Origin of the sequence: Desulfosediminicola ganghwensis (assembly GCF_005116675.2) — a bacterium.
Taxonomy (GTDB): domain Bacteria; phylum Desulfobacterota; class Desulfobulbia; order Desulfobulbales; family Desulfocapsaceae; genus Desulfopila; species Desulfopila ganghwensis.
The window spans coordinates 2,283,775-2,341,189 of the sequence record NZ_CP050699.1; the positions used below are offsets into that span (position 1 = coordinate 2,283,775).

Consider the following 57,415-nt stretch of genomic DNA (forward strand, 5'->3'; position numbering starts at 1 on the left):
TCATAATGCCCGTGGCAATCCCAACCACCCCCGTTCAGGAGATACTTGGATTGCCATGAACATTATCATTTGCTTGCCATCTAATTGGTTTCCTGTATCATTTTGTTTTCAAAATACTCAATGATCGCCATTTCAAGATTAATTTTATCTTACCGGAATAGATGGAACTTCCAATAGTTCACTGGAGTATTGCGTGAAAAGCTTTTGTGGTGGAAACGGTGAGGGGAAAGGACCACTCTTGCTATTCTGAAGTGCTTTTAATAAGGCATTCTGACTATTGTGGCATATGTTTCTTTGATGATCTCCAGCCCACTTTCAATATTGATTGCAATAGACTTTTTAAGTCCCTCGCGGTCCTGGTTTTTTAGGGCTTCGATAATTAAATCATGCTCTTTATTGAATTTCACGGAGTGCTCTTTATCTCGTCGATAAATATTGAGTACACTCTCCACTGCCCCTCTTAATGTCCTGGCAATATTGCATAAGTGAGGGAGGTTTGAAGCATCATAAATGAGAAAATGAAAATTGCTATCCAGGTGGTGATGATTCTTGGGGGTCTGCTGCATGGCAACATGGAGTTCCTCAAGTTTAAGGATATCCGCATCGGTTATGTTTTCCATTGCTTCAGCAGCAAGTTTAGCCTCTAAATCTATTCGCAGATCAAAAATGTGAAATATTTCCTTCTCGGTGGGAGGTGTCCCGACAATAGCGCCTTTATACGGAATATTTTTTATCAGTCCGGTTCGATCGAGCCTCATTAAAGCTTCCCTGATTGGACCACGCCCTATGTTCAGTTCCTCTTCAAGATCGTACAAGATAAGACGGGAACCTGGCAGTTTTTCGCCCCTCAGGATCATGTCCCGTATAATCTCATACGCTTTCAGTGATTTCATGGAAGACTTAGTGCTTTCCATTACAATACCTTTTTTAAATTTTAGAATGGTGTTTATTGCATTTTTTCAATATTCGGTTAATGCCACCGCTTTTCTTGTCACTGCAGTCGATTGATCTTATTGAGAAATCAGAGTGATTTCAGCAGCAAATGTCCTGGGCTATTGGCTCACAGCGGCACAGTATGAGCGACACTTTTTATAATGTCGAGAATTATTTTACAATCCTCTTCACTAAATGTAAGCGGAACACGCATATCACACATAGTACTGAGAATACGATCTGTACGGGGAAGAGAAGGGATTTCGCTAAAATACTCCCAGCTTGAATAGACACTAGTAAACCCAACAGGCTCTTTGTTGCCGAACCATTTGAGCTCAACACCCCGGTCTAAACAGGCCTGGAGAAACGTTTTTATGGTCTCTTTATCTTCGACATCCAAAGAAAACTGGATGGAGCTTCCCACATACGATTCCCTGGGGTCTCTTCTCGGGCAGCTTATTCCATTAATATCATTCAGCCCTTTCTCCAGAATCCGGTAGCGCCTGTTCCAACGTGCACATTGCCCATCCAGCTTCCGCAATTGAGGCCGCAGTATGGCCGCCCGAAGGTTATCCATACGGCATGAATAGTTAGGAACTATACTTTTTATGCATTCAAACACATCCCTGTCCGGTCGTGCAGTGTGACGTTCATATAACATATATGACCCTGAATGGAAGATAGCCCGGGCAATAACCTCGGGATCATCGGTCACAAGCAGTCCGCCTTCTCCGGAATTGATATGTTTATAAGTCTGGGTGGAAAAGCAGCCTACCTTGCCAAACGATCCAGATTTCTTGCCGTTCCATGATGCCCCGAGGGTATGGGCACAATCCTCGATGAGGGTCAGGTCATAGGTCTTGCAGATCTCCATAACCCGGTCCATATTTGTAATGTGCCCCCTCATGTGAGAGAGCATAAACCATTTCGCTTCCCCGGCCTTGCTTTCCAAGTCATCAAGGTCAATGGTGTAGTCTTCTGTTATCTCGACAAGTTCTATGTCTGCACCTGCGTTTTCTATTGCTCCCGGAACGGGGGCTAAGGTATAGGCATTGCACAAAACTTTATCCCCGGGGCGTACACCCAGAGATTTCAGAGCCAGATACATGGCGCTCCCGCAGGATGCGCAGGCAAGACAGTATTTCTTACCCAGATATGCTGCAAATTCTTCTTCCAGGAGAGCAACATCACCTTTTTCTTCGCTATTGACATTATACCTGTGGAGTCTGCCGGTCCTGAGAATGTCGAGAGCTTTTCCCATCCCTTCCTCACAAATGGGCTCCTGTTTGGTGAAATCCTTTGTAAATACGTGTTCCGACATCTTCGCTTGTCCCTCCCGGAAGGTTAAGAGGCAGAATGTTAGCAGACTGTAAAATCCCAATTAATTTCAATGGAATGTATGGGCTGGAAATCCAGGGCCCCTGCTCTTTTTATGCGTGCCATGCCAGTGACAGGACCTGTGAACAGGTCCTGTCACCAGGAAACAGTCTTGTGTCTCCGGAAAGCCGCGACCCAAAAAAAATCTGGTAAGCACCTTGAATGGTATAATATATTTCTCAAAGGAAATTATACTTTTACCACCATGATGCACGATCGGCTACGCCGAATATTTGCTCGCGAACTGTTGCATGAAATCAGCGAGGGCGGCGGCGTCCTCTTCAGTGATTGCATTATACAAGCTCGCTCTGAGATAATCTCCCACCCCAAAGGGTGTGAGGGTGCGCAGCCCAACTATACCCTCGTTCCAGCTCTGAATGAGAAATTCTTCGGTTAATTTTTCGTCCCCCCCTTTGATATTGAAGGGGATATTCATACGGCTTCTCAACTTTTTATCTTGCACAGGTGTGCTATAGAAGCCGTCAGAGTTATCGATGACATCGTAAAGGATACGGCTTTTGGCGATGGAACGGCGCTCGTTCTCCGCTACGCCGCCTTCGCGCTCAAGCCAATCCATGAGGAAACTCACGACTTCGATGTTGAAGGTCGCGGCGGTATTCCAGAGGTTGTCTGCCTCCACATTGGTTGTGTAATTAAAAACCCCGGGGCAGAAGGGGGATGCCTTGTCTTTTCCAAGAAGATCCTTGCGCACGATGGTCAGGGTGACACCCGGGTGACCAATATTTTTCGACGCACAGGCAAAGAGTACTCCAACACCGTCGGCGTGCCAATCGATCGGCTTCGTTGTGAAGTCCGAACTTGCATCGATGACCAGGGGGATCTCCCGGCGCGACTCTGGAAGTCTGGGAAGCCTGTGCAGCTCAACGCCATTTACGGTCTCATTGGAGCAAAGAAAGACGTATTTACTCTTGGGATCAATATCCTCTTCTTTCAGCTCGGGGAAGGTCGTATACCCCCCCGTTTGAGGGTCCCTTCCATCAATGGCTTGAACGGTACAGTACCTCTGAGCTTCTTCGCTGGCCCTCTCTGTCCACGTGCCGTTAACGATGTATGTCGCAACGTCCGAGGTGTTATGGCAGAGGTTCAACGGTACGGCGGCAAACTGCCCGTGGCCGCCGCCATGTGTAAACAGCACCTCGTAGTCATCCGGTATCTCCATGATTCGTCTGACAGACGATGTTACGTGGTTGAGTATATCCAGGAACTCCGGTGAACGGTGCGATAATGCGAGAGAAGTGAGCCCGGGTTTTTGGAAGCTGGCAGCAATCTCGTCCTCGACCGCTTTGGGTAAGGATGTAGGTCCAGGACTGAAGTTGATGAGCTTTACCGAAGGGGAGGCTGGCCTGAGTGACCCAACAAGGGCAGGGTGAGAATTCTCATTTATTGTGGTTGTCATTTTCTTATTCCGAATTGTCATTATGGGTAAAAGGGACCAATATTCAGTCCGGTTAAATACGGGCTACAAGTGGTCTATCCCGACACCGATGACCAGAAGAGCCTTTTAGACATTGGACATCATACGCGCTGGCAAGGGCCGACAAGATACGCTGGGAGAGACAGGGCAGGTTTGAATGGTTCTGTAACAAGCTTGTAGGAAAAGGTGCTGATATTCAGGCTTTCGCTTGTACCGATTGTCGTATGATCTCCCAAAATGTACCAATTATGTACCTCGATGCTGCAAATCTTATCGCCAAAGAATTGGTACCACATCATTCTCTCTAAATTCGAGGGTGTTCAGGTACCACAAGTTATATACAAAGCCGAGCAAGCCCCTGGTCATAATTACATTGATGTTCCGGTAACTTCGTACAAACGTTTCGGGCGTATCTGTGTATGGTTGACTGCGGAGTTGCAATAAACTGGGTGTCACACCTGTATGAGTGAGGATACCCGGCTATAATTCACTGAAAAACAGTATTAAGAACATTGGGCAGCCATAAGGTCAGCCCTGGCAAATATGCTATGAGAAAGACAACAAAGACACTGACAAAGACAAACGGCAGGGCATTGACGGAGATCTCTTCCAGGGTAGCTCGTGCGACTCCGGAGGCGATAAACATATTTTCGCCAAGCGGTGGGGTGGCAAATCCAATTTCACAGCAACATACCAACACAACACCAAAATGGATGGGGTCTACCCCTAAGGAGACCATCACGGGCAAGAGCACAGGAGTGACCAGCATTATGGTGGCCAGAGTTTCCATAAACATCCCCATGAACAGGAGGAAAAAGATTATCAATGCCCAGATCACGTAGAGGTTGTCGGTGAGATTCAGCAGTCCCTTGGCGATGAGATCAGGAATGTTATTGAGGGTGAGAAGATGGCCAAAGGCAAGGGCTGTGAACATGATGATCAGCACTCGGCCAGTAATCCATGTGGTGCTCTCCAGGGCCTTCATGACCCCGCCGAGTTCTATTTCTTTATAGATGAAAATACCGACAAAGAGAGTATAGAAAATCGAGACGATAGCAGCCTCGGTCGGTGTAAAAAAACCGGTGTAGATCCCGCCCAGGATAATGACCGGAGTAAGGAGCGCCCAGAACCCGTCTCTCATTGTCTTGAGAATTCCCTGGGCGGAAATCTCTTTGCCGTCTCCCTCATACTGTCTGCGCCTGGATATGAAATAGTTCATGCCCATGAGGCCAACAGCCAGCATCACACCGGGGATAAACCCTGCAATGAAAAGGTCTGCAATCGACTCCGATGCGGTAACACCATAGATAACCATGGGGATGCTCGGGGGAATGACTACACCCAGACCTCCGGACGATGAGGTAATAGCTCCGGAATAGCCTCTGTCATAACCGTGCCTGACCATTGCCGGAATCATCAACATACCTACTGCGGCAGTGGTAGCAGGACCTGAGCCAGAGATTGCGCCAAAGAACAGACAGGACAAAACCGTGGAAGCAGCCATACCACCAGTGAAAGGCCCCGCTAAGGCTTCGGCGACTGCAACCAGTCGTTTTGATATCCCGGCTGATTCCATCAACGCCCCGGAAAGGATAAATGCGGGAAGGGCCATGATAGGGAAAGAATTGACGGAGGTATAGGCAATCTCAACAAGGCCTTCAAGAGGCTTGCCGCTGACAAGCATACCGCCCATTGCCGCAGCGCCGAGGGATAAGGTAATGGGAGCACCGAGGAGCAGTAACCCAATAAATGAGACGAAAAGAACCGCTGTAACACTCATTGCATCACCTTATCCTTTGAACTCATGCTTTCATATGCTTCAGTTTCGATTCTATCCACGTCAGCAATTTCAATTTTCAGGACATATTTCATTATATTTACCTGAATAATCCGCATGGTCATCAGAGTGAAGGCGATAGGAAAAATCAGGAATACATAGGCCATAATCCAGTCGAGAGTCGGAGAATATTCCGGATACTGAAACCCTTCTTTGATTACGTTGATACTGAAGAAAATCATGGTGGCGTTAAAAGCAATCCAGACAAGATCCGACAGCAGCATCGAAATATTTCCGACGAATTCGGGAAACAGCTTGAACTGGAAAGTGACCCTGTTATGGGCAGCGAGTCGTGCCGCATACGTTGCACCAAAATAGACAAACCAGACAAAAGCGAATCGTGATAGCTCTTCACCCCAGGGCAGAGATGCAGGCAGGTCATATTTGTCAAAAAAAACGATATAATGGGACAGAGTATCCATTAAGCCAAACACCAGCCTGAGAACAATCTGCAAAAAGAGCAGACACACAAAAAAAACCAGCAGGATCTGACAGAGATAGCTCTCTAAATTGTCCAATACTTTCAAAACTGTTTTGGCTCGCATAAATGACTCCGATCTTTCGTAATAACCTGCCCGCAAGTAACGGGCAGGTTATTAAAATCTAACGTCCAAGTGCTGTTACAACCTCATCCACGGCAGCTTTTCCGCCTACACTGTCATAAAATTTCGGCCAGACCTTCTCCATTGCAATCTTTGCCCACTGATCTTCATCTTCGATGTCGTTATATGCGACACCTTCTTTGATCATGTTTTGTTTTGCTGTTTCAGCTCCGGTAAGGCTGAACATGAGATTATACTGCTGCGCCTCTATACCAGCCCGGGTGAACATTGCCTGATCTTCCGGGGAGAGGGATTGAAAAAATTTCTCTCCGAAAACAAGGGGCTGCAGGGAAAAAAGATAATGGCATTCAGAGGTGTAATTCTGCACTTCATAAAACTTCATGGTGTAGTTGACCATATGGGGATTGTCCTGCCCGTCAACAACCTTTTGCTGCATGGCGGTAAAGGTCTCCGGCCATGCCATGGGCACTGGTTCCGCATCAAGTGCTTTCCAGGTTTCAATCATGATTGCATTCTTCGGAACCCTGATTTTAAGCCCTTTGAGATCTGCAAGTGTATTGACAGGTCTTTTGGAGTTGGTCAGGACGCGGAAGTTAGAATACCCCCATCCCAAGGGACGGATACCTGCTTCCTTAACAAGAATTTCTCTCCACTTATTGCCAAGATCACCAGTCGTTGCTTTTACCGCATCATCGAAGCTCTGTAAGAGATATGGCAAGGTCAGAACGCCTAATTTCTTAGCAAAGGGAGTGACGTTATTAATGGCCACAACCGCTCCATCAATGGAACCCCTTCTGGCATCCTTGACCATTTTTTGTTCGTCACCGAGTTGCCCGCCTGGGAAAATATCGACTTTGTATCTTCCACCACTGGCTTTTTCCACGATATCTTTAAAACGTAAGGCCAGAACGCCCTGATCGGAGTCAATGGGGTCTCCCAGGCCTATTTTCAAAGTCTTTTCTGCAAATGCAGATAGCGGCACTGTGAACGTCACAACCAACAGAGCCATCAAACACAACATCGTTAACCGTTTCATACATCCTCCAATTTTTTTCAGTTTTTACATCTGATTGTCTGCAAGCAGCAGGCAACCTCAGAAAGCCCAGTTATATAAAACGGGCACGAACTTATCGCCCAGGTACTGGTGATTCGATGTATGCCAATCAGTTGTCAGCAGGTAGAAAAATAACAAAAATGTTAAAGTTATGTAAAATTTTATAAAATGTTTTTTTTGTGTTGTCAACATTTTATAAAATATATTATAAAATGTTACTGGGTGTAGAACTGCGACCGGCGACTACCCAAACTTAACGGGAAGTCGGAGGGGATACGCGGCCTGCAGATTTGTGTTAATGAAGGAAATGCGCCGATAAACCTATGGAATTGTTTGGAGATACAGGCAGTGTGGTCGTGACAGAAACAAAAGAATTATTTCTTAAAGGGATGACCGAATTGCCCGCCTTTAGGTTATGGCGAAGGCAGGAAAATCAAGCCGACACAGCGGCTGAAGATATTTTTCACTGTGATGTACCGTACCACAAATGGCTGTTTGATCGCAGTTGAGGCATCTGGTCTTCGTCAGTGCATCATGACAAGAATTTATGGGAGCGCGTAACAACATTGTGGCCACATTTGCCTGTCTGAAATCAGTGTCGTGGCCATATAAAGATATTGTCTGGAGTTTAACGGAATGAAAATTATTGATAAGTTATTTGACCTTAACGGTCGTGTTGCACTTGTTACCGGCGGCAACTCAGGAATTGGCAGAGCTATTGCGTTCTGTCTTGCCGAAGCAGGCGCTGCCGTTATCCATGTGGCAAGAAAAGAAGAACCATTAAAGGATGCTGTCAATGATGTGTTAAATATAAACGGGAAGGCAGCGTATTTAACCTGTGATGTGGCTGATATGGATGCTCTGGCTGAAACAGCAGAAAAATCGGCGTCATTTTTCGGAGCACCTGATATTCTGGTGAATGCTGCTGGTATTAACATGCGGCAGTCCTGGGAAAACATCAGCACCGATAGTTGGGACAAGCAGATTGATATTAATTTGAAGGCACCTTTCTTTCTGGCGCGACACCTTATTCCAGGCATGAAAGAAAAAGGGTGGGGAAGAATCATCAATATTGCCTCACTTCAATCAGAACGTGCGTTTCCAAACAGTGTGCCCTACGGTGCCTCCAAAGGCGGAGTAGTGCAGTTAACCAGGGCTATGGCTGAGGCATGGTCCGCTGATGAAAGTGGTATCACATGTAATGCTATTGGACCTGGCTTTTTCAAAACAGGTTTGACTTCAGGCCTCTATGGTCAGGAGCAGGTGATTGACGCCCTTGCCCGTCAAACCATTATTGGCCGAAATGGAGAGCTTGATGACCTGAAAGGCGTTGCAATATTTCTTGCTTCACCTGCGTCTGGTTATATTACTGGCCAGACGGTTTATGTCGATGGTGGCTGGACTGCAAAATAAATAGCCACGCCAGTGTTTCAGGATCGGTTCTTGACTTTTGCGAAGACCTCTTTCTAGGAGTCTGTCGGACTGACCACTTTAAGGCTCTGAGAATCGCATAATTTGATATCAGAGTCCAATAGGAGTCCACGGATTAAAGTAGAAAAAGGCTAAAGTCCGACAGCCTCCTAGTCAGAACTATCGGCATATCTGGTTCTAATACATTGAGTACCAGGGTCGTGACCCACAACGAACTTCTCTTCTAGTTTTGGGTCACGATTCTACCAGTACTATTATTTCAAGTTCCCCAAGGCCTCCTTTTGCTTTTAGGCAATACTCATTGGTCTCCTGTCAGAATAATCCAGGGCATATTCAGGAAAAGCCTTAACTGAGTATGTGCCTACTGTTGATTACCCTCACCTCGTGACCCTGACTATTTCGTACAGGAGGCTGGTCTGCCACTGAACGGCAGTTTGCTGATCAAGACCTTGGTTCACAGATACAGGAAGAATCTTCAGTAGCCCTTTTCTGCAATCCCATTAGATTGGCAATTGAAATCCTTAATCCTGCATCGAATGATTCTGTCGTGTAATCTTACATTCTGCCTAACACCGTAGAAACCCCAACCTCTGAGGTCCGTAGATGACGATAAACAGAAAGCACCTTTCGTTGGAGTAAGTGACAAGAATGACAAGCTTCGTCCTGGCAACGTTAAGGCTTATAATAAGTCGCAGACATTATGTGATCAGGATGGACATCTTCTTAACCCTGAGAGCTATAATCAAAGCTGCGGTTGCCAATATCAACTCCTCATAATCTTAAAAAGTGGAAACTCAAACTTCCCTTACAAAGATAACATATCAAAGGGTTCACATCAGCGGCATATGGTTAAGAGGCATGCGTAGGTGATTCAATGTGTTCCTGAATCTGCGAATCAAAGATATTAATTGCGACAAATTTGCCTGTTTGGATATGTCTTTTGCAATTAAACTCTGCTGACAATATCTTTCATATTTTGACGAATCTGCTGGTAGTCTTCCTTGCTGATGCCGGCACCGAGACCGACCTTTTCTGCCATCTCAGCAGAAAGGAAGTCGCTTGAATCGTGGGCATCGGCGTTAATGACCAGAGGTGCCCCGGTCTTTGCAGCCATCCTGGCGACATGACCATTGGTCAGGCTGTGGCCTTTGCGGCCTGAGAGCTCAAGGTAGGTGTTGTTTTCAGCTGCAAGAACTGAATCCTCCTCACTGAGAAAACCGGGGTGAGCCAAGATGTCAACTCCAGCCTCGAGCGCTGCCCTGTTTGTACCGGCAAGGACCGGCTCCACAGGTGTTTCCCCATGCACAACAACCAGTTGAGCTCCGAGTTCACGGGCTTTTATTGTTAATGGCTTGATTAACGATGGTGGAACATGGGTTAATTCAACACCGACGATGAGCCTGGTTTTCGTGACGGGATTGAGATCAGCAGCAACTCGGGCAAGATTTGGGATCAAGATATGCAGATTTGAGGAGTCTGCATGGTCGGTAATGGCGATAGCCTCGTAGCCGAGTGTTTCCACTCTCCGTAGGTGCTCTGAAGGAACAAAGGCGCCATCACTGAACAAGGTGTGGGTGTGAAGATCTATCATGTTGTTATCCTTTCAGGACGCTTGTCGTGTAAATTGAAGTGCTATAAATCAGTCTTGAAACTGAGTAACGGTGTATATTCATCATCCATTTTGTCCTTAAGTCTGACACCTGTCTCGCCAATTCTGAACCCCTCCTCAACAAGATACGCTATTTTTCTGACTGCTTTGGAAACGGACATTCCGCCATGTCTGATGTTTGAGATGCAGTTTCGAGCCTCATCGGTTGTACCAGGCTTCGGATCACAGGTTATATATGCCCCAAGTGAATTAGGCGAACTCAACCCCGGTCTTTCCCCTATGAGTATCACGACCATTTTTGCTTTTAAGAGAAGGCCGATCTCATCTCCGACAGCAACACGCCCGTTGGTAACCATACAGACAGGTGAAGCGCTCAGGGTTGTCTGGTCAACGAGTTCCAGCAATCCGTTCGTTACCGCTGCTGCTGTTTCATTTACAGCAGGGGCAGACAGGCCGTCGCAGATAACAATACAAATATCAAAACCGCTTTTCCCGCTACGCAATAACTCTTTGGAGGTGTGGTTGAGCGCCCTCCCTATATCAGGCCTAGTGAGGTACTCCATCCTGTCAGAGGCCATGGAGTGAAGCAGCAGTGCTTTTCTTTTATCGGTCTCCAGGGACGAAAGGATGTCATCGGTTCGGACAGGCTGATACACGGCATCCCTTGCTCTGGCGTGGGCAAGCTTGAACCTCAGGTGCTCATTGAGAGGGAGGCTGACCCCAGCCCTTCCAAGGGCAATTCGGGCATCGGTGTGCCGCCGCAACTTTTTCCAGGGATCCTGGGTGATTATTGGGTTGTGTATACTCATGAACAGGCCTCCGATGTTAACCGCAGCAGCGTATTACCATTTTGAATGGGTTGTAGTTTTCCTTGGTGGTTTATGATAGACATGCTCTCCACCCATGCGGTGAATTCCGGAGCCGGGGTCAGGTTGAGCAGTTTGCGTATATATGTTGCATCATGAAATGATGTTGATTGATAATTCAACATGATGTCGTCAGCGCCAGGGACGCCCATGATGAAATTGCACCCCGCATTACCAAGTAAAGTAAGAAGTACATCCATGTCGTCCTGGTCGGCTTTGGCATGGTTGGTGTAGCAAATATCAACGCCCATAGGCAGGCCCAGTAATTTTCCGCAAAAATGATCTTCCAGGCCTGCTCTTTGGATTTGTTTGCCGTTATAGAGATATTCGGGTCCGATGAAACCGACAACGGTGTTGACGAGTAACGGTTTGTATTTCCTGGCAACTCCATAGGCTCTTGCTTCCAGGGTCTGCTGGTCGACCCCGTGATGCGCATCTGCAGAAAGGGCGCTCCCCTGTCCTGTTTCGAAATACATGACATTCGTGCCTGCTGTGCCGCGATTCTGGCTCAGGGTTGCGTCCATACCCTGTTTGAGTAAATCAAGGGTTATGCCGAAACTGTTGTTGGCTTTTTCTGTTCCTGCAATCGACTGAAAGCAGAGGTCTACAGGTGCGCCTGCTTCAATCGCTTCGATGGTGGTGGTAACGTGGGTTAGAATGCAGCTCTGGGTAGGGATTTTGTATTGGGTTATCAGGTCGTCAAGCATAAAAAGCAACTGCTTGATATTGGCAACGCTGTCTGTGGCAGGGTTGATGCCTATCACGGCATCGCCACATTCGTAGCAAAGCCCGTCCAGAATAGATGCAGCGATGCCGTTCAAATCATCTGTTGGGTGGTTTGGCTGTAACCTGACCGAAAAAGTACCAGGAAGGCCGATGGTGTTCCTGAAAGCTGTTATGACGTACATTTTGCGGCCACCTGAATAAGATCCTGCATGCGCATGAGTTTTGAGACCGCTGCCACCATTTCAGGAGTGAGCCCCGGAGACAACCTCGCAAGTGCCTGGCTGTCTGCCTGATCAGTCAGAAGCCAGTCTCGAAATTCTCCGACGGTAAATGAACTGACCGCTTGAAATGCCTCATTGTCATGTTCGTCAAATATTAAACGGGTGACCTCATCTTCTTCATAGGGGATAACAGGCTCGTGTAAAAACCGCTGTAATAGTGTGTCGGCCAGGGCCATTTGGGCGGTTACCCGATCCTCTTCAGTTTCTGCAGCTATACTGGCAAGAACATCACCGGAACGAAGAGGCGAGGCTTTTGCCAGCAGCTTTTTCAAGGACATTTTTTTGCATGGGATACTCTTAATAAGTCATACCTGGGGTTCTGGTGTGCAGGTTCTTTTTGTCATGAGGATTGTCTGGGCAATTCGGACAGAGCGACCATATTTGCAATATTTGCGATATGGTTGATATCGTTTGTTCAAACAATGTCATTTTCCTCTGTCCGGCAGCGCATTTAGGCAAAAACTATATCCTCGATTTTGTCCTTAATCTCCTGAAGTTCCTTTTTTTTCAGAGCCTTTTTGTCGGTGAAGAAGACATCAATATCCTCAGTCGGGCAAAATCCAACCCGACTGATTCGACCAATTTTTGTCGAGTCAGCCAGCAGGTAGGATGCCTTGCTGTTGCCGATCATCGCTCTGGCAATTTCCGCCTCAGCGGGGTCAAAACTTGTTGCGCCGTATTGTGCATCAAGGCCGACCGGTGAGACGAGTGTGATGTCGGCATGATGACGATAAATTTCAGCGATTGTCTTTTCGCCAAAGGTTGCCGGGAGAGAGTCATGCAGCATTCCGCCGAGGAGAATAGTCATAATAGAATTTGTAAGCCGGCACTTTTCACATGAAAGTCTTTGGGCGATGTAAAGCGAGTTTGTGATTACGGTAATCCCAGTTATTTTTGCCAACTCTTCCGCCAGTATCGAGGTGGTGCTGCCGGCATCAATAAACAAAGTCTGGCCGCTTTTAATTCGCGAAACGACTGCTTTTGCAATGGCTCTTTTTTCTTTCCTCTGTTCGTAATTTCGTAATGTTATCGGTGGCTCGTGCTCTGGGTCCAGAGCGATTGCACCGCCTCTTATTTTTTTTAATTCGCCAAGTTGTTCCATTTCAGAAAAATCTCTTCTGATGGTTTCTCTTGATGCATCCAAATCTTCAGCAGCTCTTTTTATGGTGACTCTGCCATAGGTTTGCAAAAGGGTTCGTATTTTCTGGAATCGCTCTTCTTTCCACATATATCCTGTACCGTTAATTCCTTTGTGAGAAGTATCGGATGTTATTAGCCGACACTTGTGTTACAAATATGTAACAAATTAGTTAACGAGTTTCCTGTGTTTGCTTTAATAAAATAATTACACAATTATGAAAAAAAAGATAGACAAAAAACCACAAAAGTGCAAATGTGGTCAAAACGCCACATGCGAAGTGAACCAAAATCCAATGAAAAGTAAACACGAATGGAGGGTTAGATGAAGAGTTTCAGTATCAAGAGTGTGAGAAGGTTGACCACAGGTGCGCTTGTGGGCCTGGCATTTTGCACTCAGGTTCAGGCCGGAGAAATTACAGTCTACAGCGCCTTGGAAGAAGACGAGATCGCTGATTATCTGGCAGTTGCAAAGAAGTCACTTCCGGACATCGAGATAAATGTCATGCGTCTTTCAACAGGTGATCTCGGGGCGAGGATAATTGCCGAGTCTGAAAATCCACAAGCGGATGTGATCTGGGGTTTTGCAGTCACAAACATGGCGGATAAACAAATAGTATCGCAGCTCGAACCCTATAAGGCTGCAAATTCAGAATCTCTGCCGGCCCAATATCGGGCTGAAGACGATTCCTGGTTCGCAGCCACTGGATACATGGGGGCTCTCTGCGTTAATACTGCTGTTTTGGAGTCTAAAAATCTTCCAATGCCCAAGTCGTGGTCTGATTTGACCAACCCGGTTTACAAGGGTGAGGTTGTCATGCCAAACCCTGCATCATCGGGTACCGGCTATCTTCAAGTAGCGGCAATCATCCAGGGGGCAGGCCAGGAGGACGGCTGGAAACTCATTGATGATATGGATGAGAATATGGCCCAGTACACATCATCCGGCTCCAAACCATGCAAGATGGCACGAGCCGGCGAGTATGCAATCGGTGCTTCCCTTTCATTTGTGGCAATGAAATCGGTGGAAATGGGGTACCCCGTTTTGATGGTGCTCCCTTCCGACTGGGCCGGTTACGAACTCGAGGCTTCAGGTCTTTTGGCCGGGTCGAAGAACAAGGAAGACGCTAAAAAGTTCCTCGACTGGACCCTTTCACAAGAAGCTGCCGAGGTATACGCCAAGTACAAGGCAATCATAACCATTCCTGGGACAAAACCTTCAGCAATGGCTGCTGCGGCAGGTCTCCCTGAAAACCTCTCAGAAGTTCTCTATCCTGTAGATTTTGCCAAGTCTGCTGTGGAAAGGCCTGAAATATTGAAAAAGTGGAACGCAACCGTAGCGAAGTGATTCCTTGCAGGAAGTAATCAATATCTAAAACAATGCACCTTGAGTCCGGTAAAATTTAAGTAATGAAACTGTCAATTAAAAATCTGTATAAAACGTTCAACGGCTTTGTCGCGTTAGATCGTATTAACATGGAAGTTGGTGAGAATGAGTTCGTCTGCCTTTTAGGGCCGAGCGGTTGCGGTAAAACCACGCTGCTGAGAATCATTGCCGGACTGCTTGATTTTGACGGCGGAAGCATGAATCTTGGCGATAAGGATCTTGTTGAAATTGCAGCCCGTGATAGAGGTTTCGGTCTTGTCTTTCAATCATACTCACTTTTTCCAAACATGACGGTGAAAGAAAATGTGGGATATGGGCTTAAGGTGCAAAAAATTGATAAGAAAGAAATTGATGAGAGGGTAGAAACGCTCCTTGAACTCATTAAATTACCGGATCTTGCCGGTCGATACCCGCATCAGCTATCCGGCGGTCAGCAACAGCGTGTGGCCATTGCACGCGCTCTGGCTGTAGAACCTTCTTTGCTGCTTCTTGATGAACCTCTTTCAGCTCTTGACGCCAGGGTGCGTGCAGAGATGCGTTTTGAGATTCGTGAAATGCAGCAGCGTCTCGGGATACCGACAATCATGGTTACCCATGACCAGGAAGAGGCGTTGACCATGGCAGATAAAATTATCTGCATGAAGGACGGCCGCATTGAGCAGATTGGTACTCCCCGGGAGTTATATGCTGAGCCGGCAACTCGATTTGTCGCAGATTTTGTCGGGGTAAGCAATATTTTTCCGGCCTCCTGGATTCGTAAAAACATACCTCAAATGGAGGAGACGAGACCTGAGGGAAGAGACGATGCCTTTGAATTTTCTGTTCGCCCGGAGCAGTTGATTATAGACGCCAAGGAGGGTGGGGCTGAGGTGAAGGATTTGCAGTTCCTCGGCAATTTGAGCAGGGTCACCCTGGACTGGCATGGCGAAGATGTGGTTGTCGAGATGCAGGGTTACCCGGACTTTACTGAGGGAGCTTCAGTTGAGGTTTCGGTAGCCGATGGCTGCGGCAGGTGGGTGAAGGTATGAGCAGTGTAACGGCAAAACCATGGTTAAAAAGAAGTCAGGTGGTTGGAGACAGGTTGCTGGTGACTTCAGCGGTCGCCTTTCCCCTGATCGGCTTGTGTATTTTCTTCTGCTACCCCATGTTGCTGGTGGCTGGGAAAAGTTTTCAACTTGCCGACGGAACCTATGGCATAGCAAACTATATCAACGTTCTCAAGTCGCCAGGTGTTGTAAAAGCCGCCTTCAATAGTCTGGTTCTCAGTACCTGCACCACTGCATTTTGCCTGGTTTTGGGTTTTTCCGTCGCTTTTGCCCTGCAGCGGTCAGGTATTGGAGGGAAACGGTATTTGAAAGGAGCCTTATCACTGCCATTGCTTGCCCCGTCACTTGTTCAGGCCTTAGGCCTTCTGTTTCTACTTGGACGAAATGGTTTGGTACACAAGTGGACAGGGTGGGACATTGAAATATATGGTTTCTGGGGGCTGCTCATCGCAAACATTTTATACGGCTTACCCCAGGCGATACTGATAATCGAGGCTGCCCTGCGTCAATCTGACGCAAGGTATTATGAAGCTGCCGAGATTCTAGGAGCTTCCAAGTGGAAACAGTTTTTCGATATCACCCTTCCAAATGCAAAATTCGGCCTACTCAGCGCCGGCTTTGTGGTCTTTACCGTCACCATAACGGATTTTGGTAACGCAGCTGTGATCGGCGGCAACTACAAAGTGCTGGCTACAGAGATTTACAGCCAGGTGGTGGGGCAGATGAATTTTGGAATGGGTGCCGTGATTGGTATTATCCTTCTTTTGCCTACCTTGGTTGCTGTCTATATAGAGAGGGTTGCCTCTCAAAAACAATTTGGCGGCTCCTCTGAAAGTGCCATACCTGTATCGGCAGAATTTTACCCAAAACGAGATTTACCCCTTGGAGTGTTTGTGCACACCATCGGATCGATAGCTGTGCTTGTTGTGATTACGGTGATCATAGCCAGCTTTATAAAGCTGTGGCCTTACCGTATGGACTTTACCCTTGCTAACTATAACATAACACTTAGCGGCGGTTATGCACCGCTTTGGACATCTTTGCTGGTTTCCGTTGAGGCGGCAGTTCTTGGAGTTGTTTTCCTGTTTGCTCTGGCCTTCAGCATGAAAAGAATACCGCCAAAACTTGCCAAGCTCGTCTATCTGCTGGCTGTTCTGCCAGTTGGCGTTCCGGGTCTGGTATTTGGTATCTCATATGTACTTGCCTTTAATGTGAGCGATAATATGCTGGGGATGCTGTATGGCAGCAGTTTCCTTATCGCTCTCTGTAATTTTTATCACTACCATTCACAGGGTTTTCTCACCATGGTAACAGGAGTGCGTGCGGTGCCTCCTTCTTTAGAGGAGACGGTCTCTTGTTTTGGAGGTGGAAATTTACGAATTCTTCGAGATGCTGTTTTGCCATTTATGGGGCCAACCATAATATCCGTGTTCTTTTTTATCTTCATGCGATCCATGGTAACTCTTTCAGCTGTTATCTTTCTTATCTCATCAAAAGTAAGTGTAGCCTCAGTCTCTGTGATGAGGCTCGACGAGGCTGGGTTTACATCCCAGGCGGCAGCCTTTTCAACCTGCATCATGCTTACGGTGATCTTGGCGATGGGCCTGATGAACACTCTTATTCACCTCTATTCAAAAAATGGATCCAGGCAAGAGCAAAACAGCAATCAGCAGGAGGAACAGAAGAGTGGTTTTGCAAGGATGTACGATCGAACATACTGCTGGACAAATGCGTAACCTTTGGATTCGAAGTCTTGCTACGTGCCAGGAATGCAGTCACTGAATAACTCGATATCGCATGCAGGGTCCGTTTCTGAAGATCAATGGAGAAAAAAATCTTATCGTTTATTTCCAACTTGTTAGTATTGCGTAAACTCGATTTTCTTTTCATTATAGTTACTACTGCGAGCCTGCAAAGGCACAGGTTATAGCAACTGTAGAGGCTATTATTGGCAATGTTAACCATTTAAGAAATTCTGAAAGTTTACACTATTCTTGTGCAGGTAGGATTTTGCCTAGTTGATAGATGGCGGCACGCCGAGATAGAGATGCCTCAGAAGAGAAACAGGAAACATCTCTACCGTTTACTGAACGAAATTGACTATGATTGCCAATTATAACCTTTGACTACTATACGGCTTTTACCAAGTAAGAAATCAGTGGTACCGTCAGGAAGGCTCGTACCTCCCCGACGATCCTAATCCAGCCGTTGCCTCAACCGTTACTGGATATGCTATTTTCGTTCAGCAAGCTTCTGTTTGATTTTCTTTCTCATTTCCTCTTGAGCGTTTTTATAATCATTGAATTGATCCTGGCTCAAAACCTGCTCAATTTTCTTATATTTTTCAGCGAGAAGCGATTTGATAGCACGAAATTTTTTACGCCTCGATTTACCGCTGTTTTGTAGAGTTTGTATTTCTTCGGCATAGTAGAGATTGATCATTCCAACCTCTGCGGTTTTCTGATCACTGAGTTGCAAAAACTCACTCATCATTTCCGTTTGCATCTGTGCTCGCTCAGTTGGAGAGGAATCGGCAAACGTCCCTCCCGCACCAGATTGAGCCAAACAGGGAGTGGTGACCAGCAATGAAAAAAATATCAACATCATCACTATTGGATTTAAGAACGAGTGTGTGGTTTTGTAATTGTTCATTGTAATTCTCTTTATTCTGAAAGTGGGGTATCCACTTCACTGGCCTAATTGTTTTAGCATGAATAGAAAGTCCAATGTTAGCAACAGGTTGCTGAAACAATAAGTATTGCAGTAATTGATAAAGTAGTTGCCTTGTAAAGATTCAGAGAATCACAACTGCTTGAAAAAAAGGCATTTTCGGCTGTGAAACTTATGGTAAGAAATCAAGGCCAGTGAAATGGATACCCCCTTTCTGAAATATTGAAAGTATCGTTTTCTATTCTACTGCGTAGTTTTTTCCCACCCAGAATCTGGCGAATAAACAACTTCGTGTTGCTGAATAGTGCCGTCGGCTGAAGTAGTAGTAATCGTTTTGTTTCCTGAGAGATTTCCACCCTCATCACGTATAAACGATCCTTCTCCCTCAACTGTCGTTCCATTCTTCCCAGTGTAGGACGATTGAGAATCACGGACTATACTTCCATCCGCATTGACTGTTGTCTGCTTGTTCTTGCCGCCACTACTTCCGCCCGCTCCATGGAAAGCCTTTGTTTTCTCATAGGTGGCATTTCCATACTGATCCGTTGTGGCTGTTTTTCTTTTCATCCGTCCATTACCTGACCCATCTGAAATTCTTCTACTTTTAACAGCGGTAGCTGATCCGTCATCATCATAGAAAGAACGCCCTCGCGATACCGCTCGTTGACCGGTATCACTGACAATGGCTGATCGTTTTCCTGCATAGACATCAGAACCATTACCGGCAACGGTACGCCGTTTTCTTAAAGAACCCGCTTCCGCATCCATGTGATATAATTCAAAAACACTTGTTGCCAGAATGGAAAGAGCTATACAGATAATAGTGGTAAACTTCATTCTTCTCATAATGGTGAACTCCTCTTAGTTATAGAGTGATAACCGTCACACCTGATCTTGCTGTAGACCAGGAAAATGCTGCATAACCCTTGATTCAATGATCGATCGCACTACAGTGCGCAATGCAGTTGCTTTTACCCGCTGCTCCGGTGTCAATACCGAGCCGATTTTTGCTTTCAACTCTTGCCTGATCACAATCAGATCATTAATAAGTTCCGATTGCTGTTGGGCCGAGTCCAAAACAAATTCTGGGTTATAATCTCCAGCCTCATGCATAACTCGTAATTCCTGGCGGAATGCACGAACTTGTTGTACCAACTCCTGAATCGTTTCTTTTTCTGATGAAACAATTCCACGAATCTCTGCAATCTGCTCTTCGGTGAGATTAAGATACTCTTCAAGCCTCTCAAAAGATCGGTAAGTACCAGATGCATGAGTTGTATTGGTAGGTACCGATGATTCGATTACCTCGGGTAGTACATTTTCATTTGCCTGGCAGCAGATGGGAAAAATGAGTGTCGCAGAGAGCAGAACGGTACATATACGTTTTTTCGTTATCATGTTTTACTCCTTAAATTGTTGTGTATACTTCTTGTTAATGTGGAAAATATCAGCTGATGTATGTGACAAGCATAGAGGTTTTTTCCAACAAACCCCAGTTAAGTAAAATTAAGAAATTGGTGTACTCCGGTGCCTGAAATTTACATTTCTTAACATTCAAAAAATGAAATGGTGTGGTACTTAATGTTTTTACAGCTGTGTGCCTGTTTCCTGCGCTCTCAACATGCTGTGATACGATAGAAAAAGTCTTTAAGGCAAGATGATGGATACTACAAAAATTCTAATTATCGATGATGATACTGAGCTCTGTGAACTATTGGATGAATACCTCAGTGATGATGGATTTGAGATCGAGATGGTGCATAACGGAGAGGATGGCTGTCGGAAAGTGACAGAAGAATCCTTTTCTTTAATAATCCTCGACGTCATGTTGCCGGATATCAATGGGCTTGAAGTTCTGAAGATAATCAGAAGAAATTCTGAAATTCCAATCATCATGCTCACTGCACGAGGGGAAGAGGTGGACCGAATCATCGGCCTGGAAGTTGGGGCGGATGATTACCTTCCAAAGCCGTTTAACCCGAGAGAACTTCTGGCTAGAACTCGATCGATTTTGCGCAGATCGGCTACTGAAAATGTTGAAAAAGCTGATACGAAACGAGTGGTCTTGTCTCTGGCTGATTCAATAACAATGGATTTAACACGAAGAACCGTACATGCATTCGAACAGGAGATTAACCTTACTTCCTTAGAGTTCAAACTGTTGGAACGGCTGGTTTCAGCAGAAGGCGATATTGTTGATAGAGATGAGCTTTACCGGTCCGTTCTGGATCGCGAGCAGTCCCCGCTAGATCGAAGTCTTGATGTACATTTAAGTAATCTTCGCAGAAAGCTGAAACAGGCAGTCGGAAAATCAAAGCTAATTGTGTCTGTACGAGGTGAAGGGTATCTCTTTGCGGAAACAATACGGCCAATTTAGTTCTATGAAATCAATTTATTGGAAAATATTTTTATGGTTCTGGCTTTCGATGATGGGAGTCGGAATACTCTTTGTCTCTTCTTCATTTTTTCTTGAATCAGATTCTCTTTTATCGAAAGGAAGAGAGAATGCTTTGCGTTCCCTGGATCGAGTTGGAAATTTGAGTGTCACCCTGTTTGAACAGAACAAAATTAGAGCGCTCGACAGACTGGCAAGCAGAGTTGAAGAGACTAACGGTTTTGTCCTGTATCTGTTTTCAGGAGACGGTCAACATCTCTATGGCGACCGTCTCCCCCAAAATGCAAACAGGATCATTAACCGGGTTCTGGATAAGGAAGGACCAGCATTTTTAGTTTTTGGCAGTAGGCCGCTAGTGGCAAAACCGATTACTTCGAACAATGACAAACAGTTTATAATTGCTGCTGCATTACCCAAACGGTGGATAAATGAACCTCTCAATCCTTCGTACTACAGTAGTGTAAGGTTATGGATAACCATCGTGACATCAGCCGTTGTTTGTCTGATCCTTGCCAAACATATTTCCAAGCCTATTACGATCCTGACCAAATCAACCCGGAAGTTTGCAGGTGGTAAATTTGACGAACGGGTTCTTCCCTTAATCGGAAGAAGGCGGGATGAGTTCTATGACCTGGCCGCAGGATTCGACGAAATGGCAGGGAGAACTGAAAAGCTTATATCATCAAGAGAAGAGCTGTTGAGAAATATATCCCATGAACTGCGATCTCCTTTAAGCCGCATGACCCTTGCTCTGGATCTGGCGAGGAAAAAGGGTACTCCTGAGGTTGAAACAGCTCTGCAGCGAGTAGATAAAGAAATTGTAAAGATGAATTATCTGATAGGCCAGGTAATTACCCTCTCACAGATCGAAGCTATTCATTCCCCTGTTAAGCAAGACCCTATAGATCTTGAAGAACTCATTCAAAAAATACAAAAAGATGCTGAATTGGAAGCGTCCAGTCGTAACTGTTTCGTAGAAGTTACTAAAACAGAAAAAATTAGTATAGCGGGAGATTATGACCTCATCTACAGCGCAGTGGAAAATCTTGTCAGGAATGCGATACGGTTTACAAATGAAAGCACAGCTGTTGAAATAAGCCTCAAAACGGAACCGCTTCTTGCTGAGAAAAAAGCTGTAATCGCAATAAGGGATCATGGCCCTGGTGTTAATGATAACGATCTGGATAAGTTGTTTTTACCATTTTTCCAGGCAGGAACAGAGCTGCGGACGACGAAGCGGAACAGCGGACTTGGGCTGGCTATAACCTTAGGGGCTGTCGAGCAGCATGGTGGTAAAGTTACGGCCAGAAATAAGGATGATGGCGGGCTTGAGGTGTCAATCACTCTTCCTTATATAGGTGAGCATAAAGATTGACAGAATAGGTTTATCAATAGTTGCGCTCTGGCAGTCCTTGAATTCACAACAAAACATGCTGCAATTATTGATAAACCTTGAGAACTGAACTGCGGGGGAGTTGTGGCCGGAAACGTTATGCTATGGGGATTAATTGCGGTTCCTGATTACTGTTTATCGGTCGTGGTGCAAGATTGAGAAGCGGGTCTTTCGAGCATAGCCGGCGAAACTGGTCTTTGATGACGCTGGTTTTGCGACAAAATGTATATTTTTTCATGGCACCCACGTATTTGCTCGCAATTTTCACCTGTGCAAGATGCAGCTATCCTGTTGAATCCAACATCGGTATATCTGGAAATTAGATAAATCCTGATACAGAAACCTGATCAGGAGCTATCATCATAAGCCAGGTCGGTAATCGGCCTGAGATAGACCAGCTTTCCCTTGCCGCACTGCGGGCAGCAGCAGATGTCGATGCCGGTCAAGCGCAGCATCATCTCCTGAACGGTCTCCACTGTTTTCTGTGTATATTTGACGTCTGAACCGATCAGGGTGCGGATTAAAGCGATGCAGGTTTTCTTGTTAGCATGAGCCAGGAAGCCGTAATAGCGGATTTTGGTAAAGCCGCTCGGCAGCACGTGCAGGAGAAATCGCCTGATAAATTCTTCAGCACTGAGGGTAAGTTCTTTTTCCTTATTGTCGTCGCTGCGGTCCCGATACCTGAAGCTAACCTTGCCATCATCGATAGCAATGATCCGGTTGTTGGTTATTGCCACCCGGTGGGTATAGCGACCGAGATATTCGAGTACCTGTTCCGGTCCACCAAAGGGCTGTTTGGCATAAGTGATCCACTGCTTGCCACGCAACGTTTCTATGAACGTCAGGAACTGTTTTTTCTCTTGCAGCCCTGCAACCTTGCCAGGGAAAGAAAGGAGGTTTTTCTTATGTGCCCTTTCTAGCTTGTCCAGATAGCGTTTTTTGAGCTCCTTCGCCAATGACTGAACCCGGAATAAATATTTTCTTCTGGTGCCGGTCCAGCTTGTACGATCAAATGAAAGAACTCCTGCCGGGATGATGCAGTGCAGGTGGTAGTGGTCCATGAGTTTCTGATTCCATGTGTGAAGCACGGAAATGAAGCCGAGTTGGCCCCCAAGGCGCCACTGCGGATCACGGGCGAAGACCTGCAATGTTTCTTTGACTGCGGTAAACAGCAGAGTCAGCATAATGTGTTTATTGCCCATAACCAGGGGGTTGAGCTCATGCGGCAAAGTGAAAACGTTGTGAAAATAGGGGCAAGGCAGCAGTTCTGTCCTTCTGTCACTGAGCCATTTCTCCTTGACCATGGTCTGGCATTTCGGACAGTGTCTGTCCCGGCAGGAGTTATATGCGTTGCGGCTATAACCGCAATGATTACAGGCTTCGACATGGCCTCCAAGGGCAGCGGTCCGACATCTTTCGATGCGTCTCATGACCTTATATTGCTGCGATCCCACCACATGCATATCCCGGTATTTCTTACCATATCTGCGAAAGATATCGGCAATCTCCGGTGTGTTGCCATTATCTTTCATCTGCTCCCTCCTTCGTCTCGTCCAGCAGATCAAGCGGACTCTTGAGTTGGACATACCTGGCTGGAACCAGATGCAGATAGATCGTCGTTGTTTCTATGTTGCTGTGGCCGAGCAGTTGGCTGATGGTATAAAGGTCGTAGCCTTTATAGAGGAGGTGGGTGGCAAAGCTGTGTCTGAGAGTATGGAGACTGCATTCCCTGGTTAAGCCGATTTTTTTTTAGCTGCGTAGAGCATCATCGAGACGGAAGCACTTCTGATATGGGTTCCGGGCTTCTGGCCGGGAAACAACCACAGCTTGGGCTTGTACTCCTGCCAATAGGCCCGCAGTTCAGGGAGCAACTGTCTGGACAGAACCGTATAGCGATCCTTGCGTCCCTTGCCCTGTTGGACCCTGATTACCATCCTGGACGGATCGCTTTCAATATGCTCCGGCTTGAGGCGAATAGCTTCCCCGACTCTAAGCCCTGCGCTGTAGATGGTCTTGAGCAGAACCCGGTGTTTAAGGTTATCAATGCAGCCCAGAAGACGGCCTACTTCTTCCATTGACAGTACGGCCGGTAGTTTCTTGCTCCGTGGTTTCGGCGGCAGGCCAAAGCGGTCATCAACCTCCCGGTCGCAAATATGACGGTAGAAATAGGTGATGCCTGAGAGATAGGTCTTGCATGAACTCCATGCCAGTTTTTTCTCCAGCAGCAGATGGCGGAAATAGCCCCGCACCTGGTCATTGCTCAGCTTCTCCGGGGACTGATTGTAGTACTTTGCCAGGCATCTGACCCCACTGATGTACCCACGCTGGGTCTCATGGGTGAGACCGTGAAAATTCATGTGTTCGACGAACTCGTCTCGGATCGGACTACTCATGACGCACCTCCTTGGTTGAGTTGATAAGGACGCTACTACAGTATCTTATCAATCAAGGAAGTAATGGTAGAAATGAATTTCATGCTGGAAGAGGTGGGACAAAAGGGAGGCTGGTTGGTCGGTTTTTCCGCGTAGCGGTTCAGTTCTCCTTGATAAGCTCAAAGGCTATGTCATTTGGCTCTGCTTGACCTTCTTCCTGTTAAGGCAAAGCTCAGATCAACATTTACACCAAGCTCCATGCGCCAAAGCCGTTGGTCAAATTTTGCCAACAAACATAACCCCCAATTTCAAGGCCTGGCCCCAATCTTTCCTTGAAGGGAGGATGCTAATGACTTCTCAGGTTGACAATATTTTTACAAAGCAGTTATATTTTGTTCATGTCTGAATATATCGTAAAAACTTGCCCTAAATGTGACCAGCAGCTGCGCTTCCCCAAACGCATAGGAGGAGTGCTTATGGCATGTCCATCGTGCAAAACAAAATTCGCTTCTGACTTCAAGATTGGAAGTACGAATAAGATCGAGTCTCGCGGGACTTTGACTGCAATATTTGAAATACCCTCAACACTCCTCGAGCGGATTCTTCGATTTTTCGTTTCCCGATAGCCCATGCGGGGCAGGTCTGCCCTTTCTTCTAATGTTGAATCATGAACGGGGGAGGTTCTGTATGACCTCTTCTGTGATGCTGAGGATGCGAACCCGAAAATTCAGATGAATTGGCGAGATATTACATCAATCGTGGTCCGTCTCCGATTGATTCTTGTTCGGATGCTGTTTCAAGCTCAGGGGTGTAACGTCCACAACTCTCAGAGTAAAAAATATGAACTCCTGCTTCTTATGACGACCCCGACGAAAAAGAGTAACAGACAGGCAAGCAGAATAAGATAGTCGAACATGACAAGTTTCGCTTTCTTCATTACAGTCCAGTTGTTTCGGCAGCCGAAGCCTCTATTAAGCAAGGCAATTGACAGGTGCTCAGCAAGGGATATCCCCTGAATTATGAGAGGGATCATAATAGCGATCCTGGCCTTTAAGCCTCTCAACCACTGCCCCGTTTCCATATCGACACCGCGCGCCCGTTGAGCATTAATTATCTGCTCTTTCTTGCGGTTGAGTTCAGGGATAAACCTGATCGCGGTGGTTATCACAAAACTGACAGAGGGTGGTAATCCGGTGGTATTGAAAAAATCTATAAAATCATCAAGCGAGGTGGTCTGTAAAAGGATTGAAGTCGAGAGGATCATGAGAGTAAGCCGACATAAAAAGCTCACCCCCAGCAGAAATCCTCCCCTGGTGGCGCAGACACTGTCACCAATACAGAACAGCACGCCATTATTTGCAGGATCAGTGAACCTGACCACAGAAAAAAATCCGCTACAAATTCCAAGCAGTATAAAAATCGGCAGTAAGGGAAGAAGTATTGCTGCCACTTTTTTCATATCCACAGAACAGACCATACCGATCAGTAGGGTACAAAGTAGCAGGGCGGACAAAAAGAAGGGCGAATTGAAAATCATCGAGAACACGATAACAAGAAAGAAAAGAGCCAGTTTTGAACGAACATCCACAGATAAATTTTTCATCGTCCAATAAAATCCTTAAATTCTATACTCTGCAGTGCACTGGCAGTTGACATGTTCACCTTGATCTCGCCCTGTTCAAGTAAAAGGAGCCGGGAGCAATGCTCTCTTACCAGTTCCATATCGTGCGTGATCATTACAATTGCGGTTCCTCTGTCGTTGAGCTCCCTTAATCTGGATAGTATGATCTCTTTTCCTTTTGTGTCTAAACCTGTGGTCGGTTCATCAACCACCAGAATTTCAGGCGAAAGGGCCACTATTGAGGCCACACTGATAAACTGACGAATCCCCTTTGGCAGGGTGGCGGGATGATGGTCCCGGTAATCCTCCAGAGCCATAAAGCCCAGAACTTCTTCGACCTTCTTCTTAATCTCTTTAGTATTTATGCCCTGCTGAACAAGGCCGAAAGCGATCTCTTTTTCCACGCTTGTTTCAAATATTTGATGATCAGGGTTTTGAAAAACAAAGCCGATCGAACGTGCTATCTCAGCGCGACTAAACTTCTCGAGGGATTTCTTCTGATAGCTGACGGTACCTTTTTGTGGTTTCAGCAACCGGTTGAGATGCATCGCAAGGGTTGTTTTACCGCTGCCGTTGTGTCCGACCAGTGCAAGAAAGTCCTGTTGCCGGATCTCCATGCTGATGTTTTTCAGTACCGGTGTTTCGGGGCGATATGCAAAGGAGAGGTTTTCAACAGTCAGGACGGTCGGAGCTTCGTTGCTCGAAAGAACTGGTGGCAGCGTACAAGGTACGGAACACTCTCCTATGCTATCGGCTTCTTTCAGCTCACCATCCTTTAGGAAGAGCACCTCATCTACCAGGGGATGACTTGTGGGAAGCTGCTGGTCCACAATAACGAGACTAAGACCCTCTTCACGTTTAAGCTTGAGCAGCAAATCATAGAGATTTCTGCGGCCTGCAGGATCTAATTCTGAAGATGGTTCGTCGAGAATCAGCACCTGAGGCTTCATCAGCAGTACACCGGCGATAGCCAAACGCTGCTTTTCTCCTCCTGACAGCTGGTATGTTTCTCTGCCCTCATAACCTTCGAGCCCAACTGCCTGAAGAACAGAGGGGAAATCTGAAACGATTGTCTCTTTGGCGATCAGGAGATTGCGAGGACCAAAGATCAGATCTTCATAAACATTACGGCCAACAATCTGGACCTCCGGATCCTGAAGAACAAAGCCAATGTGCCTGGAGAGAGTTTGGATTCTGTATTTGGTTACATCCATCCCGGCTATTTCAAGCTGACCGCTAAAATCCCCTTCAACAGCCTGCGGAATCAGACCTTTGAGACAATAGCAGAGAGTTGTCTTGCCAGAACCTGATTCACCTCTTACAAGGGTGCATGTGGCGGGTGAAAGCTGAAAGCTTACATCGTTTAAAGCCGGGACGTCCCCTGTCCTGTATTGAAAAGACACCTTGGAAACAGATATAGCCGGGCCAATATCTGTTGTAATTGCGTGTTGTTGTTCAGTCATGGCAAATGTTGGGAATACATCAAATCAGTTTGCCCTTTTTCAAGCTTTTATACGCAATTGCGGCGACTAATATATTGAACAGAGATCCTGCAATGAGAAATGGCATAATTCCAAGAGCAGCACCCACACCACCTATAAAGACCATGGTGAAAGCGGAAACCACCCCGTTGAAGACCACACCGGTTAAAACTGCTGGCCAAAGCCCAAGTTTTTGTTTGATAAAGCGAACCAGTATCGCCCAAAGTGCCATCTGTAATCCGATGAAAAGGTGGAGAGGTAACCCTAAGGGAAACCCGACAACTCCAGCTGTGAGCAGATGTCCGATAAAAATGACAGCAGCACCTTCAACATACCCGAAAGCCAATGCACAGAAATAGCCGGGGGCTGAATCAAGGCCGATCGTGCCCACCGGGCTGGGAATTTTAATCATCGCTCCAACTGCACTGAGAGCAACAAATATCGCAATGTATGCAGCACGTTTTACCAGGCGCACATCATTCTTAAGGTCTGGGGCGGTAATATCTTGCATAGCAAACTCCTTAATCAGATTTCATGATGAGTTGACCAACGGGATAAATTTCGAAATGATTCAAATCTTCTATAGATTCAGGGCTAGAAAAAAGAACGCAGGTTGAAGGACCTGCTGATTTTGCAAGGTCCAGTTTGCAACCTTGGGCGGCATCGAAAATGGTTCCAGACTGTCTTGCCAGTAATTCAGCTTCTGCCCTGATGCCCCTTGAGCCAACGGGAAGGATATCATGAATCAGTGGATGTGGTCTCAATTGTGTCACGGTGCCGCTGTGTATGATATCCATGCAGCCTGAATCAATGACTTCTCCTCCTAGTCTGGGTACTCCCAGGCAGAAAATTTTGTCTGCCGCTTCTGATTGGGCAATCTTGAGGTCACGTGTCCTGCAGGTCCCTGTGGCACCAATTCCAAGACCCGTCTGCCGCGTCTCAAAGTTTTTCTCGGTGCTCACGGCAAGCTTTACATCAGGATGACCACTCAATTGCAGTTCCTTTTTGATACCCCGCAATATTTCGTCTCCAGTTGGGCTGGGTTCCGCACAGATAGAGACTGTCATAGCAACAGGTGAGGCCCCCACGGCTACAAGCTCCATGAGGACTGTTCGAGCGGTCAGGCGGCCAACAATTTCCGGCGGAGCGTTAACGAGATCCAGCTCCTTGCTGCCAACCGATCCACAGGAGTCGCAGGCAATGACCAGGGAAATACCCGATCCTATATCGATAACTTCTACATCTCGTCCTCTGTATCCCATTAACAACCACCATATTGTAAAAACAAAAAAAGCTCATAGCTGTTACCCCATGAAGGGTATAACAACCATGAGCTTTACCATTGATCATGATGCATGCGTGAATCTGACAGGCAGGCTTCCTGACTCGGTTTCATCGAACAATTGCGCCTTCCCGTAAAATACAGTGGCTTAATGCAGTGTTCTCAACCTTACAGTGGCGGGACCGTTCAGGTTTTTCACCTGATTTCCTTTTATCCGTCTTCGTTTGTCATTGCAAAGACAGCACCTGTAGCATGTATATTAAAGAAATATCAAATATTTTTGTGATGAAAAGTCAACCGTTTTTCCGGTTTCCCTTGCCCACCAAGTCGATTCTGCAGGTCAGTGAAAAGCCCGAACAGTGGAGTTGATATCATAGAAAAGCCAAAACCTATACTGCCGTGAACTGATGCTGCAAAGAAGAATATCGCTGCTGCCGGCAGCAACAACTCCCAATTTACCTTCCATTGGCTATCGCCTCGCGTACACAATCTTTTCACAATTGGTTACAGCCACCTGAATGCCCAGGCAGCGTTGACCTGGAAATGATGATGTAACTATTCGATTTTATAAAGGTTGATGTAGGGTTTTGTTATTGCTGGCAGGTGTCTGGGAAAAGATGTCCGGGGGAGCGAAAGCGGCGCTATTGCAGATGGTCCTCCCGATTGCGGTGGATAAAAAATGCTCTATCTTTTGGATTGGTTTGACCTCAGGTAACATTTGATTTTGGAGTTTGCATTATGAAAAAGATAGCGAGCAGTATTGTGATTATTCTAACGATGGTTGTTTTTATATGGCCATCATCAGTTTTCGCAAATGGGAGAGGTCCTCACCATAAACCGCAGAAGGTATACAAAAAGCATAAGCCGGTTCAGTTGCTCAACTATAACGAGAAAAGGCATTACAAACATAATCCCGCTCACCTGCCCAGCTATCAGGCGAGAAACTACCCCAAGGCACCGTTTCGGTACTATCATCATCCTCGATCCTACCAAAGGAATCATCTACCTTCGGTAGCAGCATTTGCAATGACTGCAGCTGTATCCTATGCGATCATCGACAATAGGTATTATCGCCAGCAGGGAGATACGTATATCTACTTGGAACAGCCGCCGGCCTATCGCTAGCGGTTAGGGATGTGTAGCTTGTGTAGAGAGCCGCAAAGTGAAGAATTCATCCACTTTGCGGCTTTTTTATGCGTTTTCCTTTTTCTTTAGCAGCAGATTGATGACTGCAAAGGTCGAGGTGGTGATAATCAGCAGAAAGGACACTGCATTGATGATTGGGGTGGAGCCGTCCCGTACCTGCAGGTAGAGATTGATCGGCAAAGTTGTCTCTGAACCGACCAGAAACAGGGTAGTATTAAAATTCTCAAAGCTCATCAGAAAGGCCACCGCGCCGCTGCCGATGAGGGCCGGGCGAAGATAGGGCAGGGTGATATAGCGGATCACCTCCAGCCGGGTTGCTCCCAGGTTGAGGGCCGCTTCTTCCAGGCTTCTATCAAACTTTCTCAGTCGGGCAGAAACAACTAGCAGCACAAAGGTGGTAATGAAGGAAAATTGCCCAAGCACCACCAACCAGAAGCCGGGACGAAAGAGGGGGATATCTATGCCAAAGGTGTCTTCGAAATAGATGCCAAGGCTGTTGGCGGTCAGCAGTATTGAGATACCCAGAATAACCCCGGGAATGACCAGCGGGGTTAATGCCAGAAACCATAGTCCACGTTTCCCAGGGAATTCTTCATGTTCAAAGAGAAATGAACCTGCCGTTCCTACGATAACTGAGAAAAGAGATACCCAGAAAGCGGTTTGGCTGGAGACCCAGAGCGACTGCATATTTGAGCGGTCATGGAACAGGCCTATTCGTTCCGGACCATCGCTAAAAAACCAGTCGAGAGAGAACCCATGCCAGGGCAGTGCCGGAAAGTTCGAGTCATTGAATGCCAGAACGCAGGTGACCACCAGCGGGGCGAAGAGAAAAACATAAAAGAGTGCTATGTACAGCTTGAAAAGGGTCGCGTAGCCACGCTGCTGTGGCAGAGTACGAATCATGATAAGGCCCTCCCCAATTCCTGCCTGCTGATTTTAAGGCCGGTCCAGATGATTATTGAGCTGAGCAGCAAGAGCAGGAAGCCGAAGGCGGCGCCCTGGTTCCAGTTGAAGCTGGCAATGAACTGATTGTAGATCTGCTCGGTGAACCAGAGTGAGTTTTTGCCTCCCATCAGGTTCGGAGTGAGATAGTTGCCGAGAGTCAGCATAAACACCACAATGGAGCCGGAAGTGATACCTGGTGCAGCATAGGGGATTATGATCTTGAAAAAGATGGTCAGAGGCGAAGCACCGAGATCGTGAGCGGCCTCGATCATTGAATCGTCCATACCTTCCAGGGAAGAGATGAGTGGAACCACCATAAAGAGCATCGAGGTGTATACCAGGCCCATCACCATGGTTATGTCGTTGTAGAGCATTTCTATGGGGGTATTGATAATACCGATGGAGAGCAGCAGGTGGTTGAGCACTCCACTCTCGCGCAGCAGGATCATCCAGCCATACACCCGGACCAGTTCACTGACCCAGAAGGGCATCAGCAACAGGATAGTGAGAAAGCCGGTAAATCTGGGGGAGACAATCTTGGTGATGTAAAAGGCTACCGGAAAAGTCACCAGAAAGGTGAGGATGGTGACAGTGATCGCGTATGTTGCGGTGCGGGCAAAGGTGTACCAGTAGATCTCTTCGCTGAAGAAGGAACGGTAGTTATACAAGGTCCAGCTTGGTTCCCCATAATCATTGGTGCCGCGTAGCGACATAAGCAGCAGCTCGATATGGGGGATGAGAATCAGCAATACCAGCCAGAGCAGTACCGGGGTCAGAAAAATCAATAATCCGAGGCGAAGATGTTGCTTCATGCCTGTTCCCTCCGCCTGTAGCATCGACAACTGTCACGATGTACACCGGCACTGAGAATATCGCCTCGTTTTATGTGGGCGAACTGTTCATTCTGGGGCAGTGCCACGGTGAGTTCAACCTCTGTATCGGCATTTTCGACAGTGGCGAGAAATTTGGTGTTGGAGCCATCGAAGAGGATGTTTCTTACTTTGAGCAGGAACCTGTGGATGCCTTCCAGCTCTTCGGCCGGGTTCAAGATGATAGCTTCGGGGCGGATGAAGAGGTCCAGTTCGTCTGTGAGTTGGCCATCTGCCACGGCCTGCATTTCAAGGCCGAAGGCGGTACGTACCGTAAGAGGATTATTCTGCAGCTTTTGAACCGGGAGCGTATTGGTCTCACCGACAAAGCTCGCGACAAAACGGCTCTCCGGGTGGCGATAGAGGTTGGTCGGGCTGTCGATCTGTTCGAAGCGACCGTTATTCATAACAGCTACCTTATCCGACATCACCAGGGCTTCAGACTGGTCGTGGGTAATGTACATGAAGGTGGTGCCGAAATCATCCTGCAGTTTTTTCAGCTCAATCTTCATTTGTTCACGAAGTTTGAGATCAAGCGCTCCCAGGGGTTCATCCAGAAGCAGCAGCGAGGGTTCTAAAACCAGGGAACGGGCGATGGCAACCCTCTGCTTCTGACCACCGGAGAGCTGCGTAATATCCTTGTCTCCATAGCCTGTAAGGTGAACGCGTTCCAACATCGTCTCCACCTTTTTAACAATCTCCGATGAAGGAAGTCCCTGCCGTTTAAGGCCGAAGGCGATATTGTCGCGAACATTCATCATCGGGAAAAGCGCCAGATTCTGAAAGACCAGATTGACCGGTCGCTTGTTGGGCGGCACCCCGACCATATTACGGCCACGAATGGCAATTTTTCCGGAAGAAGGTGAGAGAAAACCCGCAATCATTCGAAGCAGGGTGGTTTTTCCGCAGCCGGAGGGACCGAGAATTGAGAAAAAACTGCCTTCTTCAACCTGAAAGTTGATGTTATCTACGGCTGTGAAGGTGTCGAATTGTTTAATAAGATTCTGGATATCGAGAACTGGAGGCATAATCTGGTATTGAATGAATAACGAAAAAAACGATGCCGCCTCCAGCTTGGAAGCGGCATCGTTAGTGGAGGTTAACGAACTCTTTTTCGAGATGGGGCTATTTTGCAGCTTTCACCTTGTCAAGAATCTTACCTTCAATCTGCTCGATGTTTGCACTGACCGGCGGATACCAATTGATGTTGTCAATATCCGCAGGGCTAAATGAACGTTCGAGGTTCTCACGTACTTCGGCTATGAGGTACTGGCCTGCATCCTTAGAGGCGGTCGGGTATCTCTCAGCATTGGTGAAAATAGCAGCATTTTCAGGGCGCAGCATAAAGTTGATCCACTTGTAGGCGCCTTCTACGTTATCGGCCTTGGCCGGAATGGTGAAGGTATCGATCCAACCCAGGGCACCGCTTTTCGGGGCGATGAAATCGATATCAGGGTTCTCGGCGTGCAGCTTCCAGCCACCATTCTCCCAACCCATGGCCACGGTTACCTCACCGCTACGTACCATCTCCAGCAGGGCGTCACCGTTTGACCAGTAGTTCTTTACGTATGGCTTGGACTGGATCATTTTTTGCGAAACTTCATCCATCAATGCCTTGTATGCTTTAGGATCATCATACTTGGCAAACGGATCTGCACCCCCGGCGAAAGCGAGTCCGATCAGGGTCGGGCGCTTGAGACGGTAACTGATGCGACCATCATATGCCTGGTCAAGCAGCGCATCGTAATCTTTGGCTTCAGGAGCAAGCTTGGTATTGACGATAAGGCCGGAGGTTCCGTAGCAAAATGGTACACCGAAAGAGTCATCACCGACCTTGGTGTTTTTCTTAACCGCGTCGAGCATTGAGGGGATGAACTGAGCGCTTTCCACCTTGCTGTAATCAAGTGGCTGATAGAGCTTGAACTCTGCCTGTACGGAAGAAATACGATCCTGGCTTGGCTGGGCAAGGTCAAAGCCTGCACCGCGGGTGGCGCGGAGTTTGGCAATCATCTCCTCGTTGTTGCTGAAGGTCAGCTCAACTTTCATACCGGTCTCTTTTTCAAATTTTTCAACCAGCTCCTGGGGGGCGTATCCTTTCCAGGTAAGAATCTTCAGGGTGTCCTGGGCCTGGGCAGTGGTGGCAAGGCCAATGAGCGCAACAGAGGCGAAAGTCAGAAGTCTCTTCATGGTATTCTCCTTGTTTCAATGATAGGGTGATATTTCGAATGCAGGTTTATGAGAGCGTCATGTTCTATATAGCTATGGGTGGTCTCAGGTCGTCTACCCCTTGGAACGATAGGATATAGTGACAGAACAGGGACAACCCTAAACCTTGAGACAGCGGGACGCAACGACTAATAGCATCTATAAAATGGCTTAACTGACATTTAATGAAAGATCAATGAAATTATAGAGTTTTGCTAAACAGATCTTAATGGAGATGTCGCTTTGCAATATTCGGGGGAGCGGACGACAACATTGGGCAACACTCAAATATTGTTTTGTTCGTCTTAACCTGTACAATGGGCCGCTGATGTTGAAAAACTGGCAAGGGCATTGCTGATCGGATGCTTTTTGCCAAAGTAATAATCCATAGAGAACGTAAAGAAATTATGACAGAGCAGAAAACAGCACTTATAACTGGCGGGAATAAAGGTATTGGTCTGGTACTTACAGAAAAATTCATCGAGGCGGGATATACCGTTATCGTTGTCGCCAGAAATTTCGAAGACTTCGAATTCGCCGACCATCCCCAGGTGACAGTTGTACCTTTCGATTTAAGTAACATAGCCGGTATTCCGGAGTTGATCGCCGGTCTCCCAGCGGTGGATATTCTGATCAACAATGCCGGAGTACTCTTTTCCCTGCCGTATGATAACTATCCGCAGGAGAAGATGGAGCAGATGATTAAAATTAACCTCGAGGCTCCAGTGGCTCTGATCCGTGAAGTTTCAAAATCCATGGTAGAGAAAGGATACGGGAGAATTGTCAATAACTCCTCCATCGCCGGCCACATCGGTCACCCGGATCTCTGGTATGGTATCACTAAATCTGGCGTAATCAATATGACCAAATCATATGCCAAGATTCTTGGTGGCTATGGCATCGTAGTCAATGCTGTTGCTTCGGGTCCGGTAGAGACTGATATGCTGTATACCATTCCTGAAGATCGAAGAAACGCCATAAAAGCGAGCGTTTATACAGGTAGATTTGCAAAACCTGAGGAAGTGGCAGCAGCTATGTTCTGGCTGGCAACCGATTGTCCGGAATATATCAGCGGCACCTGTATCGATATAAATAACGGTGCATTTCCAAGATAACAAGGTATGGTATCTCCCCGGAAAAGTAGCTTTCGCTACGACGGGTGAGCTTTGAGACGTTTTTGTGATAAATCGATGGGGATTGCAACAAGAATGTAATCCCCTGTTCCCAAATCTTTCCGGTTCTGATAAACTCCTCCCCCAATTATCAGGGTTCATGTCTTTATTTAGTTGTTAAATCAGATGGATAGGGAAATGTTTCTGATTTGCTTCATGCTGGCATCGTTCTTGATGAACGGCATCTATGCAAAATGCTGATTCGGGACGATTTGCACCATTTACAAAGCCTGACAGCGCGATGTGTTTATATTTTGTTTTAGCTCGCAGTAGCCGTGTAAAAGATAAAATACAATAACGCCCCACTATCAATGGAGATGAATCATGAAAAAGACACCGTTTTTCTTATGCAGCGTTCTGTTCGTTGCGCTGTTCTGCCTGCCAATCGGCTCATTTGCTGAAAAGATTAAGGTCGCCGGCATTTATACCCAGCCAATTCAGCAGAAATGGGATGCCACTCTGCACAGGGCGCTCGTTGCCCTCGCCGATGAGGGAGAGGTTGAATATGTTTTTTCCGAAAAGGTCTCTAACACAGACTATATTCGGGTGTTGCGCGAGTATGCAGAATCCGGGGTGGCCCTGATTGTCGGTGAAGCATTTGGTATTTCCCGCGATGTTCGCAAGGTGGCGGCCGATTATCCCGAGGTAGCTTTTCTGATGGGTGATACCTTTGGCCCTTCTGGAAATAATCTGTCGGTTTTTGATAATTACATCCATGAGCCATGCTACCTGATGGGCATGATCGCGGCTACCATGACCAAGAGCAACAAGATTGGCATGGTCGGCGGATATCCAATCGGGGAGGTTAACCGCCTGTTCAACGCTTTTATGGCCGGAGCACGTTCTGTAAATCCCGATGTGGAGTTCAAGGTTTCGTTTATCGGCTCCTGGTATGATCCGCCCAAGGCCAAGGAGTTTGCCTACGCGCAGGTTGAAGCCGGTGTTGATGTCATGTACGCCGAGCGTGCCGGTGTTGTTGATGCGGCAAGGGAAAAGGGCATTGTGGCATTTGGAAATGTGAATGACATGAACAAGGAAGAAAACGGCGAAAACGTTGTGGTTGCCTCCGCCCTGTGGCATATGGAGCCGGCAATCGGGCACGCTGTCAAACTGGTGAAAGCCGGTGAGTTCAAGGCTGAGGATTACAGGGAGTGGACCATGATGGCCAAAGGTGGTGCGTCCCTTACTCCATACTATGAATTTGAGGACAAACTGCCTGCAGAGATCAAGGAGAAGGTTGCTGAAACCGCTGCTGCGATCAAGGCTGGTTCTTTTGTTGTTGAAATTGACGATGATGAGCCGAAATCGACCTTCTAAGTTAACGAGCTGTCGGCGGTATTAGGCCGCTGACAGCGACGAGTTTTATCCATGGACGGGAATAAACCGCTTCTCAGGCTTCAAGGTATTACCAAAACCTTCGGTCCGCTGGTCGCTAATGACTCCATAGACCTGAAACTGGACAGAGGAGAGATTCTGGCCCTGCTCGGTGAGAACGGGGCCGGCAAGACCACACTTATGAATATCCTTTTCGGCCATTATGTTGCCGATCAGGGGAACATTGAAATCGACGGCTTGCCCTTGCCGCCGGGTTCACCGAAAGAGTCGCTGGAAGCAAAACTGGGCATGGTTCATCAGCATTTTACCCTCGCGGACAATATGACTGTCCTCGACAATATTATGCTGGGGACCGAGCCGCTTTTTTCGTTTCGTCGTAAAGACAGTGAAGCGAAGGCGAAAATAAAAAAATTGTCAGATCAGTATGAGATCGATGTCAATCCGAACACATTGGTCAACAGGCTCTCTGTTGGCCAAAGACAAAGGGTTGAGATACTCAAGGCACTGTATCGGGATACCAGAATTCTCATCCTGGATGAGCCAACGGCAGTTCTGACTCCCCAGGAGAGCGCTCATCTCTTTGCCACCCTTAAACTTCTGGTTGCAGAAGGATTGTCTATCATTTTCATCACCCATAAGCTGCGTGAGGTAATGGCTGTCAGTGATCGTTGTCTGGTGCTCAGGCACGGCAAGGTTATTCACCAGTGCAAAACCGCCGAAACTTCTGCCGATAAGCTGGCAAGAGAAATGGTTGGCGGTGAATTGCCGACGGTTGAGCGCAAGATAGCGTCACCGGGAGAACCACGTCTTGAACTGGCGAATATCAATATCAACAGTAACGACGGACATCAGCTGCTCAGAGAGCTGTCTCTGACTGTTTATAGCGGTGAGATCGTCGGTATTGCCGGAGTTTCCGGTAACGGTCAGGGGCATCTGGCCGATCTTGTCTCCGGTTTGCTTATCCCTTCTTCAGGCAAAATGCTTCTCGATGGCGAGGTAGTACGTTCGCCTTCTCCGCTCACTATGTTGCGGCAGGGGGTGGGAAGAATACCTGAGGACAGAACTTCGACAGGAGTGATAGGTGATATGACGGTGGTGGAAAATGTTGCCCTGGAAAAGTATTGGAAGTCGGAGTTCAGTAGCTTCGGGATACTCAACGGGGCAGCTCTCGCCAATCACACCGATGAACTGATTTCGACCTACGACGTACGCTGTGGCGGGCAGGATGCCAATGCCCGCACCATGTCTGGCGGAAATATGCAAAAACTCATACTCGCGAGGGCATTGTCTGAAAAGCCCAAAGTCATCATCGCCAACCAGCCGACCTGGGGCCTTGATGTCGGGGCTACGGCCTTTGTTCATCGTCAGCTGATCGAGGCGAGCAGGGATGGTGCCGGAGTAATTATCATCTCAGAAGATCTCGATGAACTTTTCACAGTGGCCGATGTCATTCAGGTAATGTATCAGGGTAGCCTGTCGCCACCTATAGATCCGGGCCAGACTTCTGCTGCAGAGCTGGGGCTTGCCATGAGCGGCCATCGGGATGTGCTTCATTCGAAGCAACTGAGGGAGGAGCAGTCATGAGACTCGAACCTCGAGAAAACTCAACCCTGTTGCTCAAAGCCCTGGTACCGGTCAGCGCCGCCTGTATCGCCCTGTTTTGCTGCTCACTGCTCATTCTCTGGGCCGGAGCATCACCTGTTGATGCAACCATTTTGCTGGTAAAAGGCGCGGTTGGCTCACGGTTTGCCATCTCAGAGACACTGACCAGGGCTATTCCACTGATTTTTACCGGCCTTGCCGCCTCGGTGGCTTTCAGGGCCAAACTGTGGAATATCGGCGCCGAAGGCCAACTCTACGCTGGTGCCTGCGTTGCCACCTGGCTCGGTACCGGCATGATTGATCTCCCTGCCGGGTTGATGATTCCCTTTCTTTTTCTGGCCGGGGCGTTAGCTGGTGGTCTGCTTCTGCTTGGGCCAACGATTCTGAAAACGAAATTTGGCGTTGATGAGGTTGTGACTACGTTGCTGCTCAACTTTATCGCGCTGCTCTTTGTCAACTGGCTGGTGTTCGGCCCCTGGAAAGATCCGATGGCCATGGGCTGGCCCCAGGCTGCACCAGTGGTCGATTCAGCGATACTTGGCCATATGATTCCCAAGACCAGACTCCACTGGGGGCTGGCTATTGCCGTGGCCACTGCCGTATTTGTCTGGCTGCTGATGCGCTTCACCACCTGGGGCTATGAAATCAGGGCGGTGGGGTATAACCCGAAGGCGAGCAATTTTGTGGGTATCCCGGTAAACAGCACAATTATACGTACCGCTCTCATCTCCGGAGGCATCGCCGGTTTTGCCGGTGTTTCAGAGCTTTGCGGGCTCAGGGGCTACCTTACCCTGGATCTCTCTCCGGGATTCGGCTATTCGGGTATCGTGGTTGCCATGCTTGCAGCCCTGCATCCCCTTGGCGTTCTACTCTCCTCGCTCTTTATTGCCGTGCTCTCCATCGGTGCCGACTCCATGAGCAGGTCGTTGAATATTTCTAATTACATTGCTGATGTGGCTACTGCAGTCTCATTGCTCGCGGTACTCTTCAGCATGATGCTCACCAGATATCGTATCAGGTGGAGGTAGCCAATGGAGATCCTACAATTCCTCTTTGAAGTCGGTTTTTGGGCTGCGACTGTGCGTATGGCAACTCCGTTGATATTCGGTACTATCGGTGAGCTTATCTGTGAACGTGCCGGTGTTCTCAATCTCGGGATTGAAGGCATTATGGCTGCAGGCTGTATGACCGGCTGGACCTGGGTGTATTTCGGTGGAGACTTATGGACCGGGGTGCTGGTGGCAGCTGCGGTAGGAGCTTTGTTTGGGCTTTTGCATGCACTGTTTACCGTGTATCTGGGGCTGTCACAGCACGTGACCGGGCTGGGGATAACCATGCTTGCCACGGCCCTCTCATCGTTCGTGTTCAGGATGCTGCTGCCCGATGTCACGACGCCCCCGAAGATTATCCCGTTTCAGCCTCTGCAGATACCTGTACTGAGCGATATTCCATTTCTGGGGGAGGTACTGTTTACTCAATCACCGATGACCTTGCTGGCCCTGCTATCAGTTGTGGCAGTGGCCTATTTTTTGAAGAAGACACCGGCGGGGCTTGCTCTATGCATGACCGGCGAGAACCCGATGGCAGTAGAATCCCAGGGGCTTTCAGTATTCGCCATCCGTACCGCAGCGGTGATGGTTGGCAGCGCCTTCATGGCCATTGGCGGCGCGTTTCTCACCATGTCCGCCTTTGATGCCTTCTATATTGGCATGGTCAACGGCAGGGGCTGGATCTGTATCGCTCTGGTTGTTTTCGCTTCATGGAATCCGGGTAAAGCGCTGGTGGGCACAATAATATTTGCAGCCTTTGACGCATTGCAGATGAGGGTCCAGCAGCAATCCGGCATGGTTATTCCCTATCAGTTCTACCTGATGATGCCCTATGTGGTGTCCATTATAGCTCTTATTATTATGTCCAGAAGATCTGCGTATCCCAAAGCACTGTTGGTACCTTTCAGAAAAGGCGAACGTTAAGGAGAAACAATGTTTGACTATCTCGTAAGAAATGCAATGTTACCGGGCAGCACAAGTCCTGTGGATATCGCGATTGATGAAGGTCGATTTGTGGCCATAGAGAGTGTTATTACCGGTGATGCGCATAATGAACTGGACGTGCAGGGATGTTTGGTAACCCCGCCATTTGTTGATTGTCATTTTCATCTGGATGCTGCTCTCTCACTTGGCGTACCGCGATATAACCAGAGTGGCACCTTACTGGAGGGTATTCAGATCTGGAGTGAGCTGAAGCCTGACCTTACTGCCGAGGCGGTTAAGGAGCGGGCACTGAAGTTGCTTCAGTGGTCAATCGCCAAAGGGACACTGGCTATCCGAACCCATGTGGACGTAACCGATCCATCTCTGCTGGCAGTTGATGTGTTGCTTGAAGTTCGGGAAGAGATGAAAGAGTGGGTCGATATCCAGCTTGTTGCCTTTCCCCAGGATGGGGTACTCCGTACCGAAGGTGGTAAGGATTTGTTGCTGAGAGCGCTGGATAAAGGGGTGGATGTCGTTGGTGGTATACCCCATTTTGAGCGGACCATGTCCAAGGGCAGTGAGTCGATCAGCTGGCTTCTTTCCATTGCCGAGTCCCGTGGCCTGCTAGTGGACATGCACTGTGACGAAACCGATGATCCCATGTCGAGACATATCGAGCATCTCACTTTTGAAACGGAGCGCCTTGGGCTTGGTGGGCGGGTTGCCGCTTCCCATCTGACCAGCATGCATTCCATGGATAATTATTATGTCTCCAAGCTGTTGCCGCTTATGGCAGAAGCTGGTATCCAGGCGATCTGCAACCCGTTGATCAACATCCATCTGCAGGGTCGACATGATAATTATCCGAAGCGGCGAGGTTTAACCAGGGTTCCCGAACTGCTTGAAGCAGGGGTTAATGTTGCCTTTGGGCATGATTGTGTCATGGATCCATGGTATCCGATGGGGAGCCATGACATGCTTGAGGTTGCCCACATGGGTGCCCATTGCCTGCAGATGATGGGCGCCTCCCAGGCACATACGCTTGTTGAAATGGTTACTTCACGAAGCGCCGGAGTTCTCAATCTTGACGGCTATGGTATTTCCGTGGGCAATCAGGCGGACTTTGTGGTCTTGCAGGCTGTAAACGAAATGGAAGCACTACGCTTGAAACCCGCCAGGCTCTTTGTGTTTCGCAAAGGGCAAATCATCGCCTCAACACCGCATGTCGAGAGCACACTCCATCTGGACGGAGTGCGGTCTAAGGTATCTTTTCAACAAGGAGATCCTGGCTGAGAAGACAGATTTTCAGCGCTTTACTACCTGGTGCCGGGATTCTCCCGGCACCACCATGTACCTATTCAATTCTGCCTCCTTGGGCTGATTCAAACTCTTTTCCTTCCTGTGATCATATAGTATCGATTTTATGAGTATAATTACCTGTTTCGCACTCCTTTTTTCTTGGTCAGCTATTTGTTTTATTAAAGAAAATCTGATTGCCATTTCAATGCAGATTAAAGTGAATCAGAAAAAACAGTGAGGTGGGAACGACGAGGATGGGAAGGCCTACCTGAATCGTTAAGCCGTGATGTAGGCATGTTGCCCATTGTTTTTAGAGTTGATCCGCGGCGGTGCTCGGCTGTGGTGAATAATTTGGTCAATTTGCTTGGAGTAATCAATCCAATATGTTGTATTTGCTCGAATTAATTAATTTTTAAAAGGCATGAAATGGTGACTGGTGATAGTATAACAGAACCTCTGTGTGTAATGATTGTGATTGGCAGAGAATAAAGATTATGTGGTTGGCATAGACTTCAGGTTCTTCGATTCCAGATGTTTAAATTTCATCCAGATTCAAAAGGAACAGTGCAATGCAAAGAGAAATATGCGGTTTCTGGAGGCGGGCGGCATCGTTTTTTATTGATATTCTGATATTGGGTCTATTCGGAATACTGCTGGGGCTATTCTTTTCACAGCAGTTTGTTGTTCTTGGAGGTTGGGGAAGGATTGTTGGTTTTGCAATTGCTGCGTTGTATTTTGGGGTATTGAATAGTCGGATTTTGAATGGGCAGACAGTAGGTAAAAAGATCTTTGGGATTCAGGTCGTTGATGAAAATGGCCAACTCATAGACATCTGGAAGAGCCTGATACGATATTCCATAATTGGTGTGCCATTTTTTCTCAATGGTGCACAGATTTCAGCCAATGTCTTGCACTCTGTATGGCTTTACCTGGTTGCTTTTCTGGTGTTCGGGGTTGGCCTCTCGATAGTATATTTACTGGTATTTAACCGGAACACCCGTCAGTCATTGCATGACTTTCTGGTAGGGACGTATGTCATAAAAATCAGAAATGCTGAGATGAGCACGCTGAAAAGAGTATGGCGCTTTCACTACGGTGTATGCGCTACTCTTCTCGTGACGTCATTATGTATTCCCATTCTGGTAAAGCATCTATCGCAGACAGAATTTTTTGCAGAATTACTTGATGTGCAAGAGAGAGTTCAGAGTCTACCAACAGTGGCGCACGCTTCAATAAGCGATGGCAAGACGACGTTTAGGCCTGTTGATGGCGATGCGACTTTAACCACGTATATAAAATGTGATGCCCTGTTATCTATAGATGAAACGGCTAATGAGGTTTTAGCTGCTGAAATTGCCGATGCTATTTTGGCCACACATACTAAATCCAGTGAGCGAAATGTGATACATGTGGCATTGATTTATGGGTATGATATTGGGATTTCTTCTTTCTGGAGGAGTAATAGCTATAGTTTCAGCCCCGCTCAATGGAAAGAGAGAATAAAAAATACTTCTGAGTACCACTAAGGCTCAGCTTCAAGAAGTGAGGGGAGAGGAGTAACAGCTTAAATCTAAAAAACTCTTCTCTACAGGCTGGTTGCATAAGATTCCTGGGGAGGGGTATTTGCCAACCTGTCACGTCTCACTTCGTGTCACTGTTTTTTAGAGGTAACCAGCAAGGTGTTTATAAATTGTTATGGTCTTTAAAAGCACTTTTAACGCAATACTGATGAATAATATAATTTGTATTCTGATTTTTATCTTTATTCCGGTAACCTCGATTGCCGGCGAGTTAAAACCATTAACGACGGATGGTTGTAGTGTTTTTCCCGATGGTACCTTAAAACACCAGTCACTATGGGTGAATTGCTGTATCAAACACGATATTGCCTATTGGCAGGGCGGCGACTATGAAGAGCGGTTGCTGGCTGATAAGGTATTGGAGCAATGCGTCGCTCAAGTGGGTGAGCCGGAAATAGCGAAAATTATGCTGACCGGTGTTCGTGTGGGAGGTTCTCCCTACTTTCCGACCAGTTACCGATGGGGATATGGTTGGCCATATCCCCGTGGTTATAAAGCACTTACAGCAGAAGAAAAAGAGGAAGTTCGTTTAAAACTCAATGCCTTGGAAATATTGATCGAGGGGCTACTGGTTGAACTGCAACAGTGAAAAGTAGACGCATTTTTAGAAATGGTTTCCTTTCTGTTTAAATGCACCTGCAGGCATTGCAGGTATATCTGTTATCAATTGTATGAAATAATTAGAAAAATGTGGGTTGTTTCAGCTAAAATATTTTCAATTTCAATTGCTGCACAATCGACAGATGCTACTGCAACTTGAGTAGCATGTTCTTGCTCGCCTTTCAAAAGCGGGTACGCAAGAGATAACGGAGAATAGAATGCAAAAGTTCAAAGAGGCGGCTATAGCGTTACTATTGGGGTTGGTCGGTTGTAATTTCTATATACTGCTCAGTCAGTGGCTCTTTGAAATAGACCTTCTCAGGAACTATCATGGTTGGATTGATGGGATGCCCATTGCCTATCAGTATTTTGCCTCAATACTGCATTTTGCAGCCTCAGACTGCCTGGTGGTGTTTTTTACCGTAACAATGACTGGTATTTTGCTAGGTCTTATAGTTCCCCGCAATCCACTGGTATATGGAATCCTGGCTTCCATAGGATTTTCTTTTTTCCTGCTTGTCTCCTCCTCTTTTGGCATAGCGAGCCTCTTTATTGCACTTTTCCGTGCAGTTCTCTGGTGCGTTCTTGTTGTTGTGGCAGCCTCCACAGGTATGCGAATACGAACAAGGTGCCGACCTTCCCGGGCAGAATGAATACCTGCCAGATGACACCTTGATCCCACCTTCATACGTTTAATCTTTCTCTGTATTTTGGCGTGCTCTTATGGTACACTGGTCCTCTACCTAACTATCAAAAGGTGTTTTATTGTCATGGCGTTATCAGTGGAACGTCAGGCAGGGTGGCCTGGAATCCCAGGGTAATTTATCTACATTGGGTGTGGGCAACATAAACGCAACAGGTCCAGCAAAAGAAGCGTCAAAACTCCGCTGTATTGAAACGGTAATCCCATACTGCCAATAACGCACTGAGGTATTGAGGAGGGAATATGAAGAGCTTCAAGGTCGGAACATTCAATCTGTATAATCTGGTGCTGCCAAACCATACATACTACGGCAATAGAAAATATTCTGTCGAGGATTTCGGCAGGAAGGTGCAATGGATTCGCAACCAGGTCGAAGAAATGGATACCCAGATCATGGGATTTCAGGAGGTCTTCCACAAGGAGGCACTGGTCACCGCCCTCGGCTCGACCAGCTTTTCGGCGGAAGACATTCATGTATTTGGCGAAACCGGGAACTCACCCGTGGTAGGTCTGGCGTCGACATTTCCTCTGGCGGGAGAGGCAGAGTCGATTTCACGAATTCCTGAAGAAGTAACTGAATCGATAGAAGGGGTTGCAGGTCATTACAAAACTTTTTCGCGACCGGTTTTGAAAGCGAGGTTGAAATTGGCAGAAGACGTTATGGCGACGGTGATTGTAGCCCACCTGAAGTCGAAGCGGCCAAGCATCGCCGAAGGTGAGGATGATGATGACTTTTTGGTGCAGGCTATTGGGCAGACCAGGTCATTGTTGCGGCGATCTGTAGAAGCGACGGGCCTCAGGAAACTGGTACTTGATGCCTTGAGTGAAAACAACGACCCGGTGATTGTACTTGGCGATCTCAACGATGCGACCCGTTCAGTTACGAATTCCATTATCGCGGGGCCTATGCCCTGGAAATTCGATTCCAAGGCAAACAAGAAAAAGCATTGGGACAGGGCGCTGTACAGCGCTTTTGATATTATCTCTTTGAAATCATATAAGAATGAGTGGCCTACCCATATCTATAACGGTAATTATGAGTCACTGGACCATATTTACGTATCTCAGGAGTTCTTCTTTCGGAATAAAGAACGGCTTGGTGATGTGAATTTTGTCCATGTCCTGGACGATCATTTAAAAGACGATACTCTCTCAAGAGATAAACTGCCCAAGTGGCAATCGGATCATGGCCAGGTTGTGGCAAGTATTAGATTCAGGGATGAATGATCTCTGGATTGAGCCGGCGGCCCAGAGAGAAGGGCACCGGCTTAATCTAGAGGTTTTGCATACTCTCTGTAAAAGAGTGAAATACTAGAAATGGTATTGCAGATAGATGGTGTTGTAGTTCGCTCCACCTTTGATCCTGCCAAATTGTGAGGCCGATTCAAAAATTGCCGATCTGTGATGGATCGAGTAACCCAGATACCAGTTGCGCATGCGCTCGCTCTTGAAAAGATCACCAAGATCGACATCAACTGATAAATCCAGATAATTCATAAGATTACTCGGTTCATAATCCTTTCTGTCCATTTCTGACTGCTCGATATACGTGATATCTGAAAGGTAGGAAAGACCTTCTGCAACACCAAAACGCCAGCGTGTTGGCCAGTTGAAAGTATAGTATGCTTTTATGGCCACTACGTATTCCTGGATAGAACTTTGTACCGACGAGTTCCAATGCCAGACCAGTCCGGGAGTAATATATACATCTATAGGGATACCGAACAGCTCGTCAGCGATCGGGTAGCCGTAAAAGATGGAGGTGAGCTGGTTGTTGTATTCGTCTGAGACGGTTCCACCGGTGATGATATCACCTATATTGGATTCCGTTGCCCAACCGTGGGCAATCCGTAAGTAAGGAGTATTGGAAAGAGGACGTTTTCTTGGTTTCTTTTTGTCGTTGAAAAAACCAATACCCAGTGAAAATTGGTCAATCCTGTCCTGGTCCACAAGTTGGGAATTTCGGATACTGTCACCAAGAAACGTTGTCTGTATATTGCCTATTGCGTAGAGATTCTGCCAGAGATGATAGCGAGCGTTTATGCCAATTGAGAACTCTGTGCCGCTACCCACACTGGTCTGATCATAGCCATAGTAATAATCGTTAAATGTACTCGTGGAATAGCGGAGGTTGGCATAGGGCGAGAGTTCGAGATCGTCGTCGTGGTAGTTGTATTTGATACCGATATTTGAATGTACCCGGCCGTGATCATCGGTAAGAACCTCCAGATCACTGACAAGATGCTCAGTGGGAAAGAGACGCAATCTCAGCCCCAGATCAATGGTGTCGGCCTGGACATCGTTCTGATAGCCACCCGGAATGTCAACGAATCGCAGGCGACCAAACAGGTCCAGGCGATAATTCTGCTCTTCAATCAGTTTGACGCCGCCACCCATTCCATCCAGAAAAAATCGTTCACCGTTGAAATAGAGCATCGGCACGAAGCTGCTCACGGTATTATTGTCGGATGCGTAGGGGATGGTAGCTGTACGTACAACAGCTGCAACACCCCATTCCTGTTCCTCTATGGTCTCGAACTCCTGAATGAGAGCGTTGCCGGTGCCGGGAAACCAAAGTATGGCAGACACAAGAGTAGTAAAGATCAGAGGCGATCGTTCTTTAGCAGGGTAACGTATTAACTTCATAAAGGTAAAATATGAAATAAACTTTCAGGTGGTACTGTGAGGTAAACTACGAAGTACTGCGGGCAACAGGCAGGCAGTTGTCGTATCACTTTATTTACGGGGCTTTTTCAGCAAGGCTTACGCCTGTTTTTGAAAATTAACAGAATGTTAAACGCAAATTTTCGACATAGCTTATAACAAAAACGCTTGTAAAAGGGCAAGGGCTTATGAAAAGTCGGGGAGATTTCGAATAATACGCGTTTGGGGAGGACTCCAGATGAGAAAACGAATAAAGTGGAGTGGTTGACAGAATCGTGATTGCAACAGTGATCTATAATGACTAATGCTATGAGCGCTATTATGTTTTTCAGCCCTCTTGTTCGCCCGATCTGACGACCCGACCGGGCCCCTGTATCCGTGGAGGATCTGCATTCCCATTGATTGCTGGATTTCTCTTCCCGGCTTTATCAGTGAACAACTTTTCGTTCAGCTTACATTACGGTTATGGCGATGCTTTTCCAGGTTTATATATGATTCAAATTATTGCACTTCTGGCACTTCTTGCTGCTTTTCCCGCGCTATCCACAGATATGTACCTCGCTGCTATCCCCCTGTTGGTGAATGAATGGCAGCAGCCCCTGGTCATTGTCAACCTGACCCTTGTTGGCTTTTTTATCACCTACTGCGGTTTTCTGCTCATCTATGGTCCCCTTTCAGATCGCTATGGCAGACGACCGCCGCTGCTCGCCGGGTTGATCATATTTGTCATTGCCAGCTTGCTCTGTTCCATGGCGGACGATGTCTTCACCATGATTGTTGCCCGGGTCATGCAGGGTGCCGGTGCTGCAAGTGCCTCGGCCATCTGTTTTGCCATCTGCAGGGATCTGTTTGATGGTAATATGCGGCAGCGGGTATTTGTACAGCTGGGGATTATTGTGGCGGCGGCGCCAATGCTGGGGCCGCTTATCGGTAGTTGGATTATTGACCACATTGGCTGGAATTGGGTTTTTGTGGTGCAAGCCGTTATGGGAACGATAGCGTTTCTGGGGGTATGGTGGTTGCCGGAATCATTACAGGAGAAAAGTACGGAAAAGCTGCGGCGGGTGATGTTGAGTTACGTGCGTCTTGCCAGGAATCCCAGGTTTTTCCTCCTGAACCTGGCCTTCTCAGTGCTCGGCATTCCCATCTTTGCTTTTATAGCAGTATCTTCAAATATCTACATAACCACCTATGGCTTCTCCGAGCAGGTCTACGGCTATTTCTTTGCTCTCAACGCTTCGGCATTTATGGCGGCTCCTCTTTTGTTCTCAAGGGTTTCCCGCAGCAAGCCACTGGCGAGGCTGTTACCGTTGAGTTATACGGTATTGCTGCTTGCGTCACTGCTGATGCTGTTGCCTCTTCCAGACCCTTACAGGCTGGCTGTACCAATGTGGCTGGTGACTTTTGCCTTCGCTTTCGGCAGGCCGCCAGGCAATAACCTTCTCCTGGAGCAGGTCGAGCAGGATATCGGTGCGGCGTCCTCCCTGATGGTGTTTCTTTACTTTCTGACCGGTGCCATGGCCATGTGGTTCATCTCTCTGGATTGGCAGGATACTGTCCGTGTTCTGGGGATACTCGGTACCTGTTCCGCCACGCTGACTCTGACGGCCTGGATCGTGATCAATCGGGTATTCAAATTGAAAATGGTGTCTTGATAAGGTCTTTCTCAGTAATGTATGATACGTGCTGATGCTGAAAGGCTATTATTTCTGCCGGACTCAGCGGATAGAAAGGGCAATCTCCTCGAATATCGAACCTGTTTATATATAGGAGTATCAATGAAAATAAAATCTTACGCTTCGGCCGCCATTCCTTTGGTATTTGCGGCTTTACTTGTATCGTGTTCGGTAGCATCCGGGCCGAGCAATTCGTCCTCCGGCAGCGAACAATCCCTCCCAGCAGAAGAGGCAAAAACCTTTGTCTACCAATGTGATAACGAGTTTGAATTTGTGGCCCGTGTTGGTGAAGAGAGTAGCTGGCTTTTTTTGCCAGAGCGGACTGTTGAGTTGCCGCGGGTGGTTTCCGGGTCAGGTGCAAAATATACCGATGGCGATACCACCTTCTGGAACAAGGGCGAGCGCGCGTGGTTTGCGGGGAACGAGGGAGAATACAAAGAGTGCCGGAACAACCGGCCAAAGGCTATCTGGGAGCATGCCAAATTGAGTGGAGTTGATTTCAGGGCCCAGGGCAATGAGCCTGGCTGGCATGTGGAGATCCGGCCGGATTCCATTATTTATGTGGGAGATTATGGAAACGTGCAACATAGGTTCCAACGCCCTGAGCCACAGATTTATCAGCAGGAGCGGACGACAATCTATGAAACTGCTGCCGATGGTGTTTCATTCAACATCCGGATACGGGGCAGGGAGTGTCAGGATTCCATGAGTGGTGAGGAGTATTCCAGTGAAGTGACCATCTGGGTCAACGGGCGGGAACTTCACGGTTGTGGCAGGGCTCTGCACTGAATTCCGGCAGATGAGTAGCATTCTTTAAACGTGACCCTGAATCAGGGAGATGCTCTACAGCCGCCTGCAAAGCAGATGTGGGTGGCTTAGCTCTAAACGGGAAAAAATTGTTTGAGGCATGGTTGTGCTTGGCGTTGACACAGCCATTGCATAGCGGTAGGTGTGTTCCTGAAGGTTCAGTTCAGTTGTATCCTGTCACGGAAGACCGATTAGCCTGAGTAATCGCTATTCAGGTTTTTTTCCTGGTCTTTCCATTCAAATAAGAAGGCTATATCATTCACACTGAGTGCAATTTGCATGAGAGGCCGGTTCACAAGTCCGTCTCCTGAATATTGCTGGTCTGCATCTTGATGTATATCTTTCAACTATTTTGAAAATCCGCACTTTTTCCGGGGGGGAAATGTAGCCTGCATAATGCAGAATATTGCCTGAACGGCGTACAAATTTCTAATGGAGAAAAATATAATGATTTTTAAAAAAATACTCATGCTCATGGTAGCCAGCCTGGTGCTTGCAGGCACTGCAGCCTATGCAGATGATGAGGAAACTGTAATATTGGATCTTGAGACCCTAACCTGCAAAGAGCTCATGGCGGGTGACGACACGGAGCGTGCTGCTGGTTTTGGTCTGTATCAGGGGATCCTGGCGGGCGAAAAAGGCCAGCTTAAACTTGATGTTGATAAGGCCTACCAGCTCACTGAGGATGTGAAAGACTATTGCCTTTCCAACGCGACCAGTACAGTTCTGGATGCATTCAGGAAAGCCGACCAGTAATCATCAGGGAGGCTGAAATGAACAAATTCGTTGTACTACTTGTCGTGCTGCTTGGGCTGCAGTTTTCTGCCTCTTTGGCAATGGCCAAAAATCACAACAAGAAAGGAAATCACCGTCAATGCGACAGCTACGCTATAAGAAAGGCTGATCGCGACAATTCAAAAAGTAGTAACCGCACGTTAAAAGGGGCGGCCTACGGAGCGGCTTCCGGAGCACTTGTCGGAGCCGTTGTTGACGGTGGGTCAGGCGCCTGGAAAGGTGCCGCTGGAGGTGGCGGTGTCGGGGCCGTCGTCGGCAGTATTCGTAATGACCGTAAATGGCGTGACAACTACGATAAATATTATAGAGATTGCATGCGGGGTAGAAGATAGCCGCTTGCTGGATATAAGAATAACAAAGCCTCGATGGGAATGTCCATCGGGGCTTTTTTTATATTGATCTGTGGCCTGTGCTGAAATAATTCGCAGATGTAAAAACTGGTTCAGGACAAGATACGGTTTTAAAAAAAATGATTGTGCAACGCGCAACAGGGTAACGCGAAGACTCATGCGGCGGAAGGATGTGGAATAGAACCAAAGGCTCTTAAAAGGCGCAAACAAGAAGAACGTACGGGTGAGGCGTTCGCAATTCAGTGTTGGCAACCATTTGAGATTCAATTTGAAAAAATCATGAAAACGTGCGGGTTAGTGCTCTTTCAGTAACTGTAGCATATTAATTACCTATGTATCCGGCCAGCCACATGGAAAGTGGCGGATAGAAGGAGATGATGAGCAGGTCGACTATCAGTATCAGCAGAAAAGGGACAATCCTTCTGCTGATGGCACCGATATGCTCCCCTGAGATTGCACCTGAAACGATCAGGCAAATGCCCATGGGTGGGGTGAGCATACCGATGGCCAGGTTGGTGACCACGATAACCCCGAGATGGATCAGATCGATACCGAGGGCCGGCACCATGGTGACGATCATCGGCACCAGCAGGATAAGCGCTGCGGTGGTTTCCACAAAGGTGCCGGCGATAAGCAGTAGCAGGTTGATCAGTAGCAGCAGGATAATCGGATTATCCGAGATGGAGAAAAGTGTTTCGGCGAGTCGTGCAGGAAGATCTTCTATGGCTGCAATCCAGCTGAATACCGACGCGGTTGAGATGATAAACATGACCACTGCGGCGATGATCGAACCTTCTATGAAAACTGTTGAGAGGTCGCGGAGCCGAATTTTTTTATAGATAAACATTCCGACGGCCAGGGCATAAGCGACAGCTATTGCAGCTGATTCCGTGGCGGTGAAAATGCCGAACAGGATGCCGCCTAAAACGATAATGGGTGCCCCCAGCGACAGCAGCGCCTGGCGCAGGGCTGTAAAAACCGCTTTGGTGCTGAAAACATTTTGCGCCTTATAGCCGTGTTTGACCGAGATGAGGGTGGCGGTCGCAATCAGGGTCAATCCTATAAGAATGCCCGGCAGGATACCTGCGGCAAAGAGTTTGCCGATGGAAGCCCCTGTCAGAAAGCCAAAAATAATCATAGGAATTGATGGTGGAATAATAACGCCTATACTCCCCCCGGCCGCCTGCACCGCCGCGGCGAAATCTGCTCGATATCCCGATCCCCTCATTGCCGGGATGAGCAGTCCCCCAACCGCGGCGGTGTCGGCGGCCGCTGAGCCGGAGATACCTGCAAAGAACATGGCCGAGACAATGGTCACAGCAGCAAGACCTCCAGGCAGCCAGCCGACCAGTGCATTTGCCAGATTGATGAGCCGCTCGCTTATGCCGCCTTTTTCCATCAACAGTCCCGCATACATGAACAGCGGTACCGCCATCAAATGAAAGGAATCGGCTCCGGAAAACATTCGCTGAATAACAACCATCAGGGAAAAATCGCTGCTGATTATCATCACCGATACGGAAGCAAGGCCGATGGCGATTGCGATGGGCACATTGAGCAGAAAGAGTGTCAGCAGGAGTATCAGCAGTAACGATCCGCTCATTTTTTCCCAATCCTTGTCTTTATCTCATCCTGCACTTTTCCGGGGCAGAGCTCAAAGAGGAGCATGGCCAGCCCGTGCAGGCTCAACAGGAGGCCGCTGGCGGGAATGATTGAGAAGATAATCCATTTGGGAAGCATCAGGGCCGGCGTGGTCTGCAGCCGGACAAAGTAGGCGAACTCGATCCCATAGCGGATGATGATGAAGAAAAAGAAGAGGCAGAGCAGATGAACAAGAAGCCGGTTGAACAATTTAGCATGTGAGCCCAGGCGCGAATAGATGAGATCAACCCCGGGATGCATACCGCGCCAGTAGGCTACGGCGGCACCCAGGAAGGTCAGCCACACCAGTAGGTACCTGGCCAGCTCTTCAGACCAGAATAGTGAACTGTTGAGGACGTAGCGGCAAAACACCTGGCTGACCACGACCAGTGTCATCAATGAACCGAGCCCAAGTAAACTGTGTTCAGTCAGCCTGTTACAAAAACAACTGAAACGGGCCGTCTGCAGCGCAAGCAGAGCCAGCAAACTGATCGACCGGTCCCTGGGCTCGGAGGGAATTAGAGGCAACATTATCTTATGAAGATGAAAATAGTATTCTGAGCCTATTCTTTTGTTGCCTCAAGCACCCTGCCGAGAAGATCCTGTACTTTGGGTTCACCGAAAAGAGCAATGTTTTTCAAGTCTGAAACTTTTTCCCTGAAAGCAGACCTGTCCAATTCTTCGATCACCACCATGCCTTTTGCTTTGAGAAGAGTAAGCCTGTCAGCGTCCTTGGCCCGATTATCGGCCCGTTGGAATCTGGCCGCCTCCTGCATCGCCTCAGTTATGAGCTGCTGCTCTTCGGGCTTCAATCTTTTCCACCAACTCAGGGAGGCCACGTCAATATGAGCCGAATAGACGTGGCGGGTCATACTCATATATTTCTGGATTTCAAAGAATTTGTAGACTTCCATAACCCAGAGAGGGTTTTCCTGGCCGTCGATGACTCCCTGCTCAAGCTCGGTATAGATGGGCCATGGCATGGGGGTGGGGTTGGCTCCGAGTCCCTGCCAGATCGCTTTGTGCAGGGCGGATGCCATGACACGGATTTTTAACCCCCGCACGTCATCCGGGCTTTGCACACTTCGCTTGGAATTTGTCAGGTTACGAAAGCCATTTTCGGAAAAGCTGATGCCTTTAAATCCCGATGATTCAAGACTCTTAAGTATTTCACTGCCAAGCGGACCGTCCAGTATCTCGTCGGCCTGATCATTGTCTTTAAAAAGAAACGGATAATCGATCACCCTGACTATCGGGTCGAAACTGTCAAAAGGACCGGAGGTGATAACACCCATCTGGATGGTGCCCATCTGTATTTGCTGGAGAATCTCGGTCTCATTTCCCAGGGAGGCGGAGTGGAAGATCTTGACCCGAAACCTGCCTTCGGAGCGGGCTTCCAATAGTTCCTTGAATTTGTCGGCCACAATATTCTGGGCCGAACCCGGCTTGGTGACTACTCCAAGCTGAATGGTGGTTGCAGCGTTTACTGAGGAAAGAAGAACAAGGCAAAGAAAAAGAGGGAACAGTAGAAAGGAGTGTCTCATAGCCTGCGTACTCGCGTTGAGGGTGAATGGAAAGACAATCGTTTCGGACAGTTCGGGAACTATATCATTTTGCGGTGAAATGTCAAAGAAAGCCCGAACCGTTTTACGTGTATTGAGGCTGGCACAAGGGTGCGGGCAGTGTGGGAAACGGGTTGACTTAGTTGTACTGATCGGCTATGGGCTGGATTTATCCCTTAAAATTTTATAATGGAAGACATGGTTCCGGATTTGTGTTCCTATGGCTGCTCTGAAATGGTCGCTTACCCAGAGACCGGAAAAGAGCGCTGAGAGAAGGATGGGCTGACAGGATCATGCGGGGACCCTTTTGTATCGAAAAGGAGTCTCCGGGGCCCTGTCGGAGCCTGTAGTCGCAGCACATTGAACATGGTCAGATCGACAGAAAAGCATTCAATTGCAAACAAATAGAGAACAGGAAAATGACGATTACACGAATGGAAACCAAACAGCGGATGAGCAGGATCGTTATCCATAACGGTACAATTTATCTCTGTGGTCAGGTTGCGGAAGATGCGAGCAAGGGAATTAAGGAACAGACTGAAACGATGCTCGCCAAGGTTGATTCCCTCCTGGAGCAGGCAGGGAGTGACAGAAAACATATCCTCTCTGCCACCATCTATATCAAATCTATGGACTATTTTGCTGAGATGAACGAGGTGTGGGACAATTGGGTCCCTGAAGGGCATGCACCGGCGCGTGCCTGTGTGGAGGCGTCCATGGCCAGAGATGCTTTGCTGGTCGAGATTTCCGTCGTAGCGGCGGTAGTGGAAGAGTAGTTGCAGCAGAGGGTCGTGGAATCTGTCCCACCCAGGATAAGGTAATGTGGTAGAACCTGGGATCGTGCATGATTATCTGCAGAGCGTCCTTCTGCTGTTGTGAGGAGGGCGCTCGTTGTATTTACGCTGGGAGTCTGCCGGACTCAGCCCTCTTCAAACAACTCATCGTTCTCGAAGGGAAAATAATGTTGCAATATCAATCGTATGGCTCCGCTTATTTTCCTTCGATGCCTCGACAGAAAGCTCAGGAGAAATTCGGGCTAACGCGCAGAGGCTGGTGGGTTGAGATTGGTTATAAAGCTTGGGAAGGCTGTCCCACCAAGAACTTCTGCCAGCTTAGTAAATATTGCGGTAATGTTGGGCAGGAGTTCATCGGGAACGATCGCCTCGATTTTCGTTTGAGTGGAGTGGTGTACCACACGTTCAACACCTCTGTATGTCTCTGTTTTAGCCTCACCTCTATTGAAAACCCGTATTTCCGCCGCCGCCACCGAAAGGGCTCCGGCTGCAAAAAGTTGTTCTTCAAATTCGGTAATCTGCATTGATGTGGGTAAAAACGCCTCAATTTTAATCATCTCTTTTCCCCTAGTAGTGTCCCTTCTATAGATCTGGCCAGTTCTTCTGTTACACCAGTGTTGCTGAGTGGCTTGAGGTAGTAAATGTCCTCTATACCATTCTCTCTTGCAGTGAAACGGGCGATCACGGTATCGAGCTTTTGCCGGCAGAAAATTTCCTGCAATGATTTGCGGGCTGCGGTTACATTCCCTGTTGCCCTGATAATAAGCGCTGGAAGGTTGCCGCTGGCGTCCACTGTTATTGTAATATCATCACAGACGGCTCCAGAACTGTCAGGCGGTGTTGATTCTGAAAGTTCTCCCTTCTCCAGCATATCCTTTATTTCATCCTGAAGACGCTGGATGTTGCCAACAGTTGGAGGAGCGGTTGTGAAGGTTATGAAATCTTTGTTACCTTGCCGGTATTTTCTGCCACCGGTAATGGCCATGTCCCTTATTGCGAGCACGTGAAAGATTTTATAAAGAAAGCTGTGGTTAAGAGTTGAGTCGATTGTCATCCGGATGGAAGCTTCGGACAGGATACTTACCCGGCAATTCGCAGGAACAGACGACTGGGGAATGAGTTCTTCCATATCAGAATGAACATCGTTTTTCTCTTCCTTAAGAGGCATTCGAGCAAGAAATGACTGGCACGGGTATGACTGGATATCGACAACGTTTTCAAGCGCGGAGAGTTTACCCACGAGCTCTGTCGGGTTTTCTCCGGTAAAGATTTCGACTCTGGTATCGGCGGAAGCATTTACGCTATCCTGGCCACCCTTATGCCGGAAAGAAACGTCCAGTGCACCAACAAGACAAGGGGTGTCGGGCAAGTTACCAAGCAATTGAGTGAGTTCTTTCTGCTGGGTATACACTTCAATTTTGTGCATTTCCATCTGTTTACCTCATAAGTGAATATTCTTTTCTTACGAGGGTAAAAGCAATAAACGTGCCTGACCTTTGTTTGGTTAATTAGCTGTGATTATTTAACTAAAAGCTCGATTGTGGTAGTTGCGACGTTTGAGGATAGAGCGAGGCTTACCAACAAATATGTGTAGGATAGTTACAGAAATGTAATGGCAGCTGAGGCTGGAAGGAGGCAGTGAACGTAACTGCCTCCAGTAAATACAGGTTAGTTTCGATGACCGTTACTGGCAGTAACAAGCGCTGAGAAGAGACCGAGAAAATGGGTGTGTTTCAAGGTAAGGTCTTCAGGGTGCCATTGAACGCCGACGGCGAAGGAGTGGTCCTGGTGTTCGATCGCCTCGATGATCCCGTCGTCTGAGCGGGCGGTAACGGTAAAAGAATTGGCCACATCTTTTACTGCCTGGTGATGAAAGGAATTGACCATGAGCCTGGAGGACTTGAAAATTGATTCAAGTTGGGATTTTTCTTCAAGTGTTACCGCATGATAGACTGAGTCCACCGGCATGTTTTTGGGAAGGTGCCCGAGAGAGGCATCAACCTGGCTGAAGACATCCTGATACAGGGTACCGCCACAGGCGACGTTTAAGGTCTGCATCCCCCTGCAGATGCCGAGGATGGGTATGTTCTGCCGCATCGATTCAGTAATGAGGTGGACCTCGCTACAGTCACGCTCCGGACAGATGCATTCCAACTGACGAACTGGGTTTTCACCATAAAGCTGAGGGTTTACTCCTTCGTCTCCACCGGTGATCAGCAGGCCGTCGATGATGGCCAGATAACGTTCCCGGGTCTCGGCATCAGCCACCACCGGCAACAGCAGCGGTATCCCCCCGGCTCGTTCAACGGAATGAACATAGTTATTACTGACGGTGGCATACACTTTTTTGGCACCCTGGATAAGGGCGGTGGTAATTCCGATTACTGGTTTCATCTCATCTCTCCAGCCAGGTAAAAAATATTATAAAACCGATTACTCGGTGCAGGCAATTCCGAGGTTTGGTCATGAATGACGGTAAAAGCGTTTATCATCAAAAAACTGCTGACGTTCTTCGAGAATATCCATCACTTTGTCTTTCTTGCGATACAGCACCATGGAAGAGACAAGGTTGACCCAGAACAGCGGGCCAATGAATGAATTGCCGAAAAACATGGCATCTGTCGGGCAAAAAAAGGTATTTTCAGCCAGTTCTGCCAAGGGGCAACGCGGCGAATCTGTTATCACGGAGATGTGCACTTTGCGATCAGCCAGTCTTCGCACTGCTTCAATCACCTCAAGATTGTAGGGGGGGAATTCAAAAACAAGTAATATATCTCCAGCTTGTAAAAGTGTAGATTCTT

At 47.6% G+C, this 57,415-nt stretch carries 52 protein-coding genes, 2 pseudogenes and 1 riboswitch (1 of these 55 cut by a window edge); of the genes and pseudogenes, 23 read left to right on the forward strand and 31 right to left on the reverse strand.

Annotation, left to right across the window (positions count from 1 at the left end):
- Positions 1–257: 257 nt before the first annotated feature.
- From FCL45_RS09630 to FCL45_RS09655, 6 genes are all read right to left on the reverse strand, one after another.
- Positions 258–914, reverse strand: a complete 657-nt coding sequence (locus FCL45_RS09630; protein ID WP_136798854.1) for a GntR family transcriptional regulator — start codon at positions 912–914, stop codon at positions 258–260.
- 146 nt (positions 915–1,060) lie between these two features.
- Positions 1,061–2,254, reverse strand: coding sequence for a DegT/DnrJ/EryC1/StrS family aminotransferase (locus FCL45_RS09635; protein WP_136798853.1), 1,194 nt, complete (start codon positions 2,252–2,254; stop codon positions 1,061–1,063).
- Positions 2,255–2,530: 276 nt separating this feature from the next.
- Entirely contained in the window at positions 2,531–3,727 is a 1,197-nt protein-coding gene (gene serC / locus FCL45_RS09640; protein WP_167495848.1) for a 3-phosphoserine/phosphohydroxythreonine transaminase, read from the reverse strand.
- Positions 3,728–4,232: 505 nt separating this feature from the next.
- A complete protein-coding gene (locus FCL45_RS09645; RefSeq protein WP_136798851.1) occupies positions 4,233–5,525 on the reverse strand; it encodes a TRAP transporter large permease in 1,293 nt (430 codons plus the stop codon).
- On the reverse strand, positions 5,522–6,127 hold the full coding sequence (locus FCL45_RS09650; protein ID WP_136798850.1) for a TRAP transporter small permease: 606 nt from the start codon (positions 6,125–6,127) through the stop codon (positions 5,522–5,524). Before FCL45_RS09650 ends, FCL45_RS09645 begins: the two co-directional genes overlap by 4 nt.
- 58 nt (positions 6,128–6,185) lie before the next feature.
- Positions 6,186–7,181: a TRAP transporter substrate-binding protein gene (locus tag FCL45_RS09655; protein WP_136798849.1), complete on the reverse strand. Its 996-nt coding sequence runs from the start codon at positions 7,179–7,181 to the stop codon at positions 6,186–6,188.
- A 341-nt stretch (positions 7,182–7,522) separates the two neighbouring features.
- Between FCL45_RS09655 and FCL45_RS09660 the strand changes: the two genes are divergently transcribed.
- The gene (locus FCL45_RS09660) at positions 7,523–7,708 is read left to right on the forward strand and encodes a hypothetical protein (protein WP_136798848.1); all 186 of its coding nucleotides are present in this window, start codon (positions 7,523–7,525) and stop codon (positions 7,706–7,708) included.
- A 127-nt stretch (positions 7,709–7,835) separates the two neighbouring features.
- Complete coding sequence (locus FCL45_RS09665; protein ID WP_136798847.1) at positions 7,836–8,612, forward strand: SDR family NAD(P)-dependent oxidoreductase; 777 nt, start codon at positions 7,836–7,838, stop codon at positions 8,610–8,612.
- A gap of 964 nt (positions 8,613–9,576) precedes the next feature.
- Here the strand turns inward: FCL45_RS09665 and FCL45_RS09670 are convergent.
- The 4 genes and pseudogenes from FCL45_RS09670 to FCL45_RS09685 form a co-directional block, all read right to left on the reverse strand.
- On the reverse strand, positions 9,577–10,221 hold the full coding sequence (locus FCL45_RS09670) for a histidinol phosphate phosphatase domain-containing protein (protein WP_136798846.1): 645 nt from the start codon (positions 10,219–10,221) through the stop codon (positions 9,577–9,579).
- 41 nt (positions 10,222–10,262) lie between these two features.
- Entirely contained in the window at positions 10,263–11,048 is a 786-nt protein-coding gene (gene eutC, locus FCL45_RS09675; protein ID WP_136798845.1) for an ethanolamine ammonia-lyase subunit EutC, read from the reverse strand.
- Positions 11,045–12,390: pseudogene (locus FCL45_RS09680) on the reverse strand (ethanolamine ammonia-lyase subunit EutB). Before FCL45_RS09680 ends, eutC begins: the two are co-directional and overlap by 4 nt.
- 173 nt (positions 12,391–12,563) lie before the next feature.
- Positions 12,564–13,340 (reverse strand): DeoR/GlpR family DNA-binding transcription regulator, encoded by a 777-nt coding sequence (locus tag FCL45_RS09685; protein WP_136798844.1) that lies wholly within the window; start codon positions 13,338–13,340, stop codon positions 12,564–12,566.
- A 234-nt stretch (positions 13,341–13,574) separates the two neighbouring features.
- Between FCL45_RS09685 and FCL45_RS09690 the strand changes: the two genes are divergently transcribed.
- From FCL45_RS09690 to FCL45_RS09700, 3 genes are all read left to right on the forward strand, one after another.
- The gene (locus tag FCL45_RS09690; protein ID WP_136798843.1) at positions 13,575–14,597 is read left to right on the forward strand and encodes an ABC transporter substrate-binding protein; all 1,023 of its coding nucleotides are present in this window, start codon (positions 13,575–13,577) and stop codon (positions 14,595–14,597) included.
- 62 nt (positions 14,598–14,659) lie between these two features.
- The gene (locus FCL45_RS09695; protein ID WP_136798842.1) at positions 14,660–15,664 is read left to right on the forward strand and encodes an ABC transporter ATP-binding protein; all 1,005 of its coding nucleotides are present in this window, start codon (positions 14,660–14,662) and stop codon (positions 15,662–15,664) included.
- The gene (locus tag FCL45_RS09700; RefSeq protein WP_136798841.1) at positions 15,661–17,418 is read left to right on the forward strand and encodes an ABC transporter permease subunit; all 1,758 of its coding nucleotides are present in this window, start codon (positions 15,661–15,663) and stop codon (positions 17,416–17,418) included. Before FCL45_RS09695 ends, FCL45_RS09700 begins: the two co-directional genes overlap by 4 nt.
- A 496-nt stretch (positions 17,419–17,914) precedes the next feature.
- Here the strand turns inward: FCL45_RS09700 and FCL45_RS09705 are convergent, their stop codons facing one another.
- From FCL45_RS09705 to FCL45_RS09715, 3 genes are all read right to left on the reverse strand, one after another.
- Positions 17,915–18,334, reverse strand: a complete 420-nt coding sequence (locus FCL45_RS09705) for a hypothetical protein (protein WP_136798840.1) — start codon at positions 18,332–18,334, stop codon at positions 17,915–17,917.
- Between the two features lie 261 nt (positions 18,335–18,595).
- Positions 18,596–19,198, reverse strand: a complete 603-nt coding sequence (locus tag FCL45_RS09710; RefSeq protein WP_136798839.1) for a hypothetical protein — start codon at positions 19,196–19,198, stop codon at positions 18,596–18,598.
- 36 nt (positions 19,199–19,234) lie between these two features.
- Entirely contained in the window at positions 19,235–19,750 is a 516-nt protein-coding gene (locus FCL45_RS09715) for a Spy/CpxP family protein refolding chaperone (protein ID WP_136798838.1), read from the reverse strand.
- Positions 19,751–20,009: 259 nt separating this feature from the next.
- Between FCL45_RS09715 and FCL45_RS09720 the strand changes: the two genes are divergently transcribed.
- Entirely contained in the window at positions 20,010–20,729 is a 720-nt protein-coding gene (locus tag FCL45_RS09720; protein ID WP_228721469.1) for a response regulator, read from the forward strand.
- A gap of 4 nt (positions 20,730–20,733) precedes the next feature.
- Entirely contained in the window at positions 20,734–22,122 is a 1,389-nt protein-coding gene (locus FCL45_RS09725; RefSeq protein ID WP_176360024.1) for a sensor histidine kinase, read from the forward strand.
- A 365-nt stretch (positions 22,123–22,487) separates the two neighbouring features.
- Here FCL45_RS09725 and FCL45_RS09730 read toward each other — a convergent pair whose 3' ends face one another.
- From FCL45_RS09730 to FCL45_RS09760, 6 genes and pseudogenes are all read right to left on the reverse strand, one after another.
- Entirely contained in the window at positions 22,488–23,672 is a 1,185-nt protein-coding gene (locus FCL45_RS09730) for an IS91 family transposase (RefSeq protein ID WP_176360025.1), read from the reverse strand.
- Positions 23,662–24,533, reverse strand: a pseudogene (locus tag FCL45_RS09740) (tyrosine-type recombinase/integrase). Before FCL45_RS09740 ends, FCL45_RS09730 begins: the two are co-directional and overlap by 11 nt.
- 805 nt (positions 24,534–25,338) lie before the next feature.
- Positions 25,339–26,115, reverse strand: coding sequence for an energy-coupling factor transporter transmembrane component T family protein (locus FCL45_RS09745; RefSeq protein ID WP_136796242.1), 777 nt, complete (start codon positions 26,113–26,115; stop codon positions 25,339–25,341).
- The gene (locus tag FCL45_RS09750) at positions 26,112–27,596 is read right to left on the reverse strand and encodes an ABC transporter ATP-binding protein (protein WP_136796243.1); all 1,485 of its coding nucleotides are present in this window, start codon (positions 27,594–27,596) and stop codon (positions 26,112–26,114) included. The genes FCL45_RS09745 and FCL45_RS09750 overlap by 4 nt, the downstream gene beginning before the upstream one ends.
- 19 nt (positions 27,597–27,615) lie before the next feature.
- Entirely contained in the window at positions 27,616–28,125 is a 510-nt protein-coding gene (locus FCL45_RS09755) for an ECF transporter S component (RefSeq protein ID WP_136796244.1), read from the reverse strand.
- 10 nt (positions 28,126–28,135) lie between these two features.
- Entirely contained in the window at positions 28,136–28,876 is a 741-nt protein-coding gene (locus FCL45_RS09760; protein ID WP_136796245.1) for an AIR synthase related protein, read from the reverse strand.
- 92 nt (positions 28,877–28,968) lie between these two features.
- A riboswitch (cobalamin riboswitch) is annotated at positions 28,969–29,160 on the reverse strand.
- A gap of 474 nt (positions 29,161–29,634) precedes the next feature.
- Between FCL45_RS09760 and FCL45_RS09765 the strand changes: the two genes are divergently transcribed.
- Positions 29,635–30,021: a hypothetical protein gene (locus tag FCL45_RS09765; protein ID WP_136796246.1), complete on the forward strand. Its 387-nt coding sequence runs from the start codon at positions 29,635–29,637 to the stop codon at positions 30,019–30,021.
- 66 nt (positions 30,022–30,087) lie between these two features.
- On the opposite strand, the gene FCL45_RS09770 is transcribed toward FCL45_RS09765, so the two are convergent.
- From FCL45_RS09770 to FCL45_RS09785, 4 genes are all read right to left on the reverse strand, one after another.
- Positions 30,088–30,945, reverse strand: coding sequence for an ABC transporter permease (locus tag FCL45_RS09770; protein ID WP_136796247.1), 858 nt, complete (start codon positions 30,943–30,945; stop codon positions 30,088–30,090).
- The gene (locus FCL45_RS09775; protein WP_136796248.1) at positions 30,942–31,799 is read right to left on the reverse strand and encodes an ABC transporter permease; all 858 of its coding nucleotides are present in this window, start codon (positions 31,797–31,799) and stop codon (positions 30,942–30,944) included. Before FCL45_RS09775 ends, FCL45_RS09770 begins: the two co-directional genes overlap by 4 nt.
- Positions 31,796–32,884 (reverse strand): ABC transporter ATP-binding protein, encoded by a 1,089-nt coding sequence (locus FCL45_RS09780; protein WP_136796249.1) that lies wholly within the window; start codon positions 32,882–32,884, stop codon positions 31,796–31,798. Before FCL45_RS09780 ends, FCL45_RS09775 begins: the two co-directional genes overlap by 4 nt.
- A gap of 97 nt (positions 32,885–32,981) precedes the next feature.
- Entirely contained in the window at positions 32,982–34,043 is a 1,062-nt protein-coding gene (locus FCL45_RS09785; RefSeq protein ID WP_136796250.1) for an extracellular solute-binding protein, read from the reverse strand.
- A 425-nt stretch (positions 34,044–34,468) separates the two neighbouring features.
- Here FCL45_RS09785 and FCL45_RS09790 point away from each other — a divergent pair, with 425 nt between their 5' ends.
- The 10 genes from FCL45_RS09790 (at position 34,469) to FCL45_RS09835 (ending at position 45,552) form a co-directional block, all read left to right on the forward strand.
- Positions 34,469–35,176 (forward strand): SDR family NAD(P)-dependent oxidoreductase, encoded by a 708-nt coding sequence (locus tag FCL45_RS09790; protein ID WP_136796251.1) that lies wholly within the window; start codon positions 34,469–34,471, stop codon positions 35,174–35,176.
- Between the two features lie 381 nt (positions 35,177–35,557).
- Positions 35,558–36,550, forward strand: coding sequence for a BMP family protein (locus tag FCL45_RS09795; RefSeq protein ID WP_136796252.1), 993 nt, complete (start codon positions 35,558–35,560; stop codon positions 36,548–36,550).
- Positions 36,551–36,601: 51 nt separating this feature from the next.
- Positions 36,602–38,152, forward strand: coding sequence for an ABC transporter ATP-binding protein (locus tag FCL45_RS09800; protein WP_136796253.1), 1,551 nt, complete (start codon positions 36,602–36,604; stop codon positions 38,150–38,152).
- Complete coding sequence (locus tag FCL45_RS09805) at positions 38,149–39,198, forward strand: ABC transporter permease (RefSeq protein ID WP_136796254.1); 1,050 nt, start codon at positions 38,149–38,151, stop codon at positions 39,196–39,198. Before FCL45_RS09800 ends, FCL45_RS09805 begins: the two co-directional genes overlap by 4 nt.
- A 3-nt stretch (positions 39,199–39,201) precedes the next feature.
- Complete coding sequence (locus FCL45_RS09810) at positions 39,202–40,143, forward strand: ABC transporter permease (protein WP_136796255.1); 942 nt, start codon at positions 39,202–39,204, stop codon at positions 40,141–40,143.
- A gap of 9 nt (positions 40,144–40,152) precedes the next feature.
- Entirely contained in the window at positions 40,153–41,436 is a 1,284-nt protein-coding gene (locus tag FCL45_RS09815; protein ID WP_136796256.1) for a cytosine deaminase, read from the forward strand.
- A 575-nt stretch (positions 41,437–42,011) separates the two neighbouring features.
- A complete protein-coding gene (locus FCL45_RS09820) occupies positions 42,012–42,968 on the forward strand; it encodes an RDD family protein (protein WP_136796257.1) in 957 nt (318 codons plus the stop codon).
- Between the two features lie 202 nt (positions 42,969–43,170).
- The gene (locus FCL45_RS09825) at positions 43,171–43,611 is read left to right on the forward strand and encodes a hypothetical protein (protein WP_136796258.1); all 441 of its coding nucleotides are present in this window, start codon (positions 43,171–43,173) and stop codon (positions 43,609–43,611) included.
- Positions 43,612–43,840: 229 nt separating this feature from the next.
- On the forward strand, positions 43,841–44,275 hold the full coding sequence (locus FCL45_RS09830; RefSeq protein ID WP_136796259.1) for a hypothetical protein: 435 nt from the start codon (positions 43,841–43,843) through the stop codon (positions 44,273–44,275).
- A 293-nt stretch (positions 44,276–44,568) separates the two neighbouring features.
- Positions 44,569–45,552: an endonuclease/exonuclease/phosphatase family protein gene (locus tag FCL45_RS09835; RefSeq protein ID WP_136796260.1), complete on the forward strand. Its 984-nt coding sequence runs from the start codon at positions 44,569–44,571 to the stop codon at positions 45,550–45,552.
- 84 nt (positions 45,553–45,636) lie between these two features.
- On the opposite strand, the gene FCL45_RS09840 is transcribed toward FCL45_RS09835, so the two are convergent.
- A complete protein-coding gene (locus tag FCL45_RS09840) occupies positions 45,637–46,971 on the reverse strand; it encodes a MipA/OmpV family protein (protein ID WP_136796261.1) in 1,335 nt (444 codons plus the stop codon).
- Positions 46,972–47,480: 509 nt separating this feature from the next.
- Between FCL45_RS09840 and FCL45_RS09845 the strand changes: the two genes are divergently transcribed.
- The 4 genes from FCL45_RS09845 to FCL45_RS09860 all read left to right on the forward strand — a co-directional run bounded on the left by FCL45_RS09845 (position 47,481) and on the right by FCL45_RS09860 (position 50,599).
- Positions 47,481–48,644, forward strand: coding sequence for a multidrug effflux MFS transporter (locus FCL45_RS09845; protein WP_136796262.1), 1,164 nt, complete (start codon positions 47,481–47,483; stop codon positions 48,642–48,644).
- 123 nt (positions 48,645–48,767) lie between these two features.
- The gene (locus tag FCL45_RS09850) at positions 48,768–49,454 is read left to right on the forward strand and encodes an MliC family protein (protein WP_167495688.1); all 687 of its coding nucleotides are present in this window, start codon (positions 48,768–48,770) and stop codon (positions 49,452–49,454) included.
- A gap of 465 nt (positions 49,455–49,919) precedes the next feature.
- A complete protein-coding gene (locus FCL45_RS09855) occupies positions 49,920–50,228 on the forward strand; it encodes an HdeA/HdeB family chaperone (protein ID WP_167495689.1) in 309 nt (102 codons plus the stop codon).
- A gap of 17 nt (positions 50,229–50,245) precedes the next feature.
- The gene (locus FCL45_RS09860; protein WP_136796265.1) at positions 50,246–50,599 is read left to right on the forward strand and encodes a YMGG-like glycine zipper-containing protein; all 354 of its coding nucleotides are present in this window, start codon (positions 50,246–50,248) and stop codon (positions 50,597–50,599) included.
- A 340-nt stretch (positions 50,600–50,939) separates the two neighbouring features.
- On the opposite strand, the gene FCL45_RS09865 is transcribed toward FCL45_RS09860, so the two are convergent.
- From FCL45_RS09865 to FCL45_RS09875, 3 genes are read right to left on the reverse strand one after another with little or no spacing between them, the layout of a single operon-like run.
- Positions 50,940–52,220, reverse strand: coding sequence for a TRAP transporter large permease (locus FCL45_RS09865; RefSeq protein ID WP_136796266.1), 1,281 nt, complete (start codon positions 52,218–52,220; stop codon positions 50,940–50,942).
- On the reverse strand, positions 52,217–52,789 hold the full coding sequence (locus FCL45_RS09870) for a TRAP transporter small permease (protein WP_136796267.1): 573 nt from the start codon (positions 52,787–52,789) through the stop codon (positions 52,217–52,219). Before FCL45_RS09870 ends, FCL45_RS09865 begins: the two co-directional genes overlap by 4 nt.
- 32 nt (positions 52,790–52,821) lie before the next feature.
- Complete coding sequence (locus tag FCL45_RS09875; RefSeq protein WP_136796268.1) at positions 52,822–53,802, reverse strand: TRAP transporter substrate-binding protein; 981 nt, start codon at positions 53,800–53,802, stop codon at positions 52,822–52,824.
- A 437-nt stretch (positions 53,803–54,239) separates the two neighbouring features.
- Here FCL45_RS09875 and FCL45_RS09880 point away from each other — a divergent pair, with 437 nt between their 5' ends.
- Positions 54,240–54,596 (forward strand): RidA family protein, encoded by a 357-nt coding sequence (locus tag FCL45_RS09880; RefSeq protein WP_136796269.1) that lies wholly within the window; start codon positions 54,240–54,242, stop codon positions 54,594–54,596.
- A 260-nt stretch (positions 54,597–54,856) separates the two neighbouring features.
- On the opposite strand, the gene FCL45_RS09885 is transcribed toward FCL45_RS09880, so the two are convergent.
- The 4 genes from FCL45_RS09885 to FCL45_RS09900 form a co-directional block, all read right to left on the reverse strand.
- Entirely contained in the window at positions 54,857–55,171 is a 315-nt protein-coding gene (locus tag FCL45_RS09885; protein WP_136796270.1) for a P-II family nitrogen regulator, read from the reverse strand.
- Positions 55,168–56,046 carry a hypothetical protein gene (locus tag FCL45_RS09890; RefSeq protein WP_136796271.1) on the reverse strand — a complete coding sequence of 293 codons (879 nt, stop codon included), beginning with the start codon at positions 56,044–56,046 and terminating at the stop codon, positions 55,168–55,170. The genes FCL45_RS09885 and FCL45_RS09890 overlap by 4 nt, the downstream gene beginning before the upstream one ends.
- A gap of 236 nt (positions 56,047–56,282) precedes the next feature.
- Entirely contained in the window at positions 56,283–57,008 is a 726-nt protein-coding gene (locus tag FCL45_RS09895; protein WP_136796272.1) for a gamma-glutamyl-gamma-aminobutyrate hydrolase family protein, read from the reverse strand.
- A 69-nt stretch (positions 57,009–57,077) separates the two neighbouring features.
- A protein-coding gene (locus tag FCL45_RS09900) for a MurR/RpiR family transcriptional regulator (protein ID WP_136796273.1) crosses the window boundary here: on the reverse strand, positions 57,078–57,415 show its end. The gene runs 508 nt beyond the window's last position; the window shows 338 of its 846 coding nt (coding positions 509–846); its start codon lies beyond the right edge, outside the window; the stop codon is at positions 57,078–57,080.

Bases quoted from the DNA above. Each gene is read 5' to 3' on its own strand.
- FCL45_RS09630 (WP_136798854.1), bottom strand. From the start codon at position 914: ATGGAAAGCACTAAGTCTTCCATGAAATCACTGAAAGCGTATGAGATT.
- FCL45_RS09635 (WP_136798853.1), bottom strand. From the start codon at position 2,254: ATGTCGGAACACGTATTTACAAAGGATTTCACCAAACAGGAGCCCATT.
- serC (WP_167495848.1), bottom strand. From the start codon at position 3,727: ATGACAACCACAATAAATGAGAATTCTCACCCTGCCCTTGTTGGGTCA.
- FCL45_RS09645 (WP_136798851.1), bottom strand. From the start codon at position 5,525: ATGAGTGTTACAGCGGTTCTTTTCGTCTCATTTATTGGGTTACTGCTC.
- FCL45_RS09650 (WP_136798850.1), bottom strand. From the start codon at position 6,127: ATGCGAGCCAAAACAGTTTTGAAAGTATTGGACAATTTAGAGAGCTAT.
- FCL45_RS09655 (WP_136798849.1), bottom strand. From the start codon at position 7,181: ATGAAACGGTTAACGATGTTGTGTTTGATGGCTCTGTTGGTTGTGACG.
- FCL45_RS09660 (WP_136798848.1), top strand. From the start codon at position 7,523: ATGGAATTGTTTGGAGATACAGGCAGTGTGGTCGTGACAGAAACAAAA.
- FCL45_RS09665 (WP_136798847.1), top strand. From the start codon at position 7,836: ATGAAAATTATTGATAAGTTATTTGACCTTAACGGTCGTGTTGCACTT.
- FCL45_RS09670 (WP_136798846.1), bottom strand. From the start codon at position 10,221: ATGATAGATCTTCACACCCACACCTTGTTCAGTGATGGCGCCTTTGTT.
- eutC (WP_136798845.1), bottom strand. From the start codon at position 11,048: ATGAGTATACACAACCCAATAATCACCCAGGATCCCTGGAAAAAGTTG.
- FCL45_RS09685 (WP_136798844.1), bottom strand. From the start codon at position 13,340: ATGTGGAAAGAAGAGCGATTCCAGAAAATACGAACCCTTTTGCAAACC.
- FCL45_RS09690 (WP_136798843.1), top strand. From the start codon at position 13,575: ATGAAGAGTTTCAGTATCAAGAGTGTGAGAAGGTTGACCACAGGTGCG.
- FCL45_RS09695 (WP_136798842.1), top strand. From the start codon at position 14,660: ATGAAACTGTCAATTAAAAATCTGTATAAAACGTTCAACGGCTTTGTC.
- FCL45_RS09700 (WP_136798841.1), top strand. From the start codon at position 15,661: ATGAGCAGTGTAACGGCAAAACCATGGTTAAAAAGAAGTCAGGTGGTT.
- FCL45_RS09705 (WP_136798840.1), bottom strand. From the start codon at position 18,334: ATGAACAATTACAAAACCACACACTCGTTCTTAAATCCAATAGTGATG.
- FCL45_RS09710 (WP_136798839.1), bottom strand. From the start codon at position 19,198: ATGAGAAGAATGAAGTTTACCACTATTATCTGTATAGCTCTTTCCATT.
- FCL45_RS09715 (WP_136798838.1), bottom strand. From the start codon at position 19,750: ATGATAACGAAAAAACGTATATGTACCGTTCTGCTCTCTGCGACACTC.
- FCL45_RS09720 (WP_228721469.1), top strand. From the start codon at position 20,010: ATGATGGATACTACAAAAATTCTAATTATCGATGATGATACTGAGCTC.
- FCL45_RS09725 (WP_176360024.1), top strand. From the start codon at position 20,734: ATGAAATCAATTTATTGGAAAATATTTTTATGGTTCTGGCTTTCGATG.
- FCL45_RS09730 (WP_176360025.1), bottom strand. From the start codon at position 23,672: ATGAAAGATAATGGCAACACACCGGAGATTGCCGATATCTTTCGCAGA.
- FCL45_RS09745 (WP_136796242.1), bottom strand. From the start codon at position 26,115: ATGAAAAATTTATCTGTGGATGTTCGTTCAAAACTGGCTCTTTTCTTT.
- FCL45_RS09750 (WP_136796243.1), bottom strand. From the start codon at position 27,596: ATGACTGAACAACAACACGCAATTACAACAGATATTGGCCCGGCTATA.
- FCL45_RS09755 (WP_136796244.1), bottom strand. From the start codon at position 28,125: ATGCAAGATATTACCGCCCCAGACCTTAAGAATGATGTGCGCCTGGTA.
- FCL45_RS09760 (WP_136796245.1), bottom strand. From the start codon at position 28,876: ATGGGATACAGAGGACGAGATGTAGAAGTTATCGATATAGGATCGGGT.
- FCL45_RS09765 (WP_136796246.1), top strand. From the start codon at position 29,635: ATGAAAAAGATAGCGAGCAGTATTGTGATTATTCTAACGATGGTTGTT.
- FCL45_RS09770 (WP_136796247.1), bottom strand. From the start codon at position 30,945: ATGATTCGTACTCTGCCACAGCAGCGTGGCTACGCGACCCTTTTCAAG.
- FCL45_RS09775 (WP_136796248.1), bottom strand. From the start codon at position 31,799: ATGAAGCAACATCTTCGCCTCGGATTATTGATTTTTCTGACCCCGGTA.
- FCL45_RS09780 (WP_136796249.1), bottom strand. From the start codon at position 32,884: ATGCCTCCAGTTCTCGATATCCAGAATCTTATTAAACAATTCGACACC.
- FCL45_RS09785 (WP_136796250.1), bottom strand. From the start codon at position 34,043: ATGAAGAGACTTCTGACTTTCGCCTCTGTTGCGCTCATTGGCCTTGCC.
- FCL45_RS09790 (WP_136796251.1), top strand. From the start codon at position 34,469: ATGACAGAGCAGAAAACAGCACTTATAACTGGCGGGAATAAAGGTATT.
- FCL45_RS09795 (WP_136796252.1), top strand. From the start codon at position 35,558: ATGAAAAAGACACCGTTTTTCTTATGCAGCGTTCTGTTCGTTGCGCTG.
- FCL45_RS09800 (WP_136796253.1), top strand. From the start codon at position 36,602: ATGGACGGGAATAAACCGCTTCTCAGGCTTCAAGGTATTACCAAAACC.
- FCL45_RS09805 (WP_136796254.1), top strand. From the start codon at position 38,149: ATGAGACTCGAACCTCGAGAAAACTCAACCCTGTTGCTCAAAGCCCTG.
- FCL45_RS09810 (WP_136796255.1), top strand. From the start codon at position 39,202: ATGGAGATCCTACAATTCCTCTTTGAAGTCGGTTTTTGGGCTGCGACT.
- FCL45_RS09815 (WP_136796256.1), top strand. From the start codon at position 40,153: ATGTTTGACTATCTCGTAAGAAATGCAATGTTACCGGGCAGCACAAGT.
- FCL45_RS09820 (WP_136796257.1), top strand. From the start codon at position 42,012: ATGCAAAGAGAAATATGCGGTTTCTGGAGGCGGGCGGCATCGTTTTTT.
- FCL45_RS09825 (WP_136796258.1), top strand. From the start codon at position 43,171: ATGAATAATATAATTTGTATTCTGATTTTTATCTTTATTCCGGTAACC.
- FCL45_RS09830 (WP_136796259.1), top strand. From the start codon at position 43,841: ATGCAAAAGTTCAAAGAGGCGGCTATAGCGTTACTATTGGGGTTGGTC.
- FCL45_RS09835 (WP_136796260.1), top strand. From the start codon at position 44,569: ATGAAGAGCTTCAAGGTCGGAACATTCAATCTGTATAATCTGGTGCTG.
- FCL45_RS09840 (WP_136796261.1), bottom strand. From the start codon at position 46,971: ATGAAGTTAATACGTTACCCTGCTAAAGAACGATCGCCTCTGATCTTT.
- FCL45_RS09845 (WP_136796262.1), top strand. From the start codon at position 47,481: ATGATTCAAATTATTGCACTTCTGGCACTTCTTGCTGCTTTTCCCGCG.
- FCL45_RS09850 (WP_167495688.1), top strand. From the start codon at position 48,768: ATGAAAATAAAATCTTACGCTTCGGCCGCCATTCCTTTGGTATTTGCG.
- FCL45_RS09855 (WP_167495689.1), top strand. From the start codon at position 49,920: ATGATTTTTAAAAAAATACTCATGCTCATGGTAGCCAGCCTGGTGCTT.
- FCL45_RS09860 (WP_136796265.1), top strand. From the start codon at position 50,246: ATGAACAAATTCGTTGTACTACTTGTCGTGCTGCTTGGGCTGCAGTTT.
- FCL45_RS09865 (WP_136796266.1), bottom strand. From the start codon at position 52,220: ATGAGCGGATCGTTACTGCTGATACTCCTGCTGACACTCTTTCTGCTC.
- FCL45_RS09870 (WP_136796267.1), bottom strand. From the start codon at position 52,789: ATGTTGCCTCTAATTCCCTCCGAGCCCAGGGACCGGTCGATCAGTTTG.
- FCL45_RS09875 (WP_136796268.1), bottom strand. From the start codon at position 53,802: ATGAGACACTCCTTTCTACTGTTCCCTCTTTTTCTTTGCCTTGTTCTT.
- FCL45_RS09880 (WP_136796269.1), top strand. From the start codon at position 54,240: ATGACGATTACACGAATGGAAACCAAACAGCGGATGAGCAGGATCGTT.
- FCL45_RS09885 (WP_136796270.1), bottom strand. From the start codon at position 55,171: ATGATTAAAATTGAGGCGTTTTTACCCACATCAATGCAGATTACCGAA.
- FCL45_RS09890 (WP_136796271.1), bottom strand. From the start codon at position 56,046: ATGGAAATGCACAAAATTGAAGTGTATACCCAGCAGAAAGAACTCACT.
- FCL45_RS09895 (WP_136796272.1), bottom strand. From the start codon at position 57,008: ATGAAACCAGTAATCGGAATTACCACCGCCCTTATCCAGGGTGCCAAA.